Here is a 44,585-nt window from a genome sequence, read left to right as displayed (position 1 = left end):
CCCGGAAAAGACACACTTTTCTTTACTTAACCCATAAACGCAGTTGCTAAGGCGGAAACACAAAAACCCTCGGCCCGGAAAAACCTGGCCGAGGGTTCTACTTGGGGTGACTGACGGGACTCGAACCCGCGACACCCAGGATCACAACCTGGTGCTCTACCAACTGAACTACAGTCACCATTACCGCATTAAAGGAGCTGTATTCTCAGCTCATCTCTGCAGCGAACTATATGGTAGCCCACAGTGGGCTGGAAACAAAAACAGCAGGTCAACCCGGATAAATTTGGGAAAGGGTGGGGTTTGGGTCGTCGTAAAGCGAGCTAGCCGCGAATCTCACCGTACTTTTCCGTCGATTCCTTGCTTGCGGCAGAAATAGCGTCGCCTTCGGGGCCGGGGTGGGGCAGAAGCATGGCGCGGCGGTAGTAGTCCAGCTCGCGGATCGACTCCTTGATATCTGCAAGAGCTCGGTGAGCGAGACCCTTTTCTGGAGCGCCCTTGAGGACCTGGGGGTACCAGCGGCGGGCAAGTTCCTTGAAGGAAGAGACATCAATCATGCGGTAGTGCAGGTGCTGGTCGAGCTCTGGCATGTAGCGGTGGATGAACTTGCGGTCGGAGGCAATCGAGTTGCCTGCCAGTGGGGCGGTGCGCGGCTCGGGAACCCACTGACGGATGTAGTCCAAAACAGCCTGTTCGGCGTCGGCGACATTAGTCTTGCTGTCGCGAATTTCCTGATCCAGGCCGGACTTCGCATGCATCTTGGTGACGAAATCATCCATCTGCGCCAATTCGGTCTCGGACGCGTGCACGACGATGTCCACGCCTTCCCCGAGGACGTTGAGGTTGGCATCGGTGACGAGAGCCGCGATTTCGACAATGACGTGGCGCTCGGGTTCGAGGCCCGTCATCTCACAGTCAATCCACACGATGCGGTCGAGCTCAGGGGAGAGCTGGAGGTCGGGATCGGGCTGAGCCATGATTTCACCTTTCGCTGAGATTCGGCATGATTCTGCAGTGCGCCTTATTTTGTGCCCGGACTGGGCTGTGGGGCACACGCTGACTACGCCCAGCTTAGCGATGTGGATTGTGCTGTGGTCGGGCGTGTGGATTGCCGTGTGGTTTGTGGAGCGAATTGTGGGGGAAACGAAATTAACTGGAAAGTAAGATCTTAGAATTGGACAACGGGGCATGAACTAAATCGACCTATTTGCCTGATAAAATTACTTCTGAGTTCGGATTCCAACGGGAGAAATAGTTACATGGATGAGACGAGGCGTGTTGGCGACGCTGCTCAAAGCACCACTGCGGCACAGAAACCATCCGTCGATGATGTCATCATTGCCGCTGCGCGCGAAAGCGTAATGACTGTGGGCTTGCGTAGGACTTCGATTGCAGAAATTGCTCGCAAGGCAGGAGTTTCGCGTCCGACCGTATATCGTCGATACGCTGACATTGGTGAGCTTCTGGGGGAAGTGACCAACCGCGAAATCCTGCACATGCTTGAGGGGCTCCGCTATGTCCCTGGCGATTCGCGCGCTCGCATGTTGCTGCGTATTCGAATCGTCGTTCAACGCATCATCGAAAGTGACTTTTTCCCTGGCCTGGTCAAGACAGATCCCGACCGTGTCTTAGAAGCGCTCACTGGAGAGATGAGCGATACACAGCTGGAAATTGTGGAGAAATTCATTCTCCCCGGTGTCCGTCACGGGCAGGAAGACGGCACTATTCGCGAGCACGATCCATATCTGCTGGCGCGCAACATTTACCGTCTGATTCAGACGATGGTGCTGGTGTGGCGCCCGGATGGCAAGGACGCGACGCTAGACAAGGAATCTGTCGAAGAGGTCGTCGACATGGTTGACCGCTACTTGCGCCCGGATCCTGCGGATAACAAGAAGAACTAAGAAGTAAAAACCCGCCTGCATCTGGTATAAAACCAGTTCAGGCGGGTTATTTTTGCGCCCCCAGAAGGATTCGAACCCTCGACCAATCGGGTAGAAGCCGACTGCTCTGTCCACTGAGCTATGGAGGCTAGCTAAGAAAAGCATTGTAGCGTCTCTAATGTAGCCAATCACAACCGGTTCTGTTCTAGGGACTTTGGTCGCTAAGCTTAGGGCTATGACTGCCACGACCAAGGCCGAGACCTCTCCGCCTGTTAGCAAGGATAAGAAAGTCCGTAAATCTGCTGGTTGGTACGTTGTTTTTGTACTTATCGGCGGCGTTCTAGCTGGTTTGCTCTCGATGGCGTTCAACATGGATTCGCGCGCCACGTTGGGTATTCCCGATCCCGGCACAATCACCACCTTCGGGTTCCCGTTCGCGAAGGCGGCCGGTGAGCTGCTCGCCTGCCTCGGTGTCGGTTCGTTTATGCTCGCCGCTTTCGGTACGAAGCAGCGTGCCGACGGCACTTTGGGCCTCGACGGCTACACGGCATCCCGCACGGGTATGTGGGCCATGCTCGGCTGGGGCCTCATGGCGCTGATGGAGATTCCGCTGGTGCTCTCCGATGTGTCGGGCCAGCCGCTGTCGACGACGATTCAGCTGAGTAACTGGGCTGTGTCGTTGGAGCAGACCAAGGAGGGCTTGGCGTGGCTGTGGGTAGCTATTTTTGCGGGCATTGTGGCGCTTGGTTCATCGCTGACTCGTAAGTGGATTTGGCAGCCGGTGTTCTTCGCCATCAGCTTGGTGTCGATGATGCCGCTGGCGGTTGTAAGCCACAATGCCTCCGGTGGTGCCCATGACTACGGCACTAACTCCTACATCTGGCACTTGACCTTCACTGTGTTTTGGGTCGGCGGTTTGATGGCGCTGGTTGGCCACGCGCGTCGTCGCGGTGAATGGATGCCAGAGGTAGTGAAGCGCTATTCTTTCGTGGCGTTGGTGGCTTTCATCGCCATGTCTGCCTCCGGCTTCATTAACGCAGCCATCAACATTGACTGGTCTGACCTGGTCAGCAACAACTACGGCATCATGGTGCTGGTCAAGGCCGTTCTCACTATCTTGCTGGGCCTATGCGGCTATGTGCACCGCAAGATCACCATTCCGGAGATTGAGCGCGCTCAGTCGAATCGTCCATTCTGGCGTCTGGCCATTGTCGAGGTCATCATCATGGCGCTGACAATCGGCGTTGCCGTAGCTCTGGGCCGTACTCCGCCGCCACCGAATTTCTCTGAGCAGGCCGGCGGTGAGGGCCTGCCGTCGATTACGCAGATGCAGGTCAAGCTAGGTTACAACCTGGAGATCCCATTCGGTTGGGAGGCCATGTTCACGCAGTGGCGCTTTGACATCTTCTTCGGCTCTGCCGCCATCATTGCCGCGTGGATTTACTTGTACTGGCTCTACTTGCTGAAGAAGCGCGGCGGTACCTGGCCGCTGTCCAACACCCTGTGGTGGCTCGCCGGCTGTGCCACGCTGCTGTTTACTTCGTGCAGCGCGCTGGGCGTGTACATGCCGGCTCTGTTCTCGGTTCACATGATCGCCCACATGCTTTACTCCATGGGCATTCCGGTCATGCTGGTCCTGGGCGGCCCAGTTACGCTCGCGCTGCGTGCGCTGAAGCCGGCCGGCCGCGATGGTCTGCCTGGTATTCGTGAGTGGCTGGTGGTCTTCATCAACAACCCGGTGTCGCGTTTCCTCACGCACCCGGTTGTGGCAACGGTGCAGTTCGTCGCGGGCTTTTACCTGCTCTACATGACACCGATTTACGACTTCCTGGCTGATGAGCACGCGGGCCACGTGTTCATGAACATCCACTTCTTGATCTCCGGTTACATCTTCTACTGGGTCATTATCGGTGTCGATGCTGCACCACAGCAGATTGAGCCGTCGGTCAAGCTGGTCACGCTGATGGGGTCGTTGCCGTTCCACGCTTGGTTCGGTATTTCGCTGATGCAGTCGCAGCAGGTGCTTGCCGAGACCTACTACGCCAGCCTGGATCTCCCTTGGGCAGTGAATCTCCTGGAAGATCAGAACGTTGGTGGTGCCGTCGCGTGGGCTGCCGGTGAGGTTCCGCTCTACATCGTCACCGTTGCGCTGTTTGTACAGTGGCGGCGTTCCGATGAAAAGGATGCAGCCCGCTACGACCGCGTCGCGGACCGCAACAATGATGAGGAGTTGGCCGCTTACAACGAAATGCTCGCTCGCATGAGCCAGCAGGTCGGTGTTGGCGGCGAGGATGAGCGCGATTACTACACCTCGGAGGTTGACGCGCAGCATCCGGTGCACATGGATAATCCGATTGATGCCTCGAAGAGGCGCGGAAGGTAGCGTCGTTAAGCTGATTTTGCATGCTTGACGACGAGGATTGCCGCGACTTCGCCCCTCAACTTCATACGTAGCCTGTGGATAGTTGTCTTTTCGACAAACTTATCCACAGGCTTTTTATGTACCTCTTTCATTTGTTTCTCGAAGCCGGAAAAGTAATTGGCACGGCACGAATGAGACACCTTCGAATTATTCGGCCGCAGTAGGTAAACGCTTTCTTTGGGGGAGGAGCCCGATGTCTGAGGCAGTTATTACCGTGGTGGGCAATGTGGTCCATCATGTGGAAAATCGAAATACCAATTCTGGGGCAAAGGTCTGCAAGTTTTCTGTGGCATCCAGCAAGTCATGGAAGGGGGAGAATGGTTGGGAGCAGTCGGAGACGTCATATTTTGATGTTGAATGTTGGGGCAAGCTCGCCGAGAACGTGAATAACACGGTGTGGAAGGGCCAAGCCGTCATTGTCCACGGTCACGTTCGTACGGATCGCTGGGAGGGCGATGATGGTACGAAGCATCAGCGCCAGAAGATCATTGCTAAGGCGGTAGGTCCGAATCTGCGCCGTCACCTGGCAACGGTGAAGACTATGACTGAGAAGCCGCATGAGTCGCCGACTGGTCTTGGTGAGTCATCGACTGGGGATTCGGAAGCTTCGGTTACTGAGACAGTTGCGTCTCAGGCCGGGGCCGTGCGCACCTTCACTGCTAGTACGGGCGGCGCTGGTGAGGCGGGGAACACAGGTGCAGCTAGTTCGGAGCAGCGAGAAATGGCTGATGCAGGAGTCAGTGCGCCGTTCTAACCCAGGAGCCAGTACATCGTTGTAGAGCGGAATGAGGGGGAGCCGCTGAAAGAGCGGAAAGAGGGGAGGGGTAATTACTGCACGTGAGGTGACGCTGCTGAGAAAGGGGAGGGATCGCATACGATTCGGCAGCGTTATCTCGCAGCTAGTTTTGCTAGGAGCCTGGCAGAGATTTTGGTGGGAAAGGATTGCGGGTACGCCCATGTAGATTGTGCCTTTTGGTTCCTATGCGTAACCTCTACAGGGATTGCTTATTTCCTTTCTACGAGGGGACGAAATTCCACCATGGGTGAGTTCATCTACCAGATGAAAAACGTGCGCAAGGCGCACGGCGATAAGGTTATTCTCGACAACGTCACCATGGCGTTTTACCCGGGCGCAAAGATCGGCGTGGTCGGTCCGAACGGCGCAGGTAAGTCGTCGATTCTGAAGATTATGGCTGGCCTTGATCAGCCGAGTAACGGTGAAGCTTTCCTGGAGCCGGGCGCCACTGTCGGCATCCTGCTGCAGGAGCCTCCGCTGAATGAGGAGAAGACCGTTCGCGGCAACGTCGAGGAGGGCCTCGGCGACATCTTCGAGAAGAAGGCTCGTTTTGAAGCCATCGCCGAGGAGATGGCCACCAATTACACCGACGAGCTCATGGAAGAAATGGGCAAGCTCCAGGAGGAGCTCGACGCCGCTGATGCTTGGGAGCTGGATTCCAAGATTGAGCAGGCAATGGATGCGCTTCGCTGCCCGCCGGCGGACGAGCCGGTTACTCACCTCTCCGGTGGTGAGCGTCGTCGTGTAGCACTGGCAAAGCTGCTGCTCTCCGAGCCGGACCTGCTGCTTCTCGACGAGCCGACTAACCACCTGGACGCCGAGTCTGTGCTGTGGCTCGAGCAGCACCTGGCTAAGTACCCGGGTGCCGTCCTGGCCGTGACCCACGACCGTTACTTCCTGGATCACGTCGCTGGCTGGATCTGTGAGGTCGACCGCGGCAAGCTCTACCCGTACGAGGGCAATTACTCGACTTACCTGGAGAAGAAGGCTGAGCGCCTCGAGGTTGCAGGTAAGAAGGACGCCAAGCTGCAGAAGCGCCTGAAGGACGAGCTGGCGTGGGTCCGCTCGGGTCAGAAGGCTCGCCAGGCCAAGAACAAGGCCCGTCTGGAGCGCTACGAGCAGATGGTGGAGGAAGCCGAGCAGTACAAGAAGCTCGACTTCGAAGAGATCCAGATTCCGACCCCGCCGCGCCTGGGTAACCAGGTTGTTGAGGTCAAGGACCTGGAGAAGGGCTTCGATGGCCGCGTCCTGATTAAGGACCTGTCGTTCACCCTGCCGCGTAACGGCATCGTCGGTGTGATTGGCCCGAACGGTGTGGGTAAGTCCACCCTGTTCAAGACCATCGTGGGTCTGGAGCAGCCGGATTCCGGTGAGGTCAAGGTCGGTCAGACTGTTCAGCTCAGCTACGTTGACCAGGGTCGTGAAAACATCGATCCGGAAAAGACCGTCTGGGAGGTTGTCTCTGATGGTCTCGACTACATCGTGGTCGGCCAGAACGAGATGCCGTCTCGTGCGTACCTGTCTGCATTCGGTTTCAAGGGTGCGGACCAGCAGAAGCCGTCGAAGGTTCTCTCCGGTGGTGAGCGCAACCGTCTGAACCTCGCGCTGACCCTGAAGCAGGGCGGTAACCTGATCCTCCTGGATGAGCCGACTAACGACCTTGACGTCGAAACCCTGTCTTCGCTGGAAAACGCACTGCAGAACTTCCCGGGCTGTGCCGTGGTCATTTCCCACGACCGTTGGTTCCTGGACCGCACCTGTACCCACATCCTCGCATGGGAAGGCAACTTCGAAGAGGGCAAGTGGTTCTGGTTCGAGGGCAACTTCGAGGGCTACGAGAAGAACAAGATTGAGCGTTACGGCGAGGAGGCTGCACGCCCGTCGCGCGTCACGCACCGTCGCCTGACCCGATAATCTGTTTCGCGCGAATCTGATTTTTGCCAACGGCAAAGTCCGGAACCTTGTGGACTGGCTCGCACCAGTGCACAGGTCCCGGGCTTTCGCGTATTCGCACGCTCGTAGCTCCAGAAAACGCCTATAGTTCTGGGTATGACTGAATCAGCACCATTTCGTACCAACGTCGCTATCCGCTGGTCTGATTTCGATCAGTATGGCCACGCCAACAACACCGCTTTCCTGGAATACGCCCAGCAGGCTCGTCTGGACTTTGTGATGCGCGGTCTCGGCGGCGGGGCAGGGATGCCTGCGGCAGTGGTGCGTCGCCTGGAGATTGACTACGTCCGCGCTATTTTGCCGGACACCCAGGAAGTTGTGGTTGAGACCGAGATCATCAACTTCGGTCGCACCTCTTTCACACTTCGCCAGACAATCTCCGACCAGCATGATCACATCGTTGCTGTGCTCGAAACCGTGATGGTGATGTTTGATCTCAAGACTGCGAAGGCAGTCGAGCTCTCCCCGTCTGCCCGCCGTGAACTGGAGCGTTTTGCAGCTCCCGCAATCGAAGACAACAAGGAAGACCAGGACAAGTAATTCGCCGTGACCACTTCTCATCCCGCTGCCGAGCTGACCTTTGGCACTCCCGATGCCCTGAAGAATCTGGGTGTCCTGGCCCATAAGGCCTACGCCCTCGACGAGAGCACGTTGCTACGCATCCGAGCACGTAAGACCGCCGCCGCTGGTATCAGTTCCTCGTCGGCACCTAACGCTGCGCCCGCAATGTCGCAGGTATGGGTGAAGACCCCAATCGGCCCGCTCGCCATGCGCACGATTGCGCTGCACGCGCTTCCCGACGACATCATCGTCACCGCCGCGGAGATTAAAGACATCGCAGTGCGTGCCTTTGCGCAGGCAAAAACTGCTGAGGACGAAGAGGAGAAAGAAGCTTCGCTCACCGCGATGCCATACCGCGTGCATGCGCAGTCGGCGTCCTCCTGGCCGGGATTCCTGCCAGTGCCGGAAGGATGGCAGGTTGTCGACTATGTTCCAGCGACTGCTTTCCGGACTCTCGAGAAGCAGGGGCGCGCGGTCGCCGTCGAATCTTCCGGCCCGATGGGCATGCCACCGTCTCTGCTGGACCAAAAGGTTCTCACTGTCAGCGGCGGTACCGGTGAAGCCACTGTTGATACAGGGGAGGGGCAGTCGCAGGCGACGTCGAAAAGCGTCGTGGACGTGACCATGCGGGACGTGTTTGCGCTGTGCACGATGGGCTTCATCCCCGAGCAACCGGATGAAAAAGAGCCGGTGCGCGTGTCCACAAAGGGACGGTGGCACCGGCTGGATGGGCGGTTTGGCTCGATCTTTACGCTCGAGTCCTTTGGCGTGCTGCCGCTGCTGAACTAGCGGCGCAGGGCCTAATTCCTACTGCGCGTCGAAGCGGTTGATGAGCATGTCAGCAACCTGCACCATGTGGTTCCACATGGCTTCGCGCTGGGGGCGGGGGAGCTCGTCATCGGAAATGTCTGCGAGTGAGGCACTCATGATCTCCAGCCAGCGGTCGCGTTCGGCTTCGCCGATGGAAAACGGCATGTGGCGCATGCGCAGGCGCGGATGACCACGCTGTTCGCTGTACGAACGCGGCCCGCCCCAGTACTGGACGAGGAACATGCGGAGTCGATCCTCGGCGCCCTCCCAGTCATCGCTGGGGTACATCGGGCCGATGAGGTCATCGGAACGCATGCGCGTGTAAAAACCATGGACGATGCGATTGAAGACATCCTCGCCGCCGACGGAGTCAAAGAGCGTCTGAGAAGTTGTCATGGCACCAAGTCTATCGACTTGATGCCACGAAAACGATAACGGCCAAAGTGCCGGCCGAAATCACTTGTTACTTCGCGTCGAACTCGCGGGCACGAAGAGCGAGCTTCACCAGGAACTGCTGCTCAGAGATGATGCGCTTGACCGGCGATGCAGTCTCGTCGCTGTCGAGCAGACGTTGAGCGGCTGCAATTGCATCATCGCTGATCTCCCAGGTTGGGTAGAAGCCCTCGAGCAGCGTCTGTGCCGTCTCGGAGGAGAACTGCTTCCACCAGCTGTTGGCAACGGCGAAGAAGTGCTCCGACAGCGAGGTCGCCGACTGCTCCGCGTTGATGGTGGCGCGGGAGTCGTCGTCAAGCGCCTGTGCGAGCACCTCACCCGAGCCCGGCGCGTTGAAGCCGGCCAGCAAGTGGCGAATGACAAGGTTCGACGGGGCATCGTTGCCGGAGACCGTCGCCTCTGCCCAGACGCGGGACTTGTTGGCGAGCGTCGGCACGGAGGCGCGGCAGGCGATGGCGGCCTGCGCACCGAGTGCCGAGTTGTCGGTCTTTTCAAGCTTTGCGATGGCTTCCTCGCCCTCGAGACCGGCGGAAACCAGCGGCTTCAGGGCGCGCCACTGCATGTCGGTGTCTACCGTGACAGCTGGGAAACCAGCCTTGTCTGCGTCGCCAGTGTAGATGGCGCGCAGTGCGTCAACGACGTCGCTATTCGACGAGCCCACGGTGGTCAAAGCGTTAACGAAAACCAGGGCGCGGTCGGCGTCGGTTTCCTTCTTCGCGTAGTCCAACAGGCCCTGAGCCAGCAGGTCGCGGCCGGTGGAATCAGCCCACTGTGGATCGGCGTAGACGTTGACGGCGCTGACCGCCTGAGCGATGACGCGCTCCAAGACGGAGAGCTTGTCCTCGCCCGGGATGCCGCGGAGCACCAGGTTGACGAAGTCGCGAGCGCGCATCTGGCCTGCGCGAACCATCTGCCAGGTAGCGGACCAGCACAGTGTGCGTGCCATTGAATCGGTGAAGGCGCCGATGTTGTCGATGACGGTGGCAAGCGAGCCTTCGTCCAAGCGGATCATGCTGTAGGTGAGGTCGTCGTCGTTAACCAGCACGACATCGCCGACTGGGGTGTCGACCAGCTCTGGGACTTCGGTGCGTGCACCACGGACGTCGATTTCCACGCGCTTGGTGCGCTCGAGTACGGCATCCGATCCGGTGCCGCGCAGGTTGTAGATGCCCACGGCGACTCGGTGGTCACGGAGTTCACCAGCACCCGGCTCGGCACCTTCCTGCGTGACTGCGAAGGAAGTGTACTTGCCGTCCTCTTGCTGGAACTCCGGTGCCAAAGTGGTGATGCCGGTGGTGGTCAGCCACTGATCGGCCCAGCCGGACAGATCGCGTCCCGAGGCCTCGGAGAGCGCCTCCAAAAGGTCCGCGAAGGTGGCGTTGCCAAAGCGGTGGCGGGCAAAGTGAAGGCGGGCACCGGCGAGGAAAGCATCCTGACCAACGTAGGCGGCCAGCTGTTTGAGCGTGGATGCGCCCTTGGCGTAGGTGATGCCGTCGAAGTTCTGCTCGACGGTGTCAATGTCGCTGGCATCGGCGGCAATCGGGTGCGTCGACGGTAGCTGATCCTGCTTGTAGGCCCAGGCCTTCTCTACGTTGGCGAAGGTGGTCCAGGCGTGGCTGTAATCGGAAACTTCGACCTGAGCGGCGGCGGCCGACCAGGTGGCGAAGGACTCATTGAGCCAGAGGTCATCCCACCACTGCATGGTGACCAAATCACCGAACCACATGTGAGCCATCTCGTGCAGGATGGTGTCGTTGCGGCGCTCGTAGAGGTAATGGGTGGGCTTGGAACGAAAGACGTACTCGTCGCGGATGGTCACGCAGCCGGCGTTTTCCATCGCACCCATGTTGTATTCCGGGCAGAAGATCTGGTCGTACTTGCCGAACGGGTAGGGCTCGCCGAAGTGCTTGGCGTAGAAGTCGAAGCCTTCCTTGGTCTCCTTGAACAGAGTGTCGGCATCGAGGTACTCGGCGATGGACTGGCGGCAGTAGATTCCTAGCGGAATGGTCAGCTCGCCGTCCGGCTGGTGCTCGGCAGGGGTTTCCGGGTGCGGTGCGACAGTGCCGGTCCACGAGTCAGTGACCTCGTGCCACGGGCCCGCACAGACTGCGACGAGGTACGTCGACAGCGGAACATCCACTGAGAAGTCGAAGGTGTCGGCCTCATTGCCGTGGACATCGGTGGTGGTGCCGGTCTTGGCTACCGAGTTGGAAATAACCTTCCAGCCCTTCGGCGCCACGACGTGGATGGAGTACGTCGCCTTCAAATCCGGCTGGTCAAAGCAGGCGAACACGCGCTTGGCATCGGCAGTTTCAAACTGCGAGTACAGGTAGGTTTCGCCATCGGCGGGATCCTGGAAGCGGTGAATGCCCTGGCCGTTATTGGTGTAACGACAGTCCGCATCGATAACGACGGTGTGGTCACCTTCGGTCAGGTCTACGTTAATGCCGGTCTCGCTGTCATAGCGAGCGGCCTCCGTGGCATCGACGCCGTCGATGGTCACACTCTTGACAACCGCATCACGCAGGTCAATAAAGGTGGAACCAGCGCGCTTCGCTTTCAGAGAAATTGTGGTCTTGGAAGCGAATGTTGGTGCGCTGTGCTGCCCACCGACCGGTGCGGTCGTAAGGTCGAGGGAGATGTCGTAGTGGGACACCTCGAGCATGGCCGCACGGTCGGCGGCCTCGGTCCTGGTTAGGTTCGTGGAAGTCATGCGACAAGTGTAACCACGACCCCGGATTGGGAATCGGGCAGTAGCGTGGTGGGCGGGGTGACCTCGACTTCCTCGCTCATTGCGTGTCGATTCGGGCGGTCGATTGGCGGTCGATTGAGCGAGATTTTGGCTTCTTTGGCATGCGAGCAAAGCCGAACGTGAATACACTTCGTTTCATGTACGAACTCAGTGATGATGCAAGCAAGGTTGAACGGGTCAACGCGGCGTGGGATCGCATTGAAGCAAAGCTTGGCGACGATGCTTTGGAGGCCCCGGCGACAGAAGCGGAACTGGATCAGCTTGAGGCTGACCTCGGAGTAAAGCTGCCAGACTACGTGCGAGCTTCGTGGCTGCGGCACGCGTCTGTGGACGGTGAGCCGTGGGACGGTGGCTGGATTGCACCGCCTAAGTCGATTCTGAATGACTACAAGCTGTGGACTCAGCTGCAGGCCGACGGCGAGTTCGATGACTTTGAAGCCGAAAGCATGGACAGCGCCGACTCGGATGGCAAGTGGTATCACGAGGCATGGATTCCACTGGTCATGGACTTCGGCGGAAACAACTACTGTCTGGACATGCGCTCGGGGAAGATGGTCTCCATGGACCACGAGGTGGGCTCGGAGTTCCTGGACTACGCCGACTGGCCTGCCTACCTGGAGGCTGCCGCTGATTCCCTGGAGGCTACGGGCTTGCCCTGGAACGGTTAGGTAGGCGATTTAGACGGCGCCCGATGGGGGAGCCAGTTAACACCAGGTCCGGTAGAACTTCGGACCCATCCGAATTCATGAATGCGAGCCGAAAAAATCCGCCCTATAGTCGTTGATAAGTCAATCAATGCTTTAGGAGGACTTTCACATGAGCAATCGAGACAAGGTCACTTTTTACTTCGACGTTTCCTGCCCGTTTTGCTGGGTGACGTCGCGCTGGATTAAGGAAGTCGAAAAGGTCCGCGACATCGAGATCGAGTGGAAGCCGATGAGCCTGTCGGTGCTCAATGAAGGCCGCGATGAACTGCCGGAAGATTACAAGTTCATGATGCAGTGCAACTGGACCCCGGCACGCCTGTTCAACGCCGTGTTCTCCCAGGATGGCCAGGAGGCCGTCGACAAGCTCTACACCGCGCTGGGCACGAAGGTCCACAACGAAAACCGCATCGATCGCCACGCGCATGTCGACGAGCCGGAGCACGCATTCGACGAGCTGATTAAGGAAGCCCTCGCAGAGGTTGGACTGCCGGAAGAGCGACTGGCCCAGGCCTTGACCACTGAGTTCGATGAGCTCATGCGTGAAAACCACGCAGAGGCCATGAAGGAGGTCGGCAACGACGTCGGCACTCCGGTGGTCAAGCTTAACGACGTTGCCTTCTTCGGTCCAGTGCTTACCCGTATCCCACGCGGCGAAGAAGCGGGCAAGATCTTCGACGGCTCGGTCGCCCTTGCCAGCTACCCGTACTTCTTCGAGATTAAGCGCTCCCGGACTGAGAGCCCGCGCTTCGACTAAGAAAGCAGTAGCAGCTGGGGCGCGCAGTTAGGAGAGCTAACCCGCTCCGGCTCCAGCATTCTGCCCGGTAGAGGCCTGCCGTTCTTCTTCGCTCATCGCAGCCCACCGCGGCGGAATGTAGACGCAGGTTGGATCGGATGCCGTGTAATCCCCGGTCAACGCGTACGCGGTCGACCGGGACCCACCGCATACGCTGTGGTATTCACAGACGCTGCACTTTCCATGCCAATTGTCCGGATCGCGAAGGGCCTTGAACGCCGGCGAGTTCGAATAGATTTCCTGGAATGGCGTGGCCTTCACATTTCCGCAGTGAAGCGGCAGGAAGCCATTGGGGTAGACGTCGCCGATGTGGTCAATGAAGGCAAAACCTGACCCGGAATTGACGGCCATGGGGGAGCGCGGGCGACGTGGCTTTTCCGGCACAGCACCGAGCAGCTTTGTCGTTTCCTCGGTCAAGTAACGGTAGAGCTCGCCGCCCTCATAGGGTGGCAGCCCCTTTTCCTTCGCTTCCTCCTGCTGCATGACGACGCGCCGATACTGCGGCGCCTCCGTCGTCTTAATGGCAATTCGGTTGGACACATCAGACAACCAGTGCAGAACATCCTCGCGTTCCTCCGGTGACAATGCGCCCAAATCCGCACCGCGACCAGTGGGAACGAGGAAAAAGACGTACCACATCTTGGCCTGCATCTCCATGACGGTCTTCAGCAGCGCTGGCGCCTCATGAATATTTCCCTTGGTCAGGGTCGAGTTAATCTGCAGCCGGTAACCGGCCTCGTTGATGTGCGGAGCCATTTCGAGCGTCTTTTCAAAAGTGCCCGAAAATCCACGGAACTTGTCATGGGTCTGGGCAGTCGCGCCATCGAGCGACATGGACATCGCCTTGCCACCGGCCTCACGCAGTGACTGAATCCGCTCTGGCGTGAGCCGCGGCGTCACCGATGGAGATAGCGACATATTCAGGCCCTGCTCCGTGCCGAATCGCACCAATTCTTCCAGGTCATCACGCTCAAAAGGATCACCGCCGGTGAGCACTACAAGCGGCTTCGGCTTGCTATACGACGCCAAGGTCTCCAGCAGCATCTTGCCCTCGGTGGTCGAAAGCTGGTGAGGATGCGGCTCGTGCTGCGCATCTGCACGGCAGTGCTTGCAGACTAAGCCACAAGCCCGCGTGACCTCCCAAATGACAATAAATGGTTTCTTGTTGATGTCATGCCGAACCGTTCGCACCACCGGTGCGTGATGATTCCCATGGGAGCCATGGGCTTCAGGATCGACTTGGAAGTGAGCTTGCGGCGCAGGAGACACGGTAAAAGCACCCAATTTCCGGTTTCGAAGGCGTGCTGAAACGCAAATACAGTCACTTTTCACCCTATTCGGCTGCGCAGGAGACGTCGTCAAGCAATACCTAAAACGGGTGCAGGCGCCGTGGAATCCGTGGGAACCGCTAAACTTGCTGCCATGCGTATTTACCTTGGTGCAGACCACGCCGGTTTTGAGATGAAGAACCTGATTAAGGCCCACCTGGAGAAGGCTGGCCACGACGTCGTTGATTGCGGCGCTCACACCTACGACCCTGCAGATGATTACCCAGCATTCTGCATTGAGGCGGCTTCCCGTACCGTCGCTGATCCGGGCAGCCTGGGCATCGTGCTCGGCGGTTCCGGCAACGGCGAGCAGATTGCTGCTAACAAGGTCAAGGGCGCTCGTTGTGCGCTGGCTTGGTCGGTGGAGACCGCAAAGCTCGCCCGCGAGCACAACAATGCTCAGCTGATCGGCCTCGGCGGTCGTATGCACTCTGAGGAAGAGGCCCTGGCTATCGTCGATGCTTTCGTCTCCCAGCCGTGGAGCGAGGAGGAGCGTCACCAGCGCCGCATCGACATTCTGGCAGAGTACGAAAAGACTGGCGTTGCCCCGGAGCTGCCAGAAGCTTAAAGGGATTGCTGTTCGCTATCTGTTGATAGGAATAAAAAAGGGGTCTGGTTCCAGAAAACTCTGGGACCAGACCTTTTTTCATGTGTAGACGGAGTAGGAATTGTCGTATGACAAATCAAGAAGCGCATCGCCGAGTAACTGTTGTGCTATTCCCCGGGTTCGAGCTCTTGGACGTATTTGGACCGGTTGGCCTTTTTGGCCATGTCCCAGAGATTGAGGTCGAATATGTCGCCAACATTGCTGGTCCGATAACCAGCGCTCAGGGGGCGCAGGTTATCGCCACACGTTGTGCCACTGACCTCGAAACGGTCGATATTCTTCTAGTTCCTGGTGGAGCCGGGAGTAGAACACTAGTTGACGATGCAGAGTTTTTGGACTGGCTCAACAACCTCGGATCCCGGGCGCGGTTAGTGGCATCGGTTTGCACAGGTTCCGCACTGCTTGCTGCGGCTGGGCTTCTTGAAGGAAAGCGGGCAACTAGTAATAAGTTGGCTTTTGATTGGGCTACCTCGTTCGGAAACGAAGTGACGTGGGTGAAAGCGGCTCGATGGGTTGAAGACGGAGATCGCTGGAGCTCATCAGGAGTCGCAGCAGGTATGGATATGGCTGTTGCTTTAATTAGCAGCATCCTTGGCAAGGAAGCTGGTCGATTCGCCGCCAGAAAAATTGAGTATCGGCCTCAGACAGACGGCACTGTCGATCCTTTTGCGGATTTAGCGAAATAGCGGCGCCGGGCTTTTTCTAAATATCGAAACCGTCGAATCCGCCGTCGAAAAATCCGCCGCCGTCGCCGCCACCGAAGAGGCCGTCGAAGAAGCCTCCGCCGTCGCCTGCGTCACCGGCATCTGCACCGCCGCCACCGAAGTCGCCGCCAAGGTCATCTCCACCGAAATCGTCGCCACCGAAGTCTTCGGCTCCAAAGTCCTCGGTGCCGCCGAAGTCGTCAGCGCCGGTGCCCATGCCGCTGGCGAACTCATCAGCGCCGTAGGCAACACCGGCCATACCGTGGAAGAGGGTAGAGAACAGCAGCATCGAGCCTGCGGTCCAGACACCGGTGCGGAGCGCGGACTTCCACCATGGCTCGGAGTACCAACCGGCCGGAACCGGACGGCCAGCGACACGACCACCGGGGTAGTAGTTCGGAGTTTCCGGGGTGGCGTATGGAGAGGCGGTAACCGAGTGGCCTTCGTGCTCAATGGTGCGAGTTTCGGTCACAGAACCAGCGGCCTTCTGCCCCTCCAGCGGTGGCAGTGTCGGCCCCGCCGGCAGGCCCATAATTTCGCGAGCCGCATTGATGTAGTGCAGGCCCTCCAGCGCCGATTCGCGGGCCATTCGCGCCTGTGCCGGGGTGCGCGCAGTAGAAATCTGCGAGGAAGCGGCATTGTAGCGCTCGGATGCGTCAGCAAGAGCCTGCGTGGAAGCCGAATCGGTGCCAGCCAGGTTCAATACCTGTGAGCCCAGTCGCTCAATCCATCGGCGGGCGTCTGCGACGGCGTCTTCCAATTGATTGTTCTGGCGAGCATCAAAGGCCCTGTTAGAGCGGTTTTGAGCCATCGACGCGATGATAATTGCGCCGCCGACGGTGATCGCGATCAGGATTAAAGCCCCCATGGGCTAGGCCTCCAAAAAGGAAATTGCGGGTACTGCTTGTAATTACTTGAGATAACGCATGTAGAGCGAAAAAAGTTCCCGAGCTTACATATCTGTCCGACAGATGTAGCTCGGGAACCAGGAAATGATTGGGTATGGGTAGGTATCTATGATTCGGCGGAGTCGGTGCTCTTGGTGCGGCTCTTCCGATTGGCGTGCCATGCGCGAACTTCTTCGGAATCCCACAGGGTCAACCCATGAAGCTTCGCGACGGGTTCAGGAGCCTTCTTGCGGCCAGCGTAGCTGGTGAAAGTGCCACGTGCGGTGCCGGAAAAAGCAGCGCATTCGACCGCGGTCCATAGTTCGTGTCCAGTATCGGCATCGATAATGGTGGGCTTCATGGTGCCCAGAGTACCCGTAGCACTGGATCCTGAACAGAGGTCAGAAGAATTTCTGGTCCCCGGACGTCGGCTCAGAAAGTAAAAACCGGGAGCAATGCGCCCGGTTGCGTGGAGGGGATGACGGGAATCGAACCCGCGTCTTCAGCTTAGAAGGCTGACAAGTGGGGTTCCTAACGTGATTTTTGATTTTTTTTGGGGGGGGGACATCGTCAACAACGGGCCGGGGCTCCGATTCGTTCCAGGGGGAGCGGATTTTTCGCGAACGATCCGGTTGCTCTACTCGGTTGCTTTACGACGACCCCGTCGACGCGCGAAACCCATAATATTTTGTTTGAAAACCAAAAACTAGGCGTGATGTGTGACATAGGATGTCGGCATGTCAACCAATGTGCCTGCCAATGACCGAACTCTCCATCCTCAGCCGCGCACGTCGCCGCTCGCGAAGCCGTTGCATCACGACGTCGATCTGCGGGGTCTGCTGATCGGCACGGCGTCGGCCGCCGGGCAGATCGAGGGCGGTGACGAGAACAACGACTGGTTCGATTGGGCCCGCGAGCCCGGCAACATCGCCGATGGTTCGACCCCGCTGCGCGCCACCGACCACTGGAACCGGTGGCGGGAGGACAACGAGCTCATGGCGTCGCTGGGTCTGCCCATCGCTCGCATCGGCGTGGAGTGGGCGCGTATCGAACCGCGGCCGGGGGAGTTCGACCATGCGGTGCTGGATCGCTACCGTGAGGAGATTGCCGACCTGCGGGACAAGGGGATTCGTCCGCTGGTGACGCTCCATCACTTCGTCAATCCGCTCTGGTTCGCTCGGCGCGGCGGCTTCACCTCCGATGAATCGCCGGCGGCTTTCCTGCGCTATGCGGAGACGATCGTGCGGGCGCTCGACGACCTCGTCGACGAGTGGATCACCGTCAACGAGCCGAACGTGTACGCCACCCAGGCGCACATGTTCCGCTCGGGCCCGCCGGGCAACCGCTCGTGGGGCGACACGATGGCCGTGCTGCGCAACATGGCGGTGTCCCACATCCGCGGTTACGAGGTCATCCACGGCATCCAGGGGGATCGGGCGAAGGTCGGCATCGCCCACCACGCACGGGCGTTCGCGCCGCGCAATCCGCGCAACCCCATCCACCGCGGCCTGGCGCGGATCAATCGGCATCTGTTCCAGGACATCGTCGCCGACGCGCATCTGGCGGGGAAGTTCCATCCGCTGCTGGGCGGGGCGAAGGTCGGCCGCGGGTTGCCGTCGGGCCGCCACCACGACTTCCTGGGCCTGAACTACTACTCGCGCACGGCCGTCGACAAGTTCGACGACGGCACCTTCGTCGGGGCTCCGGTCAACGACCTCGGGTGGGAAATCCACCCCGAGGGCCTGGTCGAATGCGCCCGCGACCTGAACGAGCGTTTCGGCGGACCGGTCTGGATCACCGAAAACGGCACCTGCGATCTCGGCGATCTGGAGCTGTCGGTCGGTGGCGTGGACGCGGGCGTCGAAAAGCCGAATCCGGCCGGGGACTACGCCAACCCGGACGCCGGGGCTGCCGACCGCAGGCTGGAGTCGTTCCGGCCGCGGTTCATCCTGGAGCACCTGCGGGCCATCGCCGAGTCGGACGTGCCCATCGAGCGCTGGTACCACTGGTGCTTCGTGGACAACTGGGAATGGGCCGACGGCGAAGAGCCGCGATTCGGCATCGTCCACCTGGACTACGAGACGCAGGAACGGACGATGAAGCCGTCGGGCCACCTGCTGGCCGAGCTGGCCCGCACCGGGCGGATCACCCCGGAGCTGCACCGGCGCTACACCGCAGGCCGTCGTTACCCCGTCGCGGACGAACACACCGACCCCAACGTGCGGGCGCAGCCGCCGGAGCCGGATGGGGTGCAGGGATGAGCTCCTCCGAACACGCCGGCTCCTCCGAACGCGCCATCTCCGACGTCGGGCGTTTCACCGCCGACCCCGCCCAGCGCACGCCGGTGACCACCGGCTGGATCGTGCGGTACGGCCTGCTGTACCTGGGGCAGAACATCTCGTGGGCAGCGCCGACGCAGCTGTTGTTGGCGCAGCAGATCCTCATCTGGCATCCGGGGGAGAAGGAGGAGAAGTTCGCGCTCCTCATGGCGGTCGGCGGGTTCTTCTCCATCATCGGGCATCCGCTGGCCGGGTGGTTGTCGGACCGCACGGACACGCGCTGGGGCCGCCGCGCCCCGTGGATCCTCTTCGGCGGGCTGGCGGCGGCCGGGTCGCTGGTGTTCCTGGGCGCCGCGCCGGGCTTCATGGCGTTGACCATCGGGTGGGCGGTGTTCCAGCTGGCCATCGCGGCGTCAATCAACGCGGCCCAGGCGGTGGCGCCGGATACGGTGCCGGACAATCAGTACGGCGTGGTCTCGGGTGTGCTGGGGCTGACGTACACCCTCGGCGTGGTGCTGGGCACCGTCGTGGCCACGGTGTTCGACCTGGGGCTGGCGTACATCGTCACCGCGGCGCTGCTGCTGGTGCTCATCGGCCAGTTCCTGCCGGGCTTCCGCGACGTGTCCCGGGTGCGGTCGCAGGCGGCCGCATCTCCGGTGCTTGACGACGCCGGCGGGGACGCTGACGCCGTGGTGCCCGCCGTCGCCGAGGTGCCCGGAGGGCTCTACCGCGACTTCACGTGGGTGTTCATCGCCCGGTTCCTGGTGACCACGGGCAACTCGGTCGCGTTGTTCTACCTGTTCTATTACCTGCGCGATCACATCGGCCACCCCGATCCGGATGCCGGCGTACTCGTCCTCACCGGCGCGTATGCCCTGTGCGTCATCGTCACCGCAATCCTGTCGGGCAAAGTGTCCGACAAGATGGGCAAGCGCCGGGTGTTCGTGGCGTTGTCGTCGATGGGCGTCGCCGGGGCCTGCGCGATCATGGCGTTCGCCGGGAGCTTCGCCATGGTCGTCGGCGCGGCGGTGCTGTTGGGTCTGTCGTGGGGCGTGTTCATGGCCGTCGATCAGGCCCTGATCAACCAGGTGCTGCCCAAGGCCGATGAGCGCGGGCGTGACGTGGGCGTCATGAACCTCGCCGTCGCCGGCCCGAACATGGCCGCCCCGGTGCTCGCCGCCTTCGCGTTGGCGAACCTCGGCGGGTACCCCGGCCTGTACGTTTTCGCGGGCGCGCTCACCGCCGTCGGTGCGGTGCTGGTGTACCGGGTGCGGTCCGTGCCCTGATCTCCGTGCGTTGAACAGCGTGCGGCCGGTGCCTTAATCTTCGTGCCTTGAACGGCGTGCGGTCGGCGTTACGGTTTGATACCGTTCGTTGCAGTCGATGAAAGGTGTTTATCCCCGTGCGCCCCACGAAGAAGTTGTCCCCCGCCGCATTCGGCGCAGCGTCCCCCGCCGTCTCCTCTGTGGAGACCGGTGCCGAGGCCCGGTCCGCGAGCCGAGTCTCAGCGGCCCCGTCGTCCCGGACGTCCTTCGTCCGCAGGGCGTTGGCCCCGGTCACGGCGCTCGCGCTGGCGGGCACGTTGCTGTCGGTGCCGCAGGCGTCGGCCGGCGGCTCCGCCGGTCCGGCCGATCTCGGCGGGTTGGACTGGGGCGCGTGCCCGACCGCGGCGATGACCGCGCCGGGCACCGTGTGCGCGGACATCGACGTGCCACGTGATTATTCCGACCCGGAGGGCGCGACGATTTCCCTCACTGTCAGCCGGGTTCCGGCGACGGGGGAGCGCCGTGGCGTCATCGCAGGCAATCCGGGCGGCCCCGGCGGCGACGCGTTGGGAATGTTCTCCGACGAGGCCGTGAGGATGCCGACCGCCGTCCGGGAGCACTTCGACCTCATCGCCGTCGAGCCGCGCGGCCTGGCCTGGGGCACCCCGCTGAACTGCAACGTGGCGGACATCCCGATGACGGGTCTGCTCTCCGGGCAGGTCGGCGCGATGTACGCCTCCTGCGAAGCCAATGAACCGGGATACGCGGCGACCATCACCACGGAGAACACCGCTCGCGATCTCAACCATGTCCGCGACGTGCTCGGCCAGGACGTCATGCACCTCTACGGCCTGTCCTACGGCACGGATCTGATGAGCACGTACGCGACCCTGTTCCCGGACAAGACGGGCCGGATGGTGCTGGATTCCTCGGTCGATCCTGCCGACCGTTACTTTCGGCTCGGAGACTCGCGCGAGCCGTGGCGCCGCGAGGCTCTCAACGCGATGTTCCAGTGGATCGCCGACCGTGACGACGAGTACGGCCTGGGCACCACCGCCCTGCAGGTGTACGCGCGCTGGTCGCAGCGCATCAACGAGGAGGTTGGCGCGCCGGGTCAGGTCTACCCGCCGCCGACGCAGGTGGGCGACGTGCCCGCCGCCTTCGCCGACGACCCGGAGGCGTTCATGCAGCTGGCCGACGGCGTTCTGCCCGTCGCGTGGCGCAGCCATTCCTTCGCGGCGAACCTGATGCGCCCCGGCGCCGGCAATCAGTCGGTGCTGCTGCAGCAGACCTTCGCGGCGACGTACTCGGAGAGCATGTGGCCCGACATCGCCGACGCCGTGGTCACCGGCGAGGTGGAGACCCCCGAACTACCCGAGGGCGTGACCCCGGAAGACATGATGGCGCAGACCGAGGCGATGGGAACCATCGAGCGGGCGATCATCTGCAACGACAACGTCACCGCCGCCGACCCGTCCCGCATTCCCCGCACGTACCTCGACCAGTTCACCGGCGGCGACATCTTCCGCCTCAACGCCGATGCGCTGTCGTCGGGGCAGCTATGCCTCGGCTGGCCGGGGCAGGGCGCTGCCGTGGAACTCAGCGGCGACGCCCTCGAGTCGAAGCCGCTGCTGCTCCACTACGACCGCGATGCGGCGGTGACCGGCACGGGCGGCCGCGCGATGCAGGCGGTCATGGGCGGCGAGCTCATCGAGCTGCCGGGCCACGGCCACGGCGTGCTCGTCGCCCACAACGACGCCGACGAGATCGCCAACGTCGTCGCCGCCCACTACTTGGGCTGACCGGTCATGCCGGGCTGACCGGTCCGAGATTGGGCCGGCTACTTGCCCTTCGCCTCGTGGCCTTTCTGCCACTCGCGCACGTCGTCGGAGTTCCGCGGGTTCAGCCCGTGGAGCTTCGCCGCCGGCACCGGCGCTTTGCCACGGCCCGCATAGCTGGTGAACGTGCCGCGCGCGGTACCGGTGAACTCCGCGCATTCGGCGACGGTCCACAGCTCGACGCCGGTGTCCTTGTCGATGATGCGAGGATTCATGCCGCCGGGACTAGTTGTGCGTGACGACGGCAAAAGACCCGACATGACAGTGCCACCGACTTGTTACCGACGCTGTATGAAACCGTGACGCGCGCACGCGGTCGTGACATGCCTGTGACGGATTTCGGGACGGATCCCGTCAAAAAGAAGAACACCCTCCGACGCTGGCCGGAGGGTGCTTTCACATGGAGGGGATGACGGGAATCGAACCCGCGTCTTCAGCTTGGAAGGCTGAGGTATTAGCCACTATACGACATCCCCATAGACAGAAATCCGGTTTAGATGCGCACTCGCCTCAACCAGACCGTGTCTTGGTACAAGGCATATTAACTCGTTAAAGCGCACATACAAAAATCGATGCCAGGTTTTTCTCGAAGGATTTAAAGAAAAGTGGCTGTGGCCGGGAAAAACAGAAAATGAAACTAAAGCAATATGGGGTATATGAAACAGGCGTATAGCCGTTGATTACACTGTCACACGACTCAACAAAGGGGCAGTCGTTTTAGGCGGCTTCTTTGGGGAGTCGGCCGACGAATGGAGTGTTTGCAGTAAACGAGGCCGCCAAAAGCAGTGCCGAGGTGATGCAAACGCCCTGTGATATGCATGGTTTTCATGAAACCGGTAGTAGTTGGCAGGTTGGCTCTCGATGGCGTCGTAAAGCGTTTTCAGACAGAGCATTAGCCTGGTTGAACGCGTGGTTTTGTGATTTCATTAATCGTCAGGTAAATCTATACGGGTCCGTTGTGGAAACGCGATTTCGCGCCTATGAGGGCCCCGGTGCAGATGCTCCAAAGGGGTTTCTGCTAGGTTTCGAATGACGCATACGGGGTATGGCGCAGCTTGGTAGCGCGTCCGCTTTGGGAGCGGAAGGCCGTGGGTTCAAATCCCGCTACCCCGACCAGTATCACGGGCACTCCCGTGGTCTATGAATTAATCATCGAGTTGCAGGAGAGTGCACCAGTGAAGTCTTCCGTTGAGAAGCTCAATGAGACCCGAGTGAAGATTACCGTCGAGGTCCCGTTTGACGAGCTGAAGCCAGAGTTCGACAACGCCTACAAGGCACTGGCTCAGCAGGTCCAGATTCCGGGCTTCCGTAAGGGCAAGGCACCTGCAAAGTTGATTGAGGCCCGCTTCGGCCGCGGCCCAATCCTGGAGCAGGTGCTCAACGACATGGTTCCGTCCCGCTACGACGAGGTCGTTCGCGAGGAGGACCTGAAGGTTATCGGTCAGCCTGAGGTCGACATCACCAAGCTGGAAGACGGCGAGCTCGTTGAGTTCACCGCTGAGGTCGACGTCCGTCCGGAGATTGAGCTGCCGAAGTTCGAGGACATCGCAGTTGAGGTTGATCCGCTGGTCGCCGACGACGAAGCTGTTGAGGCTGAGCTGCAGAACCTGCTCGCTCGTTTCGGCACCCTGACCGGCGTCGAGCGTGCAGTCGAAAAGGACGACTTCGTCTCCATCGACCTGTCCGCCACCATCGACGGCGAAGAGCTGGAAGAGGCCTCCACCGAGGGCCTGTCCTACCAGGTCGGCTCCGATGACCTGATTGACGGCCTGGATGACGCTGTTGTCGGCCTGTCCCAGGGCGAGTCCAAGGAGTTCACCACCAAGCTGGTTGCTGGCGAGCACGAGGGCGAGGACGCTCAGGTCACCGTTACCGTTCAGTCCGTCAAGGTCCGCGAGCTGCCGGAAGCTGACGACGACTTCGCTCAGATGGCTTCCGAGTTCGACACCATCGACGAGCTGAAGGAAGATTTGGCTCGCCAGGTTGAGAACACCAAGAAGGGTGAGCAGGCTCAGCAGGTTCGCGACAAGGTTCTGGCTGCCGCTATGGAGCAGACCACCATCGCTCTGCCGGAGGGTGTTGTCAAGGAGCAGGTCGAGGGCCAGCTGCAGCAGCTGCTGGGTCAGTTCGGCGGCGACGAGAAGGTTCTGAACTCCATGCTGGAGGCACAGGGCACCACCCGTGAGCAGTTCGACGAGGACTCCAAGAAGTCCGCTGAGGAAGCTGTCCGCACCCAGCTGTTCCTGGACGCACTGGCTGAAGAGATCCAGCCGGATGTTTCTCAGCAGGAACTCACCGACCACATCCTGTTCACTGCTCAGTCTTACGGCATGGACCCGAACCAGTTCATCCAGCAGATTCAGCAGTCCGGCCAGCTCGGCAACCTGTTCGCAGACGTTCGCCGCGGCAAGGCTCTGGCTACCTCGATCCTGAAGGCTTCCGCCAAGGACACCGAGGGCAACGAAATCGACCTGAACGAGTACTTCGGTGAGGTCGAGCCGGAGGCTGAGAAGGCTGAGTCCGACAAGGCTGAGGACACCTCCGCTGAGTAAGCCCCGCAATTAGCGCGGCGCGTTCGACATGACGCAACGCTTATAGCGAACAAGGGCCGTTCCCGAAACAAAGGGGCGGCCCTTTTCGTTACCCTCTAATGAACGACAAAACTCGCACACGTACGAAAAAGGAGTACACCGATGAGCGATAACGCCCAGATGTCGACGAACACGGTTTTCGACAAGCTGCTCAAGGAGCGCATTATTTGGCTGGGTGAGCAGGTCGACGACGAGATTGCCAACAAGCTCTGCGGTCAGATGCTGCTCCTGGCAGCTGAGGACCCAGAGGCGGATATCTCGCTGTACATCAACTCCCCGGGTGGCTCCGTCACCGCCGGCATGGCCATTTACGACACCATGCAGTTTGTTCCGTGCGACGTGGCTACCTACGGCATGGGCTTGGCAGCTTCCATGGGCCAGTTCCTGCTCGCCGCAGGTGCTAAGGGCAAGCGTTACGCGCTGCCGCACGCCCGCATTATGATGCACCAGCCATCTGCAGGTATCGGCGGAACCGCATCCGACATCACCATTCAGGCTGAGCAGTTCGCTGCCACCAAGAAGGAGATGGCTCGTCTGATCGCGCAGCACACCGGTCAGCCGGTTGAGCGCATTGAGGAAGACTCGGACCGCGACCGCTGGTTTACCGCAGCTGAGGCTAAGGAATACGGCCTGGTTGACCACGTCGTGACCGCCCTCAAGGACACCGCACGCTAAAAGCGGACAGTAGCGAATAATTAGAGGCGATTTAATCAACATGGAGATGAACAATATGCAGATGCCGCAGTCGCGCTACGTGCTTCCTTCTTTCGTGGAGCACTCCAGCTTTGGTGCTAAGGAATCCAACCCATACAACAAGCTCTTCGAAGAGCGCATTATCTTCCTCGGCTCCCAGGTCGACGATACTGCCGCTAACGACATCATGGCGCAGCTGCTGGTGCTCGAGGGGCTGGACCCGGATCGTGACATCACGATGTACATCAACTCCCCAGGTGGCTCCTTCACGTCGCTGATGGCCATCTACGACACGATGCAGTACGTGCGTCCCGACGTGCAGACGGTGTGCCTGGGCCAGGCTGCTTCCGCGGCAGCCGTCCTGCTCGCTGCGGGTGCACCGGGTAAGCGTGCAGCTCTGCCGAATGCGCGCGTGCTCATTCACCAGCCGGCCACCCAGGGTATCCAGGGCCAGGTTTCCGACCTGGAGATTCAGGCGAACGAGATCGAGCGCATGCGCAAGCTGATGGAGGAGACTCTGGCTCGCCACTCCGGTCGCACTGCAGAGCAGATCCGCAAGGACACCGACCGTGACAAGATCCTGACCGCTGAAGAGGCCGTCGAGTACGGCATCATCGACCAGGTCTTCGAGTACCGCAAGCACAACGCTTAAAAGGGGACATGGTCTCTCTGGCGTGCTGCGCACTGGCCGTCGTAAAGCGCCGAGCGAGATTGCGTGAAATTCGCCTCGCCCTGGCGTGGAAGCCGGTAATTGCGCACACTCACGGTAGGCTGGTCTGAAGCAATTATTGGCAACGAAGCGGAAAGGCGGCGGCGGGAGCCTCATGGCGCGTATGCAAGAAAGTGCGGATTTGCTGAAGTGCTCTTTCTGTGGAAAGAGTCAGAAGCAGGTCAAGAAGCTGATTGCCGGACCTGGTGTGTACATCTGTAATGAGTGCATCGAGCTCTGCAACGAGATCATCGAAGAGGAGCTCAACACCGGCGGCGAGGCAACTGGCAACGACGACCGCCTGCCGCGGCCGATGGAAATTCGAGACTTCCTCGATGAGTACGTCATCGGCCAGGACATGGCTAAGCGCACCCTAGCGGTAGCGGTCTACAACCACTACAAGCGCCTTCGTGCTGCGGAGACCAAGTCGGACAACGACGTCGAGCTGCAGAAGTCGAACATCCTCTTGCTGGGGCCGACTGGCTGCGGCAAGACGTACCTCGCGCAGACACTGGCTCGCAAGCTGGATGTGCCGTTCGCGATTGCTGACGCCACCAGCCTGACCGAGGCCGGCTATGTCGGTGAGGACGTGGAGAACATCCTGCTGAAGCTGCTGCAGGCGACTGATTTCGACGTCGAGAAGGCACAGCGCGGCATCATTTACGTCGATGAGATTGACAAGATTTCGCGCAAGTCCGAGAACACTTCCATCACTCGCGATGTCTCCGGTGAAGGTGTGCAGCAGGCGCTGCTGAAGATTCTCGAGGGAACCGTAGCCGCCGTGCCCCCGCAGGGTGGGCGCAAGCTGCCGAACCAGGAGTTCATTCAGTTCGACACTTCCAACGTCCTGTTCATCGTCGCCGGTGCGTTTGCCGGTCTGGAAAAGGTCGTTCAGGAGCGAGTCGGCAAGAAGGGCCTGGGCTTCGGAGCAGATGTCACCTCGGCTAACGACGAGGACATGAAGGATCCATTCCGCGACGTGCTGCCGGAGGACCTCGTTCGATTCGGCCTGATTCCCGAGTTCATTGGCCGCCTGCCCGTTATCGCATCGGTCACCAACCTCGATGAGGACGCGCTGGTTCGCGTACTCACCGAGCCCAAGAACTCCCTGGTCCGCCAATACCAGCACCTGTTCGACATGGATGGTGTGCGCCTCACCATCGACGACGAGGCACTGCGCGCCATTGCTGCCAAGGCGATTAGCCGCAATACCGGCGCCCGTGGTCTGCGCGGCATCATGGAAGAAATCTTGGTTCCCGTGATGTTCGACGTACCAGAGCGTGACGACGTTGCGGAGGTCATTGTCCACAAGGAATGCATCACGGACGGTGCAGCGCCAGAACTCGTTGAACGCAGCGCGGACAAGAAGACTGCGTAAAGGTAGCTGAAAACCCGGTTAGAGCGCCTGCTCTAACCGGGTTTTGATGTCTGTGGGGAGCCCTAGTCGTCCATGCCGTAGATGTCGCGGTAATCCGGGGCATCATCAGCAGCCAAGTCCTGAGTCTCTGGGTTGGGCTGATCGCCATAGACCTCTGCGCCAAGCGCGGACGAGTTCGCGCCATGGGAGGCCAGCAAGGAAGTGTACGAGCTTCCCGGTTCGTTGCGAGGCGAGGATGTCAACAGGCTGGTCACGGTGTCCTGTGCGAACTCACGCAGCTTGTCCGACAGCACCGTCGACTGCATTTCAATGCCGTAGAGGTTTTCAAAAGTCCGTTGGTGCAGGGTGGGGAAGGTGGCCAGTGAGAGCACGAGAATATAAAGATCAAGTGCGGAAATGTCAGTGCGGAATGCACCGTAATCGCGGCCGAGCAACAAGATGCGGTCAAACTCCAAAACAATTGGGCTCTGACCACCAAGCCCAGTCACGCCTTCTAGCGGCAGGACCGGATGTAGGTTTTCCTGGATGATGAACCGCACGGCGAGCGGGTTCGCCGAGAAGTAGTCATAGATAACACCGACCACATGCTGCAGGGCTTCCACCGGCACATTGGAGTGCGGGCGCAGGTCGTCGTCGTCAGGCCTTACGGTCTCCAGCACATGTGCCCACGTCGCCCTGTAGAGTCCCAACTTGTCACCACAGTGGTAGTGAAGCATGCGCTTGGAGACACCAGAGGCGGCAGCAATGGCATCCAAACGGGCATCTGCATACCCCTTTGCGGTGAATTCTTGAAGTGCTGCCACCAAGACTGCATGGGGGATTGCATCAGAGGAGCCTGGAGACTTCATGAAAATCCTTTGCTTGGACTAGAGAGAGACTAAGGGGTTTTGGCTATCTAACGGGGGTGAAATTGGTCAGTCGCGGACTTCTTTCTAGTGAAATGAGTACACGACCGTAAGTCATGCCTAATGCTATCCGTTTTTCAGAAATGGCCTGAGCGCATCGCCCCCGTCTGCGCCAATTCTGTAGTCGCATTAGAGTGGGCAGCGAATTGATTCTCTCTCGAGAAAGGCCTGAAGTGAACAAGACTCCCGTAAAGGTTGCAGTTACCGGCGCCGCCGGACAGATCGCTTACTCCCTGCTCTTCCGCATTGCCAGCGGTTCGGTTTTCGGCCCTGAGACCCCGGTTGAGTTGAACCTGCTGGAGATCACTCCGGCGCTGCACGCCACCGAAGGCGTCGCCATGGAGCTGTTTGACTCCGCCTTCCCGCTTCTGACTGGCATCAACATCACCGATGATCCGGCAAAGGCATTCGACGGTGCCAACGCCGCCTTCCTGGTCGGTGCAAAGCCGCGCGGCAAGGGCGAGGAGCGCTCCGCACTGCTGGGCGCCAACGGCAAGATCTTCGGCCCGCAGGGTGCTGCACTGAATGATCACGCAGCAGACGACATCAAGGTTCTGGTTGTCGGCAACCCGGCCAACACCAACACCATGATTGCCGCATCCCACGCTAAGGACATCCCGGCAGAGCGCTTCACCGCCATGATGCGCCTGGACCACAACCGTTCCCTGTCTCAGCTGTCGGAAAAGATTGGTGTTCCGACCACTGAGATCAAGAACATGATTGTCTGGGGTAACCACTCCGCAGACCAGTTCCCGGACATCACCTACGCCACCATTGCAGGCGAGAAGGTCTCCGACAAGGTGGACGCTGCGTGGGTCGAGCAGGACTTCATTCCGCGTGTCGCCAAGCGTGGCGCAGAAATCATCGAGGTCCGTGGTTCCTCCTCCGCAGCTTCCGCTGCCGCAGCCGCAGTTGACCACATGCGTGACTGGGTCACGGGTACCCCAGAGGGCGAGTGGGTCTCTGTCGCCCTTCCGTCCGATGGCTCCTACGGCATCGACGAGGGCCTGGTCGCTGGTGTTCCGTGCTACGCCAAGGACGGCGAGTGGGTTCGCGTTGAGGGCCTGGATCTCTCCGAGGTTCAGCGCGCTGGCATCGAGCGCAACGTCAAGGCACTGCGCGAAGAGCGCGAGGCTGTTAAGGACCTGCTGGTCTAAGAGCTGTTCAACGGCCGTTTAGAGGCGCTCTCTTGTGATGATTTCACAAGAGAGCGTTTTTATTTTGCGCGGTAATCGCGGTTTGGCTCGGAGCGGGAGAAAGGCTTGAATTAGGCGGTGTATAAGTCGCTGATGGCAGATATGGGTGGGGCGCAAGGGCCGTCGTAAAGCCCCTGGAAAACCAAATCCGGGCAAGGCGCTAAGATGTGACGCGTGACTGAGAACAACGTGGACCTAAACAGAGCAGATAAGTTGCCCAAGTCGTGGAACCCGGCTGACGTGGAGTCGGACCTGTACCAGGGCTGGGTAGACGCTGGCTATTTCGAGGCTGATCCGTCTAGCTCCAAGCCGGCTTACTCTATTGTGCTGCCCCCGCCGAATGTGACGGGTCAGCTGCACATGGGCCACGCACTGGACCACACTTTGATGGATGCGCTGGTGCGCCGTAAGCGCATGCAGGGCTACGAGGTGCTGTGGCTGCCGGGTATGGACCACGCGGGTATCGCAACGCAGACCAAGGTCGAGGCGATGCTGAAGGAGTCCGAAGGTAAGGACCGCTTCGATTACGGCCGCGAGGAATTCGTGGAGAAGGTCTGGGAGTGGAAGCACGATTACGGCGGACGTATCGGCAACCAGATGCGCCAGATTGGTGACTCCCTGGATTGGTCACGTGAGCGCTTCACTCTGGACGAGGGCCTGTCCCGTGCGGTTCAGACGATTTTTAAGGAACTGTTTGACCGCGGCCTGATTTACCGCGCCAAGCGCATGGTCAACTGGTCGCCAGTGCTGCAGACTGCAATCTCGGATATTGAGGTCAAGTACGAGGACGCTGAAGGCGAGCTCGTGTCTTTCCGCTACGGCGATGGGGAGGACTCCATTGTTGTGGCGACGACTCGTGTGGAGACGATGCTGGGTGACGTGGCAATTGCCGTGCACCCGGAGGATGAGCGCTACACGCACCTGGTGGGCAAGGTTCTGGACCACCCGTTCCGCGAGGACCTGAAGATTCAGGTCATCGCCGATGACTACGTGGACCGCGAGTTCGGTACCGGCGCGGTGAAGATCACGCCGGCGCACGATCCGAATGACTTCGCTATGGGCCAGCGCCACGACCTGGATATGCCGGAGGTCATCGACACCACTGGCCGTATCTTCAACACTGGCACGCGTTTCGACGGCATGGATCGTGCAGAGGCCCGTACTGCGCTGACGGAGGCGCTGCGTGAGCAGGGACGCATTGTCAAGGAGATTCGCCCGTATGTTCACTCGGTTGGTCACTCGGAGCGCTCGGGTGAGCCGATTGAGCCGCTGCTGAGCTTGCAGTGGTTCGTTAAGGTCGATGAGCTGGCCAAGATGTCCGGCGATGCTGTTCGCGAGGGCGACACGGTTATTCACCCGGCTTCGCAGGAGCCGCGCTGGTTCGACTGGGTCGATGACATGCACGACTGGTGTATTTCCCGTCAGCTGTGGTGGGGCCACCGCATCCCGATCTGGTACGGCCCGAATGGCGAGGTCGTCTGTGTCGGCCCGGATGATGAGGTCCCGACGGGCGACGGCTGGACGCAGGATCCGGATGTGCTGGATACCTGGTTCTCCTCTGCGCTGTGGCCGTTTTCCACGATGGGTTGGCCGGACGCCACCCCAGAGCTGGAGAAGTTCTACCCGACATCCGTGCTGGTCACCGGCTACGACATTCTGTTCTTCTGGGTCGCGCGCATGATGATGTTCTCGACCTTTGCTGCCACCCTGCCTGATTCACCGCTGGGCAAGGGTCGCGACGGTCGTCCGCAGGTGCCGTTCAAGGATGTCTTCCTGCACGGTCTGGTCCGCGATGAGCAGGGTCGCAAGATGTCGAAGTCTCTCGGCAACGGCATTGACCCGCTGGACTGGGTGCGTGATTACGGTGCGGACGCACTTCGCTTCACGCTGGCTCGTGGCGCTAACCCGGGCTCTGACCTGCCGGTCGGTAACGACGCCGCACAGAGCTCCCGTAACTTCGCTACCAAGCTGTTCAACGCCACCCGCTTTGCACTGATGAACGGTGCCCACGTGGGCGAGCTGCCGGACCGTGACCAGCTCACCGACACCGACCGCTGGATCTTGGACCGCCTGGAACAGGTCCGCGCCGAAGTCGACTCTGCGCTGGATAAGTACGAGTTCTCCAAGGCCAACGAGGCCCTCTACCACTTCGCATGGGACGAGGTCTGTGACTGGTACCTGGAGATGACCAAGGTTGACTTCCCACGCCTGAATGACGGCGAGACCATGACCGAGGAGCAGGCCGCCCGAGCCGCCTCCACTCGTCTGGTTCTAGGCCGCGTGCTGGATACGCTACTGCGTCTGCTACACCCGTCCATGCCGTTCGTCACGGAGACGCTGTGGAAGGCGCTTACCGACGGCGCGGAGGGCTTCGAGGACTCTCTGGTTATTTCCGCCTGGCCGGATGCAACCATGACCACCGACGGCGCTGCTGTTGATGAGGTTGCCGCACGTCGTATTGCCGATGCCCAGAAGTTGGTCACCGAGCTGCGTCGTTTCCGCAATGACCAGGGTGTGAAGCCGTCGCAGCGCGTGCCGGCACGCATGAACCTGGCGGATGCTGATCTGACTGCTCAGGAAGAGATGATTCGTTCGCTGGCTCGTGCTGAGGCACCGGAGGACGGCTTCACCGCTACCGCTTCCATTGAGGTGCGCCTGTCTCAGGCCACGGTCCTGATCGAGCTGGATACCTCCGGCACCGTCGACGTGGCCGCTGAACGCAAGCGCCTGGAAAAAGACCTGGCCAAGGCCGAGAAGGAACTGGCCGGCACCGAAAAGAAGCTCGGCAACGAGGCCTTCTTGTCCAAGGCTCCGGAGCAGGTCGTGGAGAAGATCAAGACTCGCCACCAGTTCGCACTGGAGGAAATTGACCGCATTAAGGCTCGTTTGGAGGGACTTCCGCAGGCATGACCGAACCACGGGATATCGAACCTCGGGGTGCTGAATCACACGATGAGATTGCAGGGGAGATTCGTTTGAATCTTGGTGGCGGCGACGATTCGGTGACGCAGGAAGAGTCTGCGCTGCGAGAGGAGTCCACTGCAGCGCCTGAGTTCGAATTCGATCCGGCTGACTCCCAGATCGTCGAGGACCTCGAACCTCGCGAAATCGCCGGTGTGATGGCTGATGACCGCATGCCCGATGACATGCGCCTCGGTGAGGTCTCCGTGTCCGAGGAAGGCCTGAGCCTGCCGGTGGATGTGGATCGCCCAGTCAATGAGCCGGCTCCGCTGGAGGCCACCGCCGAGGAGCTGCGCGAGCTCGCAGAGGTGGAAGCCGAGCTGGATCAGCGCTGGCCGGAGACCAAGATTGACCCGTCGCTCGAGCGAATCGAGATGCTGATGGACATCCTTGGCCATCCTGAGCGTGCCACTCCGGTCATTCACGTTGCCGGCACGAATGGCAAGACTTCCACTGTGCGCATGATTGAGTCGCTGGTGCGCGCTCTCGGTCGTCGCACCGGCCGCACCACCAGTCCGCATCTGCAGCTGGTTACCGAGCGCATCGCCATCGATGGCCAGCCCATTCATCCACGCGATTACGTGCGCATCTGGCGCGAGATTCAGCCCTACGTGGAAATGGTTGACGCCAAGTCCGCCGAAAAGGGCGGCCCGCAGATGAGTAAGTTCGAGGTCCTCACGGCCATGGCCTACGCTGCCTTCACCGACGCTCCTGTCGATGTCGCCGTGGTGGAAGTCGGCATGGGTGGCACATGGGATGCGACCAACGTGGTGGAGGCCGACGTGGCAGTCATCTGCCCAATCGGTCTCGATCACACGGAGTACCTCGGCGATACCCTGGCTGAAATCGCTTCTGAGAAGGCCGGCATCATCAAGTCGCGGTGGAACAAGGACGACTTGCTCACGCCACCGGACAATGTCGCCATTGTCGGCGAGCAAGAGCCGGAAGCAATGGACGTCGTTTTGCGACGTGCCGTGGAAATGGACGCCTCCGTCGCCCGCGCTGGAGTTGAGTACGGCGTCGTCAGTCATCAGCTGGCGGTCGGCGGGCAGAACCTGACGCTCAAGGGCCTGGCCGGCGAGTATGACGACATCCATCTGCCGCTGCACGGTCCGCATCAGGCGCGTAACGCAGCCACAGCACTGGCTGCGGTGGAGGCGTTCTTCGGCGCAGGTCCGGGGCGTCCGCTCAACATTGATGCGGTTCGCGAAGGCTTTGCGACGGTCGCATCGCCCGGCCGCCTGGAGCGCGTGCGTTCGACCCCGACGGTGTTTATCGATGCCGCCCACAATCCTCACGGTGCCCGTGCGCTACGCACGGCGCTCTCCGCTGAGTTCGACTTCCGCCGTGTCATTGGTGTGCTGTCGGTGTTGGGGGAGAAGGACGCTCGTGGGCTGCTGGTGGAGCTGGAGCCGTACTTCGAAGAAGTGGTAATCACCCAGAACACCTCGCCGCGTGCGCTGCACTACGACGACCTGGCTGACCTTGCGGAGGAGATTTTCGGCGAGGAGCGCGTGCATCGCGTGCCAACTCTGCCGTCCGCCGTTGAGCTAGCTGTCGCGCTGGCTGAGGAAACCGACACCGGTGACGGTATTGTCTCTGGTTCCGGTGTGATTGTCACTGGATCTGTTGTTACCGCGGGCGAGGCCCGGACACTATTTGGAAAGGACCCGCAATGAGCGAATCTCAGGCGAGCCAGCCACAGGGCAATGGCGCGGAGGATTACACCGCTGCCGACCGCGAGGCCCTGCGCGCCTACCGCGAGGGGCGTGACCTGAGTGAGGGTGGCAAGTATGGTCCGCTCGGTGCGGGACACGATTCGGCTAAGGACCCGCTGAAGGGTCTGCGCGGTGTTATGTCCGGCACGCTGATCATGCAGGCTATCTCGGTGCTGCTTGGTCTGACTGTGGTCACGCGCATTCCCGACGGTCAGATTAACCAGACCTTCTCGGTTACGTACATCACCATCCTGGGCCTGGCTCTGATTGCGATGGCTTTCCTGCAGAAGCAGCCCTGGGCGCTGAAGGCCAACATTGTACTGCAGGTCTTTGGTGTGCTGGCTATTTTCACACACGTGTCGATGGGCGTGGTGGGTATCTTCTTCGCACTAGTGTGGGCCTACATTCTGCACCTGCGGAAGAACCTCATCCAGCGTATGGAGCGCGGTCTGTTGACCACCCAGCACTCGTAGATCTCCCGCGCTCGTAGTCGCGACTTTCACCCCGCTGCACCACCACTCCGGTGCAGCGGGGTTTGTCATAGTATGATGCTCACCATGACTGAACGTACTCTTATTCTGATCAAGCCGGACGGCGTTTCCCGCGGTCTGGTCGGCGAAGTTATCTCCCGCATTGAGCGTAAGGGCCTGAAGCTGGTCGCGCTTGACCTCCGTGTTGCTGACGAGGCAACTGCGAAGGAGCACTACGCAGAGCACGTCGATAAGCCGTTCTTTGGTGAGCTGGTTGATTTCATCACCTCTGCACCGCTGGTCGCTGGTGTTATCGAGGGCCCGAACGCAATCGCTGCTTGGCGTCAGCTCGCTGGCGGCACTAACCCGGTTGAGGCCGCAACTCCGGGCTCCATCCGCGGTGACTTCGCACTTGAGGTTGCTAACAACGTTGTTCACGGTTCCGATTCCCCGGAGTCCGCTGAGCGCGAGATTGGTATTTGGTTCCCGAACCTCTAAACGTTGACGGTTCAGCATTGACCCGTGAGCGTTGAACTGGCGCCGAACTGAGCAAGCAATTGTTTGCCGGTTCGGCGCTTTTTGCTTGTCGACGACCGTGGGGCGGCCCTTCAGCGGGCTGCACGTGTGAATGCGGGCACGGGCTGCAAATGTGAAACTGTAGGAGTTTATGACACTTTCCGGCAATTTTTCAGGCCATTTCTGTCATAAACGCAGTCAGTAACTCGGATTGGCCCGCCGCCACCAATGTCGGTGCGCGCCACCTGCTCGATATGTGCGACAATGGACAGCAGCAGTAGTGCCCGGGAGTTCGCTCCGGCGGATGAAATATGCCGCATGTGATCGCTGAATCCCCGAGTCAGCCGGTAGGCCTGCCAATAAGACTTTCATAATTGTTCATCGTTTTCGGCCCTCTATCTGCGCATTTGGCGCAAATGAAGTGGCTGTCGCAACATCGTTGCTCCGCCTGGTTTCCAAGGCCACAACGGATGTAGGCGCACATGAAATGACAAAGAGTGTGCTTCCTGTTGTCGGGTTTTGCGTGGTGGGGTGTCAAGGAGAAACAAATACAGTGGCAAATTTCAGCCAGGATGTTGTCGCTAAGGCACGCGAATTTGATCGTGAGTCAGCGGCTCTGAAAACCCGAGTCCACCACCTGGCCAAGAGCTTGGGGTTGACCTCGAAGGAAACCATCGAAGCACTGGGGCACGCGGGGATCGTCGTAAAGTCCGCTGCGTCCACCATTAATCAAAATCAGCTCGACGCAGTGCTGAATTTCATCGGTGATCATCCAGAGGATGCCTCGCTTGACGACGGATCCGCTGCGACCAAGCCAACCGGCGAAAAGCCAGCCGCGAAGGAAAAACAGTCGGCAGGTAAGCCGAACGCGGCAGATGAGAAGTCGGACGAGCAAACTGCAGCTAAGTCCGAGAAGAAGCCAGCTGCGAAGAAGAGCGGCAAGAAGTCGGCTGCGAAGAAGGCCACAAAGAAGGCTGCGCCGAAGGCAGAAAAGAAGGCCGACCAGAAGGCAGCTCAGAGCGAAGCGGAGTCGGACGCAGCGCCTGCCGAGGAAGTGACCGAGAAGAAGGACACCAAGAAGTCCTCGGCTAAGAAATCCTCGGCAAACCAGAGCGCAGAGAAGCAGGCTGAAGAGAAGCAGAGCGCAGAGAAGAAGAGCACGACTAAGAAGCGAGCAACGCGTAAGCGGGCTGTGAAGAAGACCGCTGGCGCTCCGGAAGAAACCGCTGCGAAGGACGAGCAGAAGGACTCGAACTCGGTCGTCGAGGAAGCTGTTGAGGCTGTAGTTCAGTCGTCGTCGAAGAAGGCTGCAGATAAGAATGCTTCCGATAAGAAGGCTGCCGACACCGTAGCCGAGACCGCTGAGAAAACCTTCGCTGAGGAAGCTTCCGCCGAAGCACCTGCTGCAAAGAGCGCTGCAGTGACCACACGTCGTGGTCGCCGAGTTCGCCGTGCGGTCCGCACGACCAGCGCTCCAGCAGCAGAGGAGATTCAGGAAGCGCAAGAGCCGCAGAAAACGCAAGAGCCGCAGGATACGCAGGCAACTCAGAGCGAAGCCCTGCAGGACATCGAGCCGCCGGTAGTCCCGGAGCCGCCGGTTGCGGAAGAGCAGACCGCGTTTGCGCCTATCTTCCTGGCGCCGCAGGCTGTTCCGGCCTCGGCCAAGGATTCGGCCACCGAGGATGCTGCTTCGGCTGACAGCGGTGCCTCCAACCAGGGCACCGATGACAACGCGGGGGAGGGGCAGGACGGCTCGTCGTCAAGCGAAACGGAGCGTCAGCCGCGCCCGCGTCGTCGCCGTCGTGGACGTGGGCGTCGTAATGATGACGCGCAACAGGCGGAGAAGACCACCGAAAACACAGAGCGCGAGGAAGAGGAAACCCGCGAAGAGGTCGAGGAACCGCAGGCGATTAAGGGATCGACTCGCCTGGAGGCGCAGCGACGTCGCCGTATCGAGCGTCGTGAGGAATCGCGCAAGCGCCATGTAATCTCGGAGGCGGAATTCCTGGCTCGTCGTGAGTCGGTGGAGCGCACGATGGTGGTGCGTGAGCGCAAGCGCCATGACCACGCGGGCATTGTCACTGAGGTGGGTGTGCTGGAAGATGACCTGCTGGTCGAGCACTTCGTTACCTCTGACACGCAGACCACGCAGATCGGCAATATCTACCTCGGTCGCGTGCAGAACGTCCTGCCCAGCATGGAAGCGGCGTTCATCGATATCGGAACCGACCGCAACGGTGTCATTTACGTAGGTGACCTGAACTGGAAGCTGCTGGGCACGAAATCGCGTTCGCGCAAGATTGAACACGCGCTGAAGGCCGGCGACCAGATTCTGGTCCAGGTGTCCAAGGATCCGATTGGTCACAAGGGCGCGCGTCTGACCACTCACATTTCGATGGCTGGTCGATTCCTGGTGTACGTGCCGGGCGGCCGGAGCGCGGGTATTTCCCGCAAGCTGCCGGAGCCGGAGCGCAAGCGCCTGAAGTCGATTCTGAGCGAGGTTACGCCGGAGGGCTCGGGCACGATTATCCGTACCGCAGCCGAGGGTGTGTCCAAGGAGGCCATCGAGGCCGACATCAAGCGCTTGGAGTCGCAGTGGCAGGAGATCTGGGAAGCCTCCGAGGCAGCGAAGGCGAAGCGTGGAGCAAAGCCGATTGCGCTGTACGAAGAGCCAGACATGCTGGTCAAGGTCGTCCGCGACGTCTTCAACGAGGACTTCTCGCGTCTCGTGGTGGAGGGCGATCGCCCGTGGAACACAGTGACGGACTACATCGGCGACCTGGCACCAGAGCTGGAGCCGCGACTGCAGCGCTACTTCGCCAAGGAGCACGGCGGCGCTGATGTCTTCGAGCACTTCCGCATCGATGAGCAGCTGGCCAAGGCACTCGACCGCAAGGTCTGGCTGCCTTCGGGCGGCACGCTGGTCATCGACCGCACCGAGGCCATGACGGTCATCGACGTCAACACCGGTAAGTTCACCGGCGCTGGCGGAAACCTGGAAGAGACGGTCACTCGCAACAACCTGGAGGCCGCTGAGGAAATCGTCCGCCAGATGCGTCTGCGCGATCTGGGCGGCATGATTGTCGTCGATTTTATCGACATGGTGCTGCCGGAAAACCAGGACTTGGTGCTGCGCCGTCTGAAGGAGGCCCTGGGCCGCGACCGCTCGCGTCACGAGGTCTCCGAGGTCACCTCGCTCGGCCTCGTCCAGATGACTCGCAAGCGTCTGGGCACAGGCCTGCTGGAGACCTTCTCCACGCCGTGTAGCTGCTGCAATGGCCGCGGTCTGATTATCCACATCGATCCGGTTGAGCAGGACAATCAGGGCCGTGGCCACAAGAATGGCCGTCGCAACGACGAGCAGGACAAGTCCAAGCGCCGCAACAAGTCGCGCTCGGAGCACAATCCGGCCAACCACCCGGCCGCGCTGGCCATGCACCGCGATCAGAGCGACCAGGCAGGCTCTTCCAAGGCAACGCGTGACGACGACACGGAGACCAACCAGCGCGATAAGGACGCAGCCGACAAGCGTGTCGCAGCTGCTGTCGAAGCTGTCATCGTCTCTTCTGAGAACGATGAGCCGAAGCCGCCGCGTCGTCGCCGGGTTCGTAAGAGCCAGGGCCGAAACGATGAGCAGCGACAGAACGGCCGTGGCCGTCAGGAGCGCCGCGAGCGTACTGAGCAATCGGAGAACTCCAATGACCTGGCTGCTCTGGCTGCCGCAGCTGTTGCGGAAGCCCGTGAGAAGGACCCAGAGGAGCCGTCGGATGACCGTTACATGCCGCAGGAGGGGCAGCGCCGCCGCCGTCGGGCTACGCGTCGCCGTGTAGCGGAGCATGTTGCCGTTGATTCGGCTGCACGCGACGCTGATGACCGCGACGAAGAATATGGTGATCGTCGCAAGCGTTCGGAGCGCCCGACCCGTGCTGAGCGTGCCGAGCGCACCGATAACGGTGGAGGCCGTGGCGACGCTGAACGCTCCAGCAGCGCTAGCGCTCGACATCGCCGTCGTCGCGCTGTGCGTCGTACTGCTGTGGATGAAACCACTGCGCCTCAGGCTGGGTCTCAGGCAGCTTCCACCACAGATGTGAGGGAGCCAGCCAGGAATGGCAAGGGCGGCAACGCTAACAAGACCGGTAAGGCTGTGGCCGAGGAGTCCCAGACCTATGAGGAGGCGAAGGAGGCGTTCGAGCGTTCTCCACGCCGTCGTCGTCCGACGCGCGGTAACTCTCGCTCGGATCGCGCACCGCGCCGCGAGGACTTCGAGTCCACTAAGCCAAAGGCGGACGCTGAAGGCAGCAAGGGCGGAGATCGTGCGAAAGACAACCGCGATGACAGCAACCGCAGCACCAACCGCAGCGCCAACCGCAGTGGCGGTGGACGCCGCTCGGGCAAGTCACGGGTTGAGGTCGTAGCGGTCCAGGGCACGGGAGCTCGCCGTAATCGCCGTCGGGCGGTGCGCAGGGTCTCGTCGCAAAGCGATGCCGGAGCGACTGCGCCGAAGCAGCGACAGGGCGCTTCAAACCGCGCTACTAAGCCAGAGCAGAAGCAGGCTAATCGCGGTGCTGCGGCGCCGGAGACGAAACCGGCCAATCGTCGTCGCCGCGTGCGTCGTGCGGTGCGCCGAAGTGGCCAGAACTAGGTATTGGAAACCTGGAGTAAGACCAGATAGAAGGCTGTTTTCCGTTCCCTAAAGCAGGGGGTGGAAAGTGGCTTCGGAAACTGCCCGGGAAGACCGTGAAAACCAATGGGGGACAGGGTCTTACTCGGGCAGTTTGTAATTTAGGGGGATTTTTCGCTACTCTTGACCAGTCGCTGATTAGTAGGCGTATCTGGTCATGCCCACTGGTGCTTGAGGCGCTGGTGGTAAGGAAACGGCCAGAGCGGGGAAATCTACTCGGATTTGGCTTTCGGGTATGTCCCTGAAGTGTTCTGCACACGCAACTAATCGCAATTCCATTGTCCAGTCAAGGAATTACAAAGATTCCTTGAGTCGAGTTTCTCAGATAAAGGGGTAGCCCTCCTATGTACGCGATCGTCAAGACCGGCGGCAAGCAGTACAAGGTTGCCGAAGGTGACCTCGTCAAGGTCGAGAAGATCGAGGGTGAGCCGGGTTCGTCCGTGGCTCTCACCCCGGTTCTGCTCGTCGATGGCGCAGATGTCATTGCGGATGCCGACAAGCTTGCCAACGTTACCGTTAACGCAGAGATCGTCGAGGCCGCTAAGGGCCCGAAGATCCGCGGCATGCACTACAAGAACAAGACTGGCTACAAGCGCCGCTACGGCCACCGTCAGCCGCTCACTGTTCTGAAGATTACCGGCGTCTCCAAGTAAACCGCCGAAATTCCAATTAGCTTTTCCCTAGGAGAAAATCATGGCTACTAAGAAGGGTGCATCCAGCACCAGCAACGGCCGCGACTCCGAAGCTAAGCGCCTCGGCGTGAAGCGCTTCGGCGGCCAGCAGGTTAAGGCAGGCGAGATTCTCGTTCGTCAGCGCGGTACCTCGTTCCACCCGGGTGAGAACGTTGGCCGTGGCGGCGACGACACTCTCTTCGCTCTGAAGGCAGGCGCAGTCGAGTTCGGTACCCGCCGCAACCGCCGCATTGTCAGCATCGTTGAGAATAACTCCTAAGAACAACCCCCGGTTGTCCACATAGGATTACTGCAACGTTGAATATGAGGCAGGTTTAACTGCCTTGCAGAAGAGCCGATTCCTTTCCCACTGCGAAAGGTAATCGGCTCTTTTGTTGTTTATGTACTGTTTCGCGCTTTTAGGTTGCGAGGCAGCGTTTTGTTACCGCCTAGACTTCTGCCCGTCGGCTCGCTTAAATTAGGGCATTACTCCAGGCACTAGATGATGGCTCTCCGCTCGGAAGTGTGTGTGATTTTATGTCTCGTTTTGTAGATCGTGTCGTACTGCATTTGCAGGCCGGCGACGGTGGTCACGGCTGTAACTCGGTGCTGCGTGAAAAGTTCAAGCCACTCGGCGGTCCCGATGGCGGTAACGGCGGCCACGGTGGCGACATTGTGCTGGCCGTCGACCCGCAGATTCACACTCTGATGGACTTCCACTTCCATCCCCATATCAAGGCTGCCAACGGTAAGCCCGGCGCGGGTGATCACCGCAATGGTGCTCGCGGCGAGGACCTGGTTCTCGGAGTGCCGGAGGGCACGGTTGTGATGACCGAGGATGGGGAAGTGCTGGCGGACATGACCGGTAAGGGGGCCCGCTTCATCGCCGCTGAAGGCGGTTACGGTGGTCTGGGCAACGCAGCGCTGGCGAACAAGAACCGCCGTGCGCCGGGCTTCGCTCTCCTCGGTGAGCCTGGCGAGGCCAAGGATCTTGTCTTGGAGCTCAAATCCATGGCAGACGTTGGACTGGTGGGCTTCCCGTCAGCTGGAAAGTCCTCGCTGGTCAGCACCTTGAGCGCTGCTAAGCCGAAGATTGGTGACTACCCATTTACCACGCTGCAGCCGAACCTGGGTGTGGTCAACGTTGGCTACGAGTCCTTCACCATCGCAGATGTGCCGGGTCTTATCCCGGGGGCGTCTGAAGGCCGTGGTCTTGGGTTGGATTTCCTGCGTCACATTGAGCGCTGTGCTGTGCTGGTGCATGTGGTGGACGCTGCTGCGCTGGAGGGCGACCGCGATCCGGTCTCTGACATCAAGGCGTTGGAGACGGAACTCGCCAACTACCAGTCGGTGCTGAAGGCCGACGTGGGGCTTGGGGATCTCGCAGAGCGTCCGCGCGTCATCGTGCTGAACAAGATTGACCTGCCCGATGCTCGCGAAATGATTGACATGCAGCGCGAGGAGCTGGAGAAGTTCGGCTGGCCGATTTATGAGATCTCTACGGTGACGCACGAGGGACTCAAGGAGCTGACCTACGGCCTGAAGGATCAGATTGCCGCCTACCGCAAGGCGCATCCGTTGCCAACAGAGCAGGAGCCCCGTGCGGTCATCCGTCCGGAAGGTGTGCGTGGCAAGAAGCGCGAAGGCGCGGACTTCACCATCGAGCGCGATCCGAATACCCCAGATGGGTTCATTGTGCGTGGCCGTAAGCCGGAGCGCTGGATTAACCAGACGGACTTCGAAAACGACGAGGCAGTCGGCTACTTGGCTGACCGCCTGGCCAAGCTTGGTGTAGAAGATGCCCTGGCAAAGGCTGGGGCAACGGTTGGCTGCCCGGTGACGATTTCCTATCTCACCTTCGAGTGGTACCCGCAGCAGGTCGCGGGCACCGATGACTTCGTGCCGAGTGGCCGTGGTACCGACGATCGTCTCTACGTCAACGAGCGCACTAGCGCCGAGCAGCGTAAGCGTGCATCGCAGGCCCGCCGTGGTCTGATTGACGAGTACGATTTCGGAGATGGCGAAGAGGCTATTCGCGACCGGTACTCATAGTCGCGGGCGACAGCGTCGTCGGCAAGCGAAGACTTCAAACTTGCATTTTGCCATTGATTGTTTAAACAATTATATAGTCAGAATTACATTAGACCGTCATGTTTTCCATTAGTGAAATGAGTGAGTCAGTTATCCCTTCCGACACCGTTGCCAACGATGTTGACGTCACTGGAGCAGATGCATTAGATGCCCCGGTAGCTACCGCGCCGAAGTCTGGATCGGACGCGCCGATTTCCCGTGAGGAGGTCGACGAGCTACTTCACGACAATCCTGAGTCCACCGTCGCTGAGATTGAAAAGGCGACTGAGAATTTATCTCCGGGAACCAAAGGCGGTTTCGATTCCGAGACTCGTGAGGCAATTCGGACCGCGAAGCGCGTCGTGGTGAAGATTGGTTCTTCCTCGTTGACCGGATCTGACGGTCGTACCGATCCCGAACGCATCGACTTCATTGCCGATGCCCTGGAAAAGCGTATGGGCTTTAGCGATGTCATTGTCGTGTCCTCCGGCGCGGTGGCATCCGGAATGGGGCCGCTGGGGCTGACTTCGCGTCCCACTGATTTGGCGACCAAGCAGGCGGCTGCAGCTGTGGGGCAGGTGCGCCTGGCACAGGAGTGGGGACGCTCCTTCCTGCGCTATGGCCGCACTTCTGCACAGGTGCTTTTGACCTCGGACGATGCAGGTGTGCGTTCGCGTGCCCGCAACGCCCAGCGCACTATCGACCGCCTGCGCCAGCTGGGTGCAGTGCCAATTGTCAACGAAAATGACACGGTCGCGACCTCGGAGTTCCGCTTCGGCGACAACGACCGCCTCGCCGCCCTGGTCAGTCACCTGGCGTACTGCGATGCACTGATTCTGCTTTCCGACGTCGACGGCCTCTACGACCGCAACCCGGCCGATCCAGGTGCGACCTTTGTGCCAGAGGTGCGCAGCGGTAACGACTTGCGTGGTGTTATCGCCGGTGACGGTGGAGCACTGGGCACCGGTGGAATGGCCTCGAAGGTGTCTGCCGCACGCCTGGCTTCGCGTGCTGGGGTGCCGGTGCTGCTGACTTCGGCGTCCAACATTGAGCGAGCACTTGACCAGGCAGACGTGGGAACGGCTTTCGCCGCGAAGGACAACCGCTTGAGCGCCTGGAAGTTCTGGATGCTCTACGCAGCGGATAGCTCGGGCCTGCTTCGCCTGGATGCCGGCGCGGTCGACGCTGTGACCCGCATGCGCAAGTCGCTGCTCCCGGTCGGTATCACCTCGGTTGACGGTGAGTTCTCCGCTGGTGACATCGTCGACCTGATTGGCCCGAGCGGTGAGGTCATCGGACGCGGCGAGGTCAACTATGACTCTGAGGAGCTGCTGGGCATGATCGGCTACCACACCGAGGAATTGCCGAATGACATGCAGAAGCCTGTCGTCCATGCCGACTACCTGTCGGATTTCGCCTCCCGCGCTTAGGAGAGCGTTGCGCTGAGAGCTGCAGCGCTTAAAGACGCGCACCTGGGCGCGCCCGGACAGAGGTGCCTCGGCAAAGACCGGCTGAGTGGGGACTAGCTGAGTGCGGACTGGCTGGGGGGAGGAGCGCCTGAGCGCGGACTGCCTGGATGAGGAACTTTCGGGCATAATCCTAAGTGTGTTATCGAAAATTATTGGCGTCATCGGCGAGTTGCTCTTGACAGCTGGAGTGCTGGTGGCGCTCTTCGCCTTTTATCTGCTGTACTGGTCTGGTCTTGAAACTGGGAAAGCTCAGCAGCAGGCTCGTGATGAGCTGCAGCAGGCATGGTCCGCACCGGCATCGGCCGCAGCTCAGGCGCCAGAAGGCACGGAGCCAGCTGTTGAGGGCTCCTGGGTGCCTGGCTCTGCGGTGGCGATGATTTCCGCTCCTAAGGCCGGTTTTAGCGATTTGGTCGTATTCGAAGGTGTCTCTCAGGAAGTTTTGCGCGGTGGCCCCGGCCATTATCCGAGCACAGCCCTTCCGGGGCAGGTGGGCAACAGCTCTTATGCCGCCCATCGTGACGG

The 44,585-nt window shown here is 60.4% G+C and carries 37 protein-coding genes and 4 tRNA genes (1 of these 41 running past the window's edge); 30 read left to right on the top strand and 11 right to left on the bottom strand.

The features are described from left to right. Window positions 1–102: 102 nt before the first annotated feature. Together HMPREF2849_RS08255 and orn are read right to left on the bottom strand one after the other, a co-directional pair. Window positions 103–178: transfer RNA gene (locus tag HMPREF2849_RS08255), tRNA-His, on the bottom strand. Window positions 179–320: 142 nt separating this feature from the next. Continuing rightward, on the bottom strand, window positions 321–974 hold the full coding sequence (gene orn / locus HMPREF2849_RS08250) for an oligoribonuclease (RefSeq protein ID WP_016422281.1): 654 nt from the start codon (window positions 972–974) through the stop codon (window positions 321–323). On the opposite strand from orn, the gene HMPREF2849_RS08245 reads away from it, so the two are divergent. Both HMPREF2849_RS08245 and HMPREF2849_RS08240 read left to right on the top strand, forming a co-directional pair. Continuing rightward, window positions 973–1,161 carry a hypothetical protein gene (locus HMPREF2849_RS08245; RefSeq protein ID WP_042388509.1) on the top strand — a complete coding sequence of 63 codons (189 nt, stop codon included), beginning with the start codon at window positions 973–975 and terminating at the stop codon, window positions 1,159–1,161. The two genes, orn and HMPREF2849_RS08245, sit on opposite strands and share 2 nt — an antisense overlap. Window positions 1,162–1,256: 95 nt before the next feature. After that, window positions 1,257–1,901 carry a TetR/AcrR family transcriptional regulator gene (locus tag HMPREF2849_RS08240; RefSeq protein ID WP_016422282.1) on the top strand — a complete coding sequence of 215 codons (645 nt, stop codon included), beginning with the start codon at window positions 1,257–1,259 and terminating at the stop codon, window positions 1,899–1,901. Window positions 1,902–1,956: 55 nt separating this feature from the next. Here the strand turns inward: HMPREF2849_RS08240 and HMPREF2849_RS08235 are convergent. Then, window positions 1,957–2,029: transfer RNA gene (locus tag HMPREF2849_RS08235), tRNA-Arg, on the bottom strand. 86 nt (window positions 2,030–2,115) lie between these two features. Between HMPREF2849_RS08235 and HMPREF2849_RS08230 the strand changes: the two genes are divergently transcribed. The 5 genes from HMPREF2849_RS08230 (at window position 2,116) to HMPREF2849_RS08210 (ending at window position 8,401) form a co-directional block, all read left to right on the top strand. Continuing rightward, a complete protein-coding gene (locus HMPREF2849_RS08230; RefSeq protein WP_049170976.1) occupies window positions 2,116–4,263 on the top strand; it encodes a bifunctional copper resistance protein CopD/cytochrome c oxidase assembly protein in 2,148 nt (715 codons plus the stop codon). Window positions 4,264–4,495: 232 nt separating this feature from the next. Beyond that, entirely contained in the window at window positions 4,496–5,056 is a 561-nt protein-coding gene (locus HMPREF2849_RS08225) for a single-stranded DNA-binding protein (RefSeq protein WP_049170979.1), read from the top strand. A gap of 285 nt (window positions 5,057–5,341) precedes the next feature. Further along, window positions 5,342–7,012 carry an energy-dependent translational throttle protein EttA gene (gene ettA, locus HMPREF2849_RS08220; RefSeq protein ID WP_016422285.1) on the top strand — a complete coding sequence of 557 codons (1,671 nt, stop codon included), beginning with the start codon at window positions 5,342–5,344 and terminating at the stop codon, window positions 7,010–7,012. 135 nt (window positions 7,013–7,147) lie between these two features. After that, the gene (locus HMPREF2849_RS08215) at window positions 7,148–7,591 is read left to right on the top strand and encodes an acyl-CoA thioesterase (protein WP_016422286.1); all 444 of its coding nucleotides are present in this window, start codon (window positions 7,148–7,150) and stop codon (window positions 7,589–7,591) included. 6 nt (window positions 7,592–7,597) lie between these two features. Continuing rightward, window positions 7,598–8,401 (top strand): DUF8185 domain-containing protein, encoded by an 804-nt coding sequence (locus tag HMPREF2849_RS08210; protein WP_070566869.1) that lies wholly within the window; start codon window positions 7,598–7,600, stop codon window positions 8,399–8,401. A gap of 18 nt (window positions 8,402–8,419) precedes the next feature. Here the strand turns inward: HMPREF2849_RS08210 and HMPREF2849_RS08205 are convergent, their stop codons facing one another. Continuing rightward, the gene (locus HMPREF2849_RS08205; RefSeq protein WP_049189869.1) at window positions 8,420–8,818 is read right to left on the bottom strand and encodes a globin; all 399 of its coding nucleotides are present in this window, start codon (window positions 8,816–8,818) and stop codon (window positions 8,420–8,422) included. 67 nt (window positions 8,819–8,885) lie between these two features. Next, the gene (gene pepN, locus HMPREF2849_RS08200; RefSeq protein ID WP_070862857.1) at window positions 8,886–11,588 is read right to left on the bottom strand and encodes an aminopeptidase N; all 2,703 of its coding nucleotides are present in this window, start codon (window positions 11,586–11,588) and stop codon (window positions 8,886–8,888) included. Between the two features lie 176 nt (window positions 11,589–11,764). Between pepN and HMPREF2849_RS08195 the strand changes: the two genes are divergently transcribed. Together HMPREF2849_RS08195 and HMPREF2849_RS08190 are read left to right on the top strand one after the other, a co-directional pair. Continuing rightward, the gene (locus tag HMPREF2849_RS08195) at window positions 11,765–12,295 is read left to right on the top strand and encodes an SMI1/KNR4 family protein (protein ID WP_224783792.1); all 531 of its coding nucleotides are present in this window, start codon (window positions 11,765–11,767) and stop codon (window positions 12,293–12,295) included. A gap of 148 nt (window positions 12,296–12,443) precedes the next feature. Further along, on the top strand, window positions 12,444–13,088 hold the full coding sequence (locus HMPREF2849_RS08190) for a mycothiol-dependent nitroreductase Rv2466c family protein (protein WP_049193750.1): 645 nt from the start codon (window positions 12,444–12,446) through the stop codon (window positions 13,086–13,088). Window positions 13,089–13,124: 36 nt separating this feature from the next. Here the strand turns inward: HMPREF2849_RS08190 and HMPREF2849_RS08185 are convergent, their stop codons facing one another. Beyond that, complete coding sequence (locus HMPREF2849_RS08185) at window positions 13,125–14,321, bottom strand: TIGR04053 family radical SAM/SPASM domain-containing protein (protein ID WP_070429500.1); 1,197 nt, start codon at window positions 14,319–14,321, stop codon at window positions 13,125–13,127. Between the two features lie 228 nt (window positions 14,322–14,549). Between HMPREF2849_RS08185 and HMPREF2849_RS08180 the strand changes: the two genes are divergently transcribed. Together HMPREF2849_RS08180 and HMPREF2849_RS08175 are read left to right on the top strand one after the other, a co-directional pair. Next, complete coding sequence (locus HMPREF2849_RS08180) at window positions 14,550–15,023, top strand: ribose-5-phosphate isomerase (protein WP_005511109.1); 474 nt, start codon at window positions 14,550–14,552, stop codon at window positions 15,021–15,023. Between the two features lie 107 nt (window positions 15,024–15,130). Next, window positions 15,131–15,748, top strand: coding sequence for a DJ-1/PfpI family protein (locus HMPREF2849_RS08175; RefSeq protein WP_016422294.1), 618 nt, complete (start codon window positions 15,131–15,133; stop codon window positions 15,746–15,748). Window positions 15,749–15,764: 16 nt separating this feature from the next. Here the strand turns inward: HMPREF2849_RS08175 and HMPREF2849_RS08170 are convergent, their stop codons facing one another. Together HMPREF2849_RS08170 and HMPREF2849_RS08165 are read right to left on the bottom strand one after the other, a co-directional pair. Continuing rightward, window positions 15,765–16,634 carry a hypothetical protein gene (locus HMPREF2849_RS08170; protein ID WP_070429499.1) on the bottom strand — a complete coding sequence of 290 codons (870 nt, stop codon included), beginning with the start codon at window positions 16,632–16,634 and terminating at the stop codon, window positions 15,765–15,767. A gap of 146 nt (window positions 16,635–16,780) precedes the next feature. Continuing rightward, window positions 16,781–17,014 (bottom strand): hypothetical protein, encoded by a 234-nt coding sequence (locus HMPREF2849_RS08165; protein WP_048734899.1) that lies wholly within the window; start codon window positions 17,012–17,014, stop codon window positions 16,781–16,783. Window positions 17,015–17,390: 376 nt separating this feature from the next. Between HMPREF2849_RS08165 and HMPREF2849_RS08160 the strand changes: the two genes are divergently transcribed. From HMPREF2849_RS08160 to HMPREF2849_RS08150, 3 genes are all read left to right on the top strand, one after another. Continuing rightward, window positions 17,391–18,914 (top strand): glycoside hydrolase family 1 protein, encoded by a 1,524-nt coding sequence (locus HMPREF2849_RS08160; protein ID WP_070862856.1) that lies wholly within the window; start codon window positions 17,391–17,393, stop codon window positions 18,912–18,914. After that, on the top strand, window positions 18,911–20,218 hold the full coding sequence (locus HMPREF2849_RS08155; protein WP_016422298.1) for an MFS transporter: 1,308 nt from the start codon (window positions 18,911–18,913) through the stop codon (window positions 20,216–20,218). Before HMPREF2849_RS08160 ends, HMPREF2849_RS08155 begins: the two co-directional genes overlap by 4 nt. Window positions 20,219–20,478: 260 nt before the next feature. Beyond that, window positions 20,479–21,999 carry an alpha/beta fold hydrolase gene (locus tag HMPREF2849_RS08150; RefSeq protein WP_126107929.1) on the top strand — a complete coding sequence of 507 codons (1,521 nt, stop codon included), beginning with the start codon at window positions 20,479–20,481 and terminating at the stop codon, window positions 21,997–21,999. Window positions 22,000–22,037: 38 nt separating this feature from the next. Here the strand turns inward: HMPREF2849_RS08150 and HMPREF2849_RS08145 are convergent, their stop codons facing one another. After that, complete coding sequence (locus HMPREF2849_RS08145; RefSeq protein WP_048735147.1) at window positions 22,038–22,250, bottom strand: hypothetical protein; 213 nt, start codon at window positions 22,248–22,250, stop codon at window positions 22,038–22,040. Window positions 22,251–22,436: 186 nt separating this feature from the next. Further along, window positions 22,437–22,511 (bottom strand) — tRNA-Gly (locus HMPREF2849_RS08140). A 563-nt stretch (window positions 22,512–23,074) separates the two neighbouring features. Between HMPREF2849_RS08140 and HMPREF2849_RS08135 the strand changes: the two genes are divergently transcribed. From HMPREF2849_RS08135 to clpX, 5 genes are all read left to right on the top strand, one after another. After that, a tRNA-Pro gene (locus HMPREF2849_RS08135) sits at window positions 23,075–23,151 on the top strand. Beyond that, window positions 23,124–24,587, top strand: a complete 1,464-nt coding sequence (gene tig / locus HMPREF2849_RS08130) for a trigger factor (protein ID WP_101687704.1) — start codon at window positions 23,124–23,126, stop codon at window positions 24,585–24,587. The genes HMPREF2849_RS08135 and tig overlap by 28 nt, the downstream gene beginning before the upstream one ends. Window positions 24,588–24,728: 141 nt before the next feature. Continuing rightward, window positions 24,729–25,301 (top strand): ATP-dependent Clp protease proteolytic subunit, encoded by a 573-nt coding sequence (locus tag HMPREF2849_RS08125; RefSeq protein WP_016422302.1) that lies wholly within the window; start codon window positions 24,729–24,731, stop codon window positions 25,299–25,301. A gap of 46 nt (window positions 25,302–25,347) precedes the next feature. Further along, window positions 25,348–25,971 carry an ATP-dependent Clp protease proteolytic subunit gene (locus HMPREF2849_RS08120; RefSeq protein WP_369707172.1) on the top strand — a complete coding sequence of 208 codons (624 nt, stop codon included), beginning with the start codon at window positions 25,348–25,350 and terminating at the stop codon, window positions 25,969–25,971. Window positions 25,972–26,143: 172 nt separating this feature from the next. Next, the gene (clpX, locus tag HMPREF2849_RS08115; protein WP_049190865.1) at window positions 26,144–27,406 is read left to right on the top strand and encodes an ATP-dependent Clp protease ATP-binding subunit ClpX; all 1,263 of its coding nucleotides are present in this window, start codon (window positions 26,144–26,146) and stop codon (window positions 27,404–27,406) included. Window positions 27,407–27,468: 62 nt separating this feature from the next. Here the strand turns inward: clpX and HMPREF2849_RS08110 are convergent, their stop codons facing one another. Beyond that, entirely contained in the window at window positions 27,469–28,254 is a 786-nt protein-coding gene (locus tag HMPREF2849_RS08110) for a TetR/AcrR family transcriptional regulator (protein ID WP_049190863.1), read from the bottom strand. A 230-nt stretch (window positions 28,255–28,484) separates the two neighbouring features. Here HMPREF2849_RS08110 and HMPREF2849_RS08105 point away from each other — a divergent pair, with 230 nt between their 5' ends. The 11 genes from HMPREF2849_RS08105 to HMPREF2849_RS08055 all read left to right on the top strand — a co-directional run. Beyond that, window positions 28,485–29,468, top strand: coding sequence for a malate dehydrogenase (locus tag HMPREF2849_RS08105; RefSeq protein ID WP_016422306.1), 984 nt, complete (start codon window positions 28,485–28,487; stop codon window positions 29,466–29,468). Between the two features lie 213 nt (window positions 29,469–29,681). After that, on the top strand, window positions 29,682–32,417 hold the full coding sequence (locus HMPREF2849_RS08100; RefSeq protein WP_049170997.1) for a valine--tRNA ligase: 2,736 nt from the start codon (window positions 29,682–29,684) through the stop codon (window positions 32,415–32,417). A gap of 224 nt (window positions 32,418–32,641) precedes the next feature. Continuing rightward, window positions 32,642–34,147: a bifunctional tetrahydrofolate synthase/dihydrofolate synthase gene (locus tag HMPREF2849_RS08095; protein ID WP_246819399.1), complete on the top strand. Its 1,506-nt coding sequence runs from the start codon at window positions 32,642–32,644 to the stop codon at window positions 34,145–34,147. Beyond that, on the top strand, window positions 34,144–34,659 hold the full coding sequence (locus HMPREF2849_RS08090) for a DUF4233 domain-containing protein (RefSeq protein WP_070862855.1): 516 nt from the start codon (window positions 34,144–34,146) through the stop codon (window positions 34,657–34,659). Before HMPREF2849_RS08095 ends, HMPREF2849_RS08090 begins: the two co-directional genes overlap by 4 nt. An 84-nt stretch (window positions 34,660–34,743) precedes the next feature. Beyond that, a complete protein-coding gene (ndk, locus tag HMPREF2849_RS08085) occupies window positions 34,744–35,154 on the top strand; it encodes a nucleoside-diphosphate kinase (RefSeq protein WP_038629458.1) in 411 nt (136 codons plus the stop codon). A 571-nt stretch (window positions 35,155–35,725) separates the two neighbouring features. Next, the gene (locus HMPREF2849_RS08080; protein ID WP_070862854.1) at window positions 35,726–39,814 is read left to right on the top strand and encodes a translation initiation factor IF-2 N-terminal domain-containing protein; all 4,089 of its coding nucleotides are present in this window, start codon (window positions 35,726–35,728) and stop codon (window positions 39,812–39,814) included. Between the two features lie 383 nt (window positions 39,815–40,197). Next, window positions 40,198–40,506, top strand: a complete 309-nt coding sequence (gene rplU / locus HMPREF2849_RS08075; protein WP_005511541.1) for a 50S ribosomal protein L21 — start codon at window positions 40,198–40,200, stop codon at window positions 40,504–40,506. Between the two features lie 40 nt (window positions 40,507–40,546). After that, a complete protein-coding gene (gene rpmA / locus HMPREF2849_RS08070) occupies window positions 40,547–40,804 on the top strand; it encodes a 50S ribosomal protein L27 (protein WP_016422312.1) in 258 nt (85 codons plus the stop codon). Between the two features lie 257 nt (window positions 40,805–41,061). Then, window positions 41,062–42,576 carry a GTPase ObgE gene (gene obgE, locus HMPREF2849_RS08065; protein ID WP_049190856.1) on the top strand — a complete coding sequence of 505 codons (1,515 nt, stop codon included), beginning with the start codon at window positions 41,062–41,064 and terminating at the stop codon, window positions 42,574–42,576. Between the two features lie 98 nt (window positions 42,577–42,674). Further along, window positions 42,675–44,024 carry a glutamate 5-kinase gene (proB, locus tag HMPREF2849_RS08060; protein ID WP_049190854.1) on the top strand — a complete coding sequence of 450 codons (1,350 nt, stop codon included), beginning with the start codon at window positions 42,675–42,677 and terminating at the stop codon, window positions 44,022–44,024. Window positions 44,025–44,199: 175 nt separating this feature from the next. Further along, a protein-coding gene (locus HMPREF2849_RS08055) for a class E sortase (RefSeq protein WP_049171011.1) crosses the window boundary here: on the top strand, window positions 44,200–44,585 show its 5' portion. 328 nt of this gene lie beyond the right edge of the window; the window shows 386 of its 714 coding nt (coding positions 1–386); it begins with the start codon at window positions 44,200–44,202; its stop codon lies beyond the right edge, outside the window.

It is taken from the genome of Corynebacterium sp. HMSC073B01, from assembly GCF_001838255.1.
Classification (GTDB): Bacteria; Actinomycetota; Actinomycetes; order Mycobacteriales; family Mycobacteriaceae; genus Corynebacterium; species Corynebacterium jeikeium_D.
Note: the sequence above shows the minus strand (reverse complement) of the source record. Positions and strands in the feature narration are given on the sequence as shown.

What these genes read in the sequence shown, in the direction of transcription:
- HMPREF2849_RS08195 (WP_224783792.1), top strand. Translation starts at nt 11,765, where the DNA reads ATGTACGAACTCAGTGATGATGCAAGCAAGGTTGAACGGGTCAACGCG.
- HMPREF2849_RS08155 (WP_016422298.1), top strand. Translation starts at nt 18,911, where the DNA reads ATGAGCTCCTCCGAACACGCCGGCTCCTCCGAACGCGCCATCTCCGAC.
- rplU (WP_005511541.1), top strand. Translation starts at nt 40,198, where the DNA reads ATGTACGCGATCGTCAAGACCGGCGGCAAGCAGTACAAGGTTGCCGAA.
- HMPREF2849_RS08160 (WP_070862856.1), top strand. Translation starts at nt 17,391, where the DNA reads ATGTCAACCAATGTGCCTGCCAATGACCGAACTCTCCATCCTCAGCCG.
- HMPREF2849_RS08230 (WP_049170976.1), top strand. Translation starts at nt 2,116, where the DNA reads ATGACTGCCACGACCAAGGCCGAGACCTCTCCGCCTGTTAGCAAGGAT.
- ettA (WP_016422285.1), top strand. Translation starts at nt 5,342, where the DNA reads ATGGGTGAGTTCATCTACCAGATGAAAAACGTGCGCAAGGCGCACGGC.
- clpX (WP_049190865.1), top strand. Translation starts at nt 26,144, where the DNA reads ATGGCGCGTATGCAAGAAAGTGCGGATTTGCTGAAGTGCTCTTTCTGT.
- HMPREF2849_RS08170 (WP_070429499.1), bottom strand. Translation starts at nt 16,634, where the DNA reads ATGGGGGCTTTAATCCTGATCGCGATCACCGTCGGCGGCGCAATTATC.
- HMPREF2849_RS08145 (WP_048735147.1), bottom strand. Translation starts at nt 22,250, where the DNA reads ATGAATCCTCGCATCATCGACAAGGACACCGGCGTCGAGCTGTGGACC.
- HMPREF2849_RS08205 (WP_049189869.1), bottom strand. Translation starts at nt 8,818, where the DNA reads ATGACAACTTCTCAGACGCTCTTTGACTCCGTCGGCGGCGAGGATGTC.
- ndk (WP_038629458.1), top strand. Translation starts at nt 34,744, where the DNA reads ATGACTGAACGTACTCTTATTCTGATCAAGCCGGACGGCGTTTCCCGC.
- HMPREF2849_RS08125 (WP_016422302.1), top strand. Translation starts at nt 24,729, where the DNA reads ATGAGCGATAACGCCCAGATGTCGACGAACACGGTTTTCGACAAGCTG.
- rpmA (WP_016422312.1), top strand. Translation starts at nt 40,547, where the DNA reads ATGGCTACTAAGAAGGGTGCATCCAGCACCAGCAACGGCCGCGACTCC.
- HMPREF2849_RS08090 (WP_070862855.1), top strand. Translation starts at nt 34,144, where the DNA reads ATGAGCGAATCTCAGGCGAGCCAGCCACAGGGCAATGGCGCGGAGGAT.
- HMPREF2849_RS08245 (WP_042388509.1), top strand. Translation starts at nt 973, where the DNA reads ATGATTTCACCTTTCGCTGAGATTCGGCATGATTCTGCAGTGCGCCTT.
- orn (WP_016422281.1), bottom strand. Translation starts at nt 974, where the DNA reads ATGGCTCAGCCCGATCCCGACCTCCAGCTCTCCCCTGAGCTCGACCGC.
- HMPREF2849_RS08175 (WP_016422294.1), top strand. Translation starts at nt 15,131, where the DNA reads ATGACAAATCAAGAAGCGCATCGCCGAGTAACTGTTGTGCTATTCCCC.
- HMPREF2849_RS08225 (WP_049170979.1), top strand. Translation starts at nt 4,496, where the DNA reads ATGTCTGAGGCAGTTATTACCGTGGTGGGCAATGTGGTCCATCATGTG.
- HMPREF2849_RS08120 (WP_369707172.1), top strand. Translation starts at nt 25,348, where the DNA reads ATGAACAATATGCAGATGCCGCAGTCGCGCTACGTGCTTCCTTCTTTC.
- obgE (WP_049190856.1), top strand. Translation starts at nt 41,062, where the DNA reads ATGTCTCGTTTTGTAGATCGTGTCGTACTGCATTTGCAGGCCGGCGAC.
- HMPREF2849_RS08095 (WP_246819399.1), top strand. Translation starts at nt 32,642, where the DNA reads ATGCCCGATGACATGCGCCTCGGTGAGGTCTCCGTGTCCGAGGAAGGC.
- HMPREF2849_RS08190 (WP_049193750.1), top strand. Translation starts at nt 12,444, where the DNA reads ATGAGCAATCGAGACAAGGTCACTTTTTACTTCGACGTTTCCTGCCCG.
- HMPREF2849_RS08180 (WP_005511109.1), top strand. Translation starts at nt 14,550, where the DNA reads ATGCGTATTTACCTTGGTGCAGACCACGCCGGTTTTGAGATGAAGAAC.
- HMPREF2849_RS08110 (WP_049190863.1), bottom strand. Translation starts at nt 28,254, where the DNA reads ATGAAGTCTCCAGGCTCCTCTGATGCAATCCCCCATGCAGTCTTGGTG.
- HMPREF2849_RS08240 (WP_016422282.1), top strand. Translation starts at nt 1,257, where the DNA reads ATGGATGAGACGAGGCGTGTTGGCGACGCTGCTCAAAGCACCACTGCG.
- HMPREF2849_RS08165 (WP_048734899.1), bottom strand. Translation starts at nt 17,014, where the DNA reads ATGAAGCCCACCATTATCGATGCCGATACTGGACACGAACTATGGACC.
- proB (WP_049190854.1), top strand. Translation starts at nt 42,675, where the DNA reads ATGTTTTCCATTAGTGAAATGAGTGAGTCAGTTATCCCTTCCGACACC.
- HMPREF2849_RS08215 (WP_016422286.1), top strand. Translation starts at nt 7,148, where the DNA reads ATGACTGAATCAGCACCATTTCGTACCAACGTCGCTATCCGCTGGTCT.
- pepN (WP_070862857.1), bottom strand. Translation starts at nt 11,588, where the DNA reads ATGACTTCCACGAACCTAACCAGGACCGAGGCCGCCGACCGTGCGGCC.